Consider the following 54897-nt stretch of genomic DNA (forward strand, 5'->3'; position numbering starts at 1 on the left):
GATGAACACGCCGTCGCCCTTGCCGCGCTCGACCACCTTGGTGTCGCCGGTGACCACCGGCACGCCGGCATCCTTCGCGGCATGGGCCATGGATTCGACGATGCGCGCCAGATCCGCCAGCGGGAAACCTTCTTCGAGCACGAAGCCGGCCGCCAGATACAGCGGCGTGGCGCCCATCACCGCGACGTCATTGACCGTGCCATGCACCGAGAGGCAGCCGATGTCGCCGCCGGGGAAAAACAAGGGCGAGACCACGTGGCAGTCGGTGGACATCACGATGCGTCCGGGACGTCCCGCAAGAGTTGGCGCTGGCAACACGGCGCCGTCGTTGCCCTGGCCCAGGTATTCGTTGCCCAGGTGTTTGGCGAACAGCTCGGAAATCAGCTGCACCATCGAGCGCCCGCCCGAGCCGTGCGTCAGGTCGACGCGGCCCTGCTTCAAATCTAGCGGCCGTACGTAGCCTCTTTTCACCATTGTTGAGCCCCCGGCGCTACGCGCCCCCCGAGGGGCATGTGCGCTAACTTACCCTGTTCCTCCCCCTTCAAGGGGGAGGTTAGGTGGGGGATGGGGCAAGTATCCGCAGCATTTTCCCCCATCCCCACCCCAGCCCTCCCCTTGAAGGGGAGGGAGGCGTGCATCGGCGCGGTTAAGTTAGCGCACATGCCCTCAAGGGGGTGCGCAACTTTCTGGGGACGGCACTGCGATAGTTGCTTAGCCATTCAATGCATGTCCTTGTAACGTCCATAGCTGTAGTGCGCGGCGCACGCCCCTTCGGAACTGACCATGCAGGAGCCGATCGGGTTCTCCGGCGTGCACACGGTGCCGAACAGCTTGCAGTCCTGCGGCTTCTTGACGCCGCGCAGGATCGCACCGCAATCGCAGGCCTTGTTGTCGGGCACCGAGCGGTAGTCGAGATCGAAGCGCCGCTCGGCATCGAAGCTCGCGTATTGCCCACGTATCTTCAGCGCCGAATAAGGCACCACGGCGAGGCCGCGCCACTCGAATTCACGGCGCAGTTCGAACACCTCGGCGACGCGGTCCTGCGCCTTGAGGTTGCCGTCGCGCGTGACGGCGCGCGCGAATTCGTTCTCGACTTCGGCGCGCCCTTCATTGACCTGGCGCACCAGCATCAGGATGGCCTGCATCACGTCGAGCGGCTCGAAGCCGGCGATGACGACGGGCTTCCTGTACTCCTCGGCGAAGAACTCGTAGGGCCGGCTGCCGATCACAGTGGACACATGCGCCGGACCGATGAAACCGTCCAGCGGCACCGTGCCCCATTGCCGCACTTCCGGCGATTCGAGGATGTTGCTGATGGCGGACGGCGTCAGCACATGGCAACAGAGCACGCTGAAATTCGGAAGATTCTCCTTGTCCGCCTGCTGGATCGCGACCGCCGTGGGCGGCGTGGTGGTCTCGAAGCCGATGGCGAAGAACACCACCTCGCGCTGCGGATTGTCGCGCGCGATCTGCAGCGCATCGATGGTCGAATACACCATGCGGATGTCGCCGCCGCGCGCTTTGGCTTTCATCAGCGACAGGCCTTCGGAGGCCGGGATGCGCAAGGTGTCGCCGTAGGTGCAGAGGATCACGCCATGGTTCAGCGCCAGGTCGATCGCCATGTCCACGCGGCCGATCGGCAGCACGCAGACCGGGCAGCCGGGACCATGCACCATGCGCACCGAGGCCGGCAGCAAATCGGAGAGGCCGTAGCGCGAGATCGCGTGCGTGTGCCCGCCGCAGAATTCCATGAAGCTGTAGCTGCGCCCGGCCTGAACCTCGGCGCCGATGCTCAGCGCGAGATTCTTCGCCAGCTCGCCGTCGCGGAATTCGTCGATGTATTTCACGCGGCAGCAAGTCCGGTCTGGTTCAGTTCGGCAAACAGGGCCAGGGTCTTCTCGGCTTCCTCGGGATCGAGCCGGGTCAGCGCATAGCCGACATGCAGGATCACGTAATCGCCGACCTGCACATCGGCCAGCAGCGCCAGCGAGATTTCCTTCTTGACGCCTCCGAGATCGACGATCGCCGTATCGTCAGCGCCAACTTCTATGACCTTGACAGGAATTGCGAGGCACATGATCAGCTTTCGAGTTTATGCATGGCGACCCAGGCCTGGCCCAGAGAAATCGCCGTGTCGCCGGGCAACAGGCGCTTCGGCATCAGGAGTTCGAGGCCCGTCGCGGGAACTTTCTCGACCAGCCCGGCGCGCAGCAGCTTGTTGAAGAAGCAGCCGCCGCCGCAGGCCAGGCGGCCTATGCCGCTGGCTTCGGATGCGCGCGCGACCCACTGCAGCAGCGCCGCCACCAGCGTGGCATGGAACAGCGCCGCGCCGTAGCCGGTATCCGGTTCGGTGGACAAGGCGCCGAGCAGCGGCAGCAGGTCCAACTGGCCCTTGTCGTCGATATGCCAGCCGCCATCCAATGGCGCCGGCCAGCCGTGCGTCTCGATGTAGGCCGCCGCATTCTGTTCGAGGGCGATCGCCGCCTGGGCCTCGAATTCCATGCGCGGGCAGATGCCGAGCAGGCCGGCCGCGGCGTCGAAGACCCGGCCCATGCTCGACGTGCGCGGACTGTTGAGACCCTTCGTCAGCATTGCCGCGACGATTTCGGCGCCGGGTTGGTCGGCGAAGCGGGAGGCGATTTCATCGTCGCGGCCGAGGTCGAACAGCGCGGCGGCCGCCATGCGCCAGGGATCGCGCGCGGCGCGGTCGCCGCCGGGCAAGGCCAGCGGTCGCAGGTGGCCGAGGCGCTCGAAATCGGCGCCGTCGACCCGCAGCAGTTCGCCGCCCCAGGCCTGGCCGTCGGTGCCGAGGCCGACGCCGTCGAGCGCCAGCCCCAGCAACGGCCCCTCGACGCCATGTTCGGCGGCGATCGCGGCGATATGGGCATGGTGATGCTGGACGCCTATGGCCTCGATGCCGAGTTCGGCCGCGAGCTGCACGGCGAAGCGCGTCGAATGCAGATCGGGATGCAGATCGTGGGCGATGGCCACCGGCTTCCCGCCCATCGCGGCCAGCGCCTGCAACAGCTCGCGCGCCGTCGCTTCATGGGCCAGGCAGGCCTCGGCCTGGAACAGGTCGCCGACCGTGTGCGAGACCCAGGCTCGATCGCCCTGCGCCAGACAGACCGTGTTCTTGAACCAGGCGCCCATGGACAGCAAGGGCGGCGCCGATCGCGCCAACTGGAGCCGATGCTCGACGCAGGCCGGTGCGGCGACCGCCTGAAGACTCATGCTGCCAGACGCGCCACGGCTGCCTGGCGATCGATCCACGCCAGCCAGTCGTCCATGCCCTGCCCCGTGGTCGCCGAAACCTCGATCACCTCGATCCCCGGATTGACGCGCCGGGCGAATTCGATCGCCGCATCGACCTTGAAACTCAGATAGGGCAGCAGATCGCATTTGTTCATCAGCATCAGGGTCGCGGCGCGGAACATGTCGGGGTACTTGATCGGCTTGTCCTCGCCCTCGGTGACGGAAAGGATCACCACCTTGTGCGCTTCGCCCAGATCGAAGGCCGCCGGGCAGACCAGGTTGCCGACGTTCTCGATCATCAGCAGCGAATTCGCCGGCAGTTCGAGCTTTTCCATGGCATGGCCGACCATGTGCGCGTCGAGATGGCAGCCCTTGCCGGTGTTGATCTGGATCGCCGGCGCGCCCGTGGCGCGAATGCGTTCGGCATCCTGGCTGGTCTGCTGGTCGCCCTCGATCACCGTGACCGACTGGCGCCCCCTGAGCAACTCGATGGTCTTGCACAGCAGTGTGGTCTTGCCCGAGCCTGGGCTGGACACCAGGTTCAGCGTGAAGATGCCGCGCGCCGCCAGGCGCTGGCGGTTCTGCGCCGCATAGGCGTTGTTCTTGGACAGGATGTCCTGTTCGATCTGCACCATGCGCTTCGCGCCGAGGCCCGGCGCGTGCGAATGCGCAGGGGCATAACTATGCCGGTGTTCGTGCGCCGCGCCCGGCGCGTGCTCGTGACTGTGGTGCGTGCCATCGGCATGGACATGCTCGTGCTCATGGTGGGCATCATCGCCGTCGATTTTCACTTCGCCGGTTGCGCAGCCGCATGTCGTACACATTGCTTCTCCTTCCAGTTCGCACAATTCAGAAAAGGCCGCTCCCCGTAGGAGCGAGCTTGCTCGCGAAAAACTTCAGCGGTAGGTCAACTGCCTGCTTCGCGAGCAAGCTCGCTCCTACCGGGCCTGGCCCGAGATAATGCTACATCCCGGCTACGCTACTTCGAGTTCCTTGACCCGCATTTCGGTGCCGCCCGTGACCTGCATCTGGTAGCTCCCGCATTGCGGACATTCGCCGAACACTTCCTTCATCGGCACCGACATCGAACATTGCATGCACCAGCCCGTCCCTGGCGTGGCGAGTATCTCCAACCGCGCACCGTCGGCGATGCTGTTCCGCGTCACCGCATCGAAGCAGAACTTCATGGCCTCGACCTCGACTCCGGACAACTGACCAATCTCCAGCCAGACCGCGGTGACTTTGGTGAATTCCTGCTGGCGCGCGGCGTCCTCGATCAGTTGCAGAACCCCCTCGGCTAAAGACATTTCGTGCATGGCTAGGGTCTGTTCTCAATCATCCGGCGGATGGCGTTGAGGCCAGACGCGGATGGATGCAAGGCGGAGGACGCCGGCAAGGGTAATCCCTTGCCAAGTCTGACAACGCCGCAGACGCCGCGTCCGGCCTCAACCCGAAGGGCCGGGTCCAATTGGGCGCGCTGCGGCGTTGCGGCTCCTGGCGAGGTATGAACATCGCGGCCTCGCCGCGCCTTGCATCGCATCCCAATTTGATCCCGGCGCCACCGTCGCATGATTGAGAACAGACCCTAGAGTTTAACTTTTCCGGGCGCCAAGCATACCTTGCAGGAAGGCTCTGCGGTTGATCGGAAGCTGCATCGGCGAGCGTCCCGCAACACGCGCCGCTTCGACTCGTTCTGCCGCGCAGTCCGCTGTTTCGACAAACAGTTGGCCCATGATCTCGTGCGCTGCCGCCACGGCGCTGCCCTGATCGGGAAACTCGAAGGCCGGTGAGAACAGCGAACAGAACTGATAGGCGCCGCACTCGGCTTCTTCGCCGCCCATGAAGTCGTAGCTGCCCGACGGAAAGCCCCAGCTTCTGCGCGCATCGGACGGCAGATGAAGCTCGCGGGAAAATCGATCGCCGAGCAGCACCAGGTTGATCGTCCAGGGCGCGATCAGGACGCCGATCCGGTGGCATTCGTCAAGCGCCCGGAAGCCGACGCACTCCACCCGCAGGGCAGGGTTGTTCAAGGCCAGGCCGGCCATGCGCGTGCCGGCAATGCGTTCGAATGCTGCAGCGAGAGCAGCCTCAGCCGGCACTGTCGTCGAGCAGCAGGAAACGATCCCGCGCCGCCTCGCAGCCGGGACAGACCCAGTGGTCCGGCAGGCCGGCAAAGGACGTTCCGGCCGGAATCTGGCCGATCGGATCGCCCTCGGTGGGATCGTAGACCTGCCAGCAAACGCCGCATTCGAAACGCGCCAGCGGATCGGCGGCGACCTCGCGGCCGGTGCGCTCGAAGGAGCCCTCGGGAAACTTCATGACGGCTGAACCAGCGCGCTCTCGATCGACGCTATCCACTCGTCCAGGCGGACGATGGTTTCCGCGTAGTCCTCGGCCGCGGCCAGTGCCACCGCAGGCAGATCGACGATCTCGAGCGAATTCAGGATCAGTTTTTCCATGTTGTTGAAGTACTGCACCCACCAGACGAAGGGCAGCGCCGTCGCCGTGATGCGGCAATTGCCGAAACCGCGCGAGAGTATCGAGAATGAAATTCGGCCCAGTTGCCGGTCGAGCCAGGCCAGATCGTCGGGCGTTGCCGGCAGCAGGGAAAGATTGATGACATGGGCGGCGCGCCCTGCGCTCCATTGCGCCGACAGGCTGCGAATCTCGTGATGCAGGGCCGGCGCATTCATCAGATCGGCAGGCGGCACCGGCGCCGGCGTGAGGGAAAGCTGGCGCGCCATTGCCAGCTCGCGCAGGGCCCGCGGAAAAGCGCTGGCTTCGACGTCGTCGATACCCTCGCCGTGGATGCGCCAGATGCCGGTGAAGGCGGTTTCCTGGGCGCGCAGATCGCCAGCCGTGAGGATGCTGACTTCGCCTTCGCCGAGCAATTCGTTGATCTCGTCGCGCACCGCCGGCGCGAAATCGAGCAGCGAGAATCTCACTGCCTGCGTCGCGGCGAATGGCGTCGCGCGCAAGGCGGCCAGCAGTTGCTGCAGGAAGGCCAGCGCCGCCGCCGCGACTTCCGGCGGCGCGTCGAGTTCGACCAGCGGCGGCCGGAAGGCATGCACGTCGTTCGGCACGTCCAGCGTGATCAGGACTTCGTCTTCCAGCGGCTGCGAGCCGGGGCCGATGCTCGGCTTGTAAGGGACGACGGGGATGGGAAATGTCATCATGACCTGGCTCCTCGATGGCGTTCAGTGGCAGTGCGCGGTATCGGCATTCAGCACCGGGATGCCGATGCCGGGCGGACGCGACGGTGCGGCGGCGAGCAGTTCGGGCAGCAGCCGGACATAGGCGCCCCAATCCTTCAGCCCTTCGATCGTGCCGAGATACTCGCCGTCGCGTAGGCAAAGCAGCGCCGGCCAGATGCGGATGCCGTAGCGCGCGGCAAGGCTGCGGGCGTCGGCCGGCGCCAGGACCCCGACGCGCAAGTCGGCATTCGTCCGGACCACGGCTTCGGGCAGGATCACGGTGAGGTCCCAGGTCTCGGGAACCTTGGCCGGGTCTTCGGTGAACAGGATCAGGGCGTTGCCGGGCGCTCTTGCGAACGCGGCATAGCTATCCAGATTCAGCAGGCTGTAGCCATGGCGTGCATGGAGGTTGGCCAGGCGTTCATTCAGGCGCTCGATGCTGGGCGACAGGCTCATGGCTATGTTCCTTGAATGAGGTTCGGCCGGAGGAATTCCGGCAATTGCGGCTCGCGCTCGATCAGGTCGGCAAAGCCTGCATGGATCAGCGCCTCGGTGCTGCCGTTGCCATGCAGAATGGACTCCAGAGCGGTCAGTGCGTCCTCGACCTGTGCCGCGCGCTCGGCGTCGATCACTTCGCGCGCGGCACCGAGAAAGCTCAGTATCCATTGCCCCGGCTGCAGCGGTCCGGTGATCAGGGTATCGACGCGCTCGACACCGTTGCGGCCTGCGCAAAGGGCAGTGCTGCCTTCCATGCGGATCACCTGTAGCGGAATCGCTAGGCACATATCAGTGCTTGCTCCGTGGATTCGTGTTCGTCGGCACAGGTCGGCATAGGTCGGCGGGGGCGCCAAGGAAGGCCGATGTCCGTCTCCGTCCATGTCCCCCGTCGCGGGCTGCGCCCGCTCCTCCTCCTTTGCTTACCGGAGAAGGACATCTGCCTTCCTTGGCTGGACACGCTTTTGCCGTGCGACCGTCGTACTGCAACACCGTCACCGGATCGGGAGGGTGGGGCGTTCTGTGCAGCGAAGTAAAGGGGGAGGAGGCGCCCGAAGGGCGCCGACGGAGGACATGAGCAGCACAGAATGCCCCGCCGTCCCGATTCCGCCGCCGCTGAAATAAGACAAGGGTTTCCATCCTACGCATCCAAATACCGCGCGTCGCCGATACGACTGGCAGTCTCGGCCGATGGGCGCCCCGCCTCGTAGGCGGACATACTCAACGCCGTGTCGCCAGCGCCAACTTTCTCCACGCGCCGCTGCGGGGCAAAACCCCAGTCGCGCAAAGCGGCCACCGCCAGCGCCACGGCCTCGTCGAGGCGCGCCTTGACCGCCGGCCGCAGGCTGCCGCCGTAGTCGTCGAGTTCTTCCGGCTGCACGCCGATCAGCAGCAGTTGCTCGGGCAACTGGCCGGTCAGCGCAGCTGCGGCGATGACCTCCTGGAAGCCGGTCTGGTGCAGGCTCATTTTCTTGGCGCCCATGAAGCGCGGCACCTCGTCGCCCTCGACGCGCTTCATGGTGCCCGGCGGCAGGCCGTAGTCGATCGCATCGAACACGATCAGCCGCCGCGCGCCCTGCACATAGGGCAGCAGGTAGAGCCCCTGGGTGCCGCCGTCCATCGCCGTCACCGACTCCGGCAGTTGCCATTCGGCGCTGAGCTTCTCGACACAACGCACGCCGAAACCCTCGTCGGCCCAGAGCAGGTTGCCGATGCCGAGCACCAGCACTTCGCAGCGCAGATCGTCCATGACGTTCATTCGGACTTATTCACGAAATGTGCGCTGACCACTGATCATGGTGCTGATCATGGTCTGGCGGCTCATGATGTCTTCGCGCACCGCGGCATACACATGCAGGATGACGAAGGTCACGATGCCCCACATGCCGAGGTGGTGCCAACTGTGGGTTGCCTGGCTGCCGCCCAGCAGCGGAATCACCCAGCCGAACAGGCGGTCCTGCCAACTGCCCAGCCCCATGCCTTCGCCGTAGAGCGCGAAGCCGGTGCAGATCATCAGGATCGCCGCCACGGTGACGAAGAGGAACATGAACATGTGCCCCAGCGGATTGTGGCCGACGTACTTGTAGGGCTGCTTTTCGAGGAACAGATACCAGCGCAGTTCGCGAATCAGGCCGGCCCACCATTTCATGTCGGTGACGGGCAGCATGAACAGTTGCCGCGCGTGATGGTTGCCGACCATGGCCCAGTAGATGCGCACCAGGAAGCCGACGGCGAAGATGTAGGCCGCGGCGAAGTGGGCGAAGCGGATGTAGCCCATCAGGAAGTTGGCCGAAGCCTCGCCGGTCACGCTGGGCAAGGGGCTGCCGATCAGGTAGCCGCTTGCCGCCAGCACCATGATGCACAGGGCATTGAGCCAGTGCCACAGGCGCACCGGCCCTTCATACACATACACCGTCCTGCCGGCGGCGGTTTGCGGATCGTTTTCGAGACTGGCGGCGGCTGCGTTCAGGTTCATGGCGTTCTCCTCGCGCGTTCAGCGGACCTTGACCACGGACATTTCCTGGCCGTCGGGGCTCATGACATGGGTCGAGCAGGCCAGGCAGGGATCGAAGGAATGGATGGTGCGCAGAATCTCCAGCGGCTCGTCGGCCTTTGCCAGCGGCGTGTTCATGAGGGCGGCCTCGTAGGCGCCAATCTGGCCCTTGGCATCGCGCGGACTGCCGTTCCAGGTGGTCGGCACCACGCACTGGTAGTTCTCGATCTTGCCGTCCCTGATCCTGATCCAGTGGCCCAGCGCACCGCGCGGCGCCTCGGTGAAGCCGGCGCCCTTGGCCTCCTTGGGCCAGGTGCTTGGGTCCCACTTTTCGACGTTGGCGGTCGCCGTGTCGCCGGCCTTGATGTTGGCCATCAGCTTGTCGAACTGCTTCACTTGCAAGTCCGCGCAGTACAGGCACTCGATGCCGCGCGCCGCGGTGCGTCCCAGGGTCGAGAACAGCGCCGTGACCGGCACGTCGAGCTGCTTCAGCACGCCGTCGATGGTCTCCTTGATGAACGGGTATTGCTTGGGCTGCACGTAGGCCAGCACCATGCGCGCCAGCGGCCCCACCTCCATCGCATTGCCGCGCCAGCGCGGAGCCTTGATCCAGGAATACTTGGCGGATTCGTCGAGGTTTTCGATCCGGGTCCGCGTGCCCTTGAAGTTCGGGCCTTCGGGCTTGTAGTTGGGTTCGGTGACGCCGTCGAAGGGATGCAGGCCCTTGGACTCGTCGCCGTACTTGTACCAGGAATGGGTGACGAACTCCTGCACCTGTTCCGGATCCTTGAGGTCGACTTCATGGATCTTGTCCAGCTTGCCGCCGATGATCGCGCCGCGCGGCAGCATCAGGTTGCCCGGCGACATGTCGTTGGCCCGCTCCGGCAGATCGCCGTAGCTGAGCAGCGCCTGCGAGGACAGCCCACCACCGTAGAGCCAGCCCTTGTAGAAGGAAGCGATGGCCAAGAGATCCGGGATGTACACCTGCTCGACGAACTCCTTGCTGCGGTCGATGATGCTCTTGACCAGGTTCAGGCGCTCCATGTTCAGCGCGCCGACAGCGCCCGTGTCATGGACATTGATGGCGCAGGGCACGCCACCCACCAGCCAGTTCGGATGCGGGTTCTTGCCGCCGAAAATGGTGTGGACCTTGACGATCTCCTTCTGGAAATCCAGCGCTTCGAGGTAATGCGCGACCGCCATCAGATTGGCCTCGGGCGGCAGCTTGTAGGCCGGGTTGCCCCAGTAGGCGTTGGCGAAGGGACCGAGCTGGCCGGATTCGACGAACTTCTTCAGGCGGTTCTGCAGGTCGCGGAAATAGCCGGGCGAGGACAGCGGCCAGTTGGAGATCGACTGCGCCAGCTCGGAAGTGCGCTTCGGGTCGGCCTTCAGCGCCGAGACCACATCCACCCAGTCCAGCGCGTGCAGGTGATAGAAGTGCACCAGGTGGTCGTGCACCTGCAGGTTCAACTGCATCAGGTTGCGGATGGTGTTGGCATTTTCCGGAATCTTGATGGCCAGCGCATCCTCGACCGCGCGTACCGAGGTCAGCGCATGGGTGCCGGTGCACACGCCGCAGATGCGTTCGGTGAAGGCCCAGGCGTCGCGCGGATCGCGGCCCTTGAGAATCACTTCGAGGCCGCGCCACATGGTGCCGGTGGACACGGCATTGCGGATCACGTTGTCCTTGTCGAGATTCACCTCGACCCGCAGGTGGCCCTCGATGCGGCAGATCGGGTCGACCACCACGCGCTTGCCGGAATTGTCCATCTTGAATCCCTGAGTTTCATAGGCCCCCATTACTTTTCTCCCGTCACGGTTTCAGTTTTCTTCGCCTTCTTCAGCGCGGACGCCGCCGCATGCACCGCCACCGCCGCGCCGGCCACTGCCGCCGCCGTGCCGCCGACCTTGTCGGCATTGGCCTCGACGCCGAACTGCTTGATGTCGGTGACGCGGTCGTAGAAGCTGCCCTTGTCCCAGAAGCCCTCTTCCGAGCAGCCGATGCAGCCGTGGCCGGACTGGATCGGGAAGGACACGCCGTCGTTCCAGCGCACCGTCGAACAGGCGTTGTAGGTGGTCGGGCCCTTGCAACCCATCTTGTAGAGGCAGTAGCCCTTGCGCGCGTTGTCGTCGTCCCACTGTTCGACGAACTGGCCGGCGTCGAAGTGCGGCCGGCGATAGCACTTGTCATGGATGCGCTGGCCGTAGAACATCTTCGGCCGGCCCTGGCGGTCGAGCTCGGGGATGCGGTCGAAGGTCAGCATGTAAGTCACCACGGCGGTCATTACCTCAGCAATCGGCGGGCAGCCCGGCACCTTGACGATGGGCTTGCCGGATATGACCTTGTCGATCGGCGTCGCCCGCGTCGGGTTCGGTTTGGCCGCCTGCACGCAGCCATAGGAAGCGCAGGCGCCCCAGGCGATTACCGCCTTGGCGTCGGCCGCGGTCTCCTTGAGGATTTCGACGAACGGCCGCCCGCCCTCGATGCAGTACATGCCATCCTCATTGAGCGGCGGATTGCCCTCCACCGCGAGGATGTAGTTGCCCTTGTATTTCTTCTTGATCTCTTCGAGCTGCTTCTCGGCCTGGTGCCCCGCCGCCGCCATCAGCGTGACGTGGTAGTCGAGCGAGAGCATGGAGAGGATCACGTCCTTGGTCAGCGGGTGCGCCGAGCGGATGAAGGACTCCGAGCAGCAGGTGCATTCCAGGCCTTCGAGCCAGATCACCGGCGTGCGCGGCTTGGTCTCCATGGCATGCGCGATCTTCTGCGCATAGGCGCTATCGAGCCCGAGCGAAGTCGCCGTCAGCGAACAGAACTTGAGAAAGCTGCGCCGGCTAATGCCCTGGCGCCGCAGCACGTCGTAAAAGGTTTCGGTCATCGCGGTCTCCTCCGGTTGAAGTTCTTTGGAGACCACTGAAGCAAGGCACGGGCCAGCCCGTGACATTTATATTATTTAGCTTTCAATCAATACCTTGTGGCAGGAGACTAAGAATGGGCGGTGAGACGCGGCGGTTACCGGGTAATCGCGCTGCGCACATCACCTTGCCGGAACACTCCGCCTCCAGCGGCTTCGTGCCAGTAAGTTGTCGACGAAGATCAGCCGGTTGTCGAAAAAGTCGACGCTGGCGACACGGTGTTTCGCGTGATACAACTTCGCCGGGTATTCCAGCAGGATGCGTAGCTCCAGCTTCGGCCGGTTCTCTTTGCCTCTCCAGGTGAGTTCGAGTTTTTGCTTCATGCAGATTGCTTCAATGCAGGGGCTTCCACAAATGCATCACCCATCATCATTTTGTAGTGTTCAAGGTGTTTAGTCTTTTCAAAAATCGCCCGGAACACTTTTAGATAGCCATCTACCATTGATGGATCAGTTGATGCGTACACATCGTCGAGAGCTGAATGGGAACCATCATTGATCCAGGAGAATAGTGAATTGCACACCAATTTCTCCTGCCCCTCAAACAAAGCGCAAATGGCGTCTGAATCCCATCCGCCCAAAATCTTGAAATAGTTCTCCAGGATTCGACGCAGCGTATTCTGGATAGAGAGGTTGGTGCGATCGTTTTTCTTGACCTCGCCCCAAAGTAGCTCGTATGAGGTTTTTATAGGGTTCGTACTGTGCTGCTCGATCTTTGATTTCAAGCCTGCCTTTCTCACAATCCAGAACGTTGCGTCGTTCTGGCCATAGTGGCGATGTTTGGGATTGAAGGTCACCTCCTTGTGGAAATACACGTTGTGCGTGAGGACGAAGACTTGCTTTATATGGCCTGTTCCATACCGCACATTGCGGAACAGCCCTTTGATTAAACTTCCGACGATGAACAAGATGTCGCTGTCGAGGCTGGAAACTGGATCATCAAATACGACTACGCGATCCGCTGTCATCCCAGTATCCGACTCACTTCCCTTCAGCAGGTGATAAAAATAGAGGAAGGTAATGAATGACATTTCGCCTTCGCTCAGCGTTTCTTTGGCGTCTGCTCCATCCTGCCTGATTAACTTGTAGCTCGTACCGTTGTCGGCCTTCGCAAGTCGAAAGCTATGGAAACCGAAAGACAATAAGAGGGCGTTTATTTCATCAATCGTTGGCTGAATGCTGGTTGTATCCTTTTCAAATGCGCGGATTTCTGCAGCCTTAGTCCCCTTTTCCGTTGTTGCAATCCCAATCTTTGCTGTCATGTCCGCAATGGCTTTGTTCAAGCCATTTCGCGCTGTGTCGTAGTCGGCAAAGTCTGTTTTTAGCTCCACATCGAGAAGATACTTCCACATCTGCGCAGTCAATTCGCGCCGCTCCTGTGCAAGATTTGCGACCATTTTGTTATGGGCGGCAATCAGGGCATTAGCGGCATCGACGAGCCCATTTATTGCGACCGCTACATTGCCGATGGATTCAAGCTCAACGATCTGGCTCGGCTCCTTCTTCTTTAAGGCAAGTCGCTGAATGTTGATTGTTACTTTGGAATCGAGCAGTTCTTTTTCCGCCTTTAGCTTATCGACATCAAGGAACTTTGATGGTGTTGCGAGGACAGAAGTAATTTGCTGCTGAAGTCGCTCGACGTCGGTTGTGTAGTTGGTAGCGAGATCATCAATCGCTTTGCAATCGGCTACAAAGGTCTCATTGAAATACTCGTTCAAGCTCTGTGCGAATGCAGCGGTCGTGCTCTGCTGACAAAATGGGCAAATTGCCTCATTCGCTTCGTAGAAAGTACGGCCTTCTCTGACCCAATCACTGTTACCAAGTTTCTTGATCATCGCTGCGATATCAACGTCCTCCTCGCCAATCACACGCTTCTTGAGAATGGCGTCGGACTCATGGGCAACAGCTTTTTCTGTATCGATTGATTGAACAAGCGGCTCAACATTAGGAGTTGGGCCGAAGATGGTCTCTGCTCTTTTCTCGAGAACTGGCAAGGGCTCCAGCGTCGATGAATTGGATGCCTGTTCCTTAAGAATCCTATCCCTGAAGCTCTCCTTGCTGTTTCGGTATCCCTCGAAAGCCTGTGCCAGTTTTGTTTTGTGTTTCGTATAGGCGGCCCAGCACTTGTTCTTGAACTGCTCGTTGAGGTTCGCCAACTCGCCTTTCTTGCCGCCAGTTCCATCTTCACCTTGCAAGCCAAGATTCAAGTTCTCGATTCTTTTTGTGATGGTATCGAGCTCGATCTTCGCGGCGGCAATCTTGTTGATGGTATCGACATTTTTTTCGCCGAGAGTAAAGATGCCCTTAATTTCGGCGGACGGACTGAAGTTCTTTGCAATGAAGTTACGGTTGTAAACCATCGCCTGTAACTTCGTTCCGCCTCTCCAAGTCACGGTACAGGTCGGAAACTGTGCGGCGTCAGCAATCACTTTACTAATCGTGGTTTTGCCTGAACCATTCGAGCCATATAGAAAATTGAACTTGGATAGGCCACTTAAATGCTCTGAAGTGTCGCTGTAAGTTGCAATGCCCTTAATCTGAATCGACTCGATCATTTATTGCCTCCCTCAGTTCCCGTTCTTATCGCCGTCACATCCACGACGATCGCAAGTATCAGGTCGTTAGTTGATTCTGGACTGGGCTGTCAAGCGCCGGCAATTCAAGCCCCTCAATCTCCTGCAACGATTTCCCCGCAATTCCCTGCAAGTCGCCATACATGCCGACCGTCGCGCCCATCACGCGCTCGATCTGCTCTTCGCGCTTAGCCCACTGCTTCATGATGGCCTTGCGTTCCTTGTCGAGGTCTTCCTGCATGGATGAAAACGCCTCGACGATGGCTTCGACGCGCTGCCGGAAGCGCGGGCCGGTGAGGTACTGGTAGACCATCTCGGTCTTGGTTTGCTGGCCTTCGGAAACCTGTCTGGCCATGCTCACCTGGAGCAGCGTGTGGCGCAGGATGGTGGCGACCGGTAGGGCGGCGCGCGGGTGGGTGACCCATACGCCATCGACGACTTCAAAGGTCTCGACACCCTTGGGCAGGGCTTGGCTGACAAGAATCGCCACCTCGGCCTTGGCTGTGCGCTGGTCGTCGCGCAGCTTGGCGAGCCAGCCGTCGCTCCAGTTTTTGGTGCGCTTGAATTCCCACAACATCGTGCCGCAGGGCTGTCCACCCTGACTCACCACCCGATGCAGCACGTCACCGCCGAATTCGCCTTTGGGCACGGGTTCGATGTTGTCGAAGGGAAACTTGGCGCGCAGCAGGTTTTCCAGTTCCAGTTCCTGCACTTCGCCCTGCAATTGCTGCGATCCCTGTTCGGCCCTGCGCTTGAGGTCTTCGATCTGCTTCTGCATCGCGGCAATGGTCTGCTCCTTCTCCATTACCTTGAGTTTCTGTTCGTCCTCGGCCTCTCTCTTCGCTTGGCTGCGGACTTCGGTCAGTCCGTCCTGCACACGCTTTTCGACGGTGAGTTCGAGTTCGCGTTTAGCGTCGTCGAGTTCGCGCTGCTTCTTGATGAGCTCGGCCTGAGCCTTCTGGGCTTCAGCTAGTTTCTCGTCGCGAGACTTCAGCACTGCCTGAAGCTCCGCGAGTTCGCGCGCCTTACCGTCGAGTTCCGTCGCAGCGGCCTGCTTCGCTTTCTTCGATTCTTCGGCGACGACGCGGGCACGCTCGGCTTTCAGTTGCGCGGCAACTTGATCGGCGACTTGCTCATCCAGCGTGCGCCTGGCTTCGGCGATCTTTCTTTCCTGGTCGCGGATGCCTTGCTCGCGCTTCGCGATGTCCTCGTCCTTCTGTGCGAGCTGCCGCTCAAACTGCTGGCGCGTCGCCGCGATCAGCGGCGCGGCAAGGGACTCCGTCAGTCGGATTTCGGTCTTGCAGTTCGGGCAGGTGATCGTCGGTTCTGTCATTTCGCTATTCCTTTTTGCGTGCCGGTACCGGGCAAGCGCCTGAGCGTATCGCTCCCCACCAGGGAGCGCATCTGCGTGATGGCTATGGCGTTCAACTGCGTCAGGCGATCTGACGAGGACAAGTGCTGGTGAATCAGCAGGGCGTTGATGCTTTCGAGATTCGACAGCACGACCAGCTGCTCCAGGGTGGCGGCGTCGCGCATGTTGCCTGCCAGATCGGGATTGGCCTGCCGCCATTGGGCGGCGGTGATGCCGAAGAGGGCGACGTTGAGCAGATCGGCCTCGCTTGCATACACAGCACTGGTCTGCGCCTTGGTGAGGCGCGGCGGAATCAGGCGTTCCTTGATGGCGTCGGTGTGGATTTTGTAATTGACCTTGGCCAGTGTGCGCTGGAAGCTCCATTCCAGAGAGGTTGCACGGGATTCCTCGTCCTTGAGCCGCTGGAATTCCTTGATGAGGTAAATTTTGAATTCTGCGCTGATCCACATCCCGAACTCGAACGCAATATCCTTGTGGGCATAGGTGCCGCCATATCTACCCGCTGTTGCCTGAAGGCCTATCGCATTGGTTTTTTCCACCCACTCTTTGACACTGATCTTGTAGCTGTTCAATCCCGCCTGACTTTTAATTGTGGCGAATTCGCCATAATTAAAATCAGGGTTATAGACCGACTCCCAGATACCCAGGAACTCAACGGTGTTTCTGTTTCTCAGCCAATCGGAGATAAAGAAGTCGCCATCCTTGGCTTTCAACATGTCAGTCAGGGAAATGTAGTCCTGCCCATGTCGCGTGGCGATGGTGACTTCGGCGCCTTTGACGTTGATAACACGGCTTTTCATTCTTGTGGCTCCCTTTCGCACACGGCGGTACGATTTCCATATGGCATCGCAAGTGTACTCGACGGAAGGCTCACCAGGCGAGCCATTCGTCCTTACCCAATCGGCAATTGCGACTCCCCTACGACGCAGGAAAGTGCCAGTGGTCGCAGGTAGCTATTGGCGAGAACGAAACAAACTACCGAATCCGAACCTGGCAGCGAGCCGATTTCGCGAATAAGCGGGACAGCGTCGCCGTCCCGCCAGCGCCAACTTTCTGGCGCCCTCGCCGCTCAGCGGCTGTTGCGCACGTAATCGGCGAAGCGGCGGTCGCGCGTGGCGATGTGATTGCCGATGAAGGCCAGGGCCTCGGCAGCTCCGCCCGCGATCAGTTCGGTATCGCCTGCGGCATGGCGCGAGGCGAGGATGCGCAGCGCGTCGAGCATATAGGCGTGGTCGTCGACGTGGTCCTCGTAGTCGTCGTAGCTGTTGAGGCGCATCAGCAGCTCTTCCGACAGGAAGTGCGCCTCGCTGTAGGAAATCAGGCGTTCGAGTATTTCGCCCACCACCGCGGCGTCGCGATTCTCGCCGGCCGCGGCGCACAGCGCCCGCAGCAGTCCGAGCTGTATCTCGTGCTCGCGATCGGCGCCCGCGTTCGACTCGGCATTGATGTTGGAGAGCTGCGACATGTTTGCTTCCCTCCTTCCCTCGGCAGGCCGGATTGTTCATGAGTTGCAGCTTAGCGCAATGCGAGAAAGCGGCGGCGCGAGAGCGAAGGCTCGCCAGCCGCCTTTTCTTCCGCGGGTGCTTTCGGCGACTGCTGCGGCGCTGTCAGCAGCGCGATCAGCGAAGCGCGGGCCGTCATGGTCGCCTCCGACTGGGAGGAGAATTTTCCCATGGGCGAGAACAGTGGACAGCTCTGGTACTCGCCGAGTTCCGCTTCGGTGCTGCCGAGAAAGGCGAAATCGCCGGCCGGGAACTTGACGAAGCGCCGCTTGTTTTCGCCCGTCGTCACCCAGTTCTCGTTGCCGCCCGGCAGCAAGAGCAGGCTCATGCACCAGGGCGTCACCACGATGCCCAGCCAGTGCCCCTGCCAGCGCTGGAAATCGACGGCCGCCACCGAGAGCGCCGGATTGAGGATGGGCACATCGGCCATATGCTCGCGCTGGATGCGGAAGAAGGCTTCCTCCACCGCCTCGGCGGGACTGTCCTGGTGGACGCGGAAGTTCATGCCGCCGCCAGATCGTCGCCCCAACTGCGAGCGTCGCCCCCCTGCGCCATCAGTTCCTGCATCAGCGCCAGGGCTTCCTCGGCGCGCTCGCGCTCGACGCGCTCGAAGGCAAAGCCGCCGGCCTGGATCAGCAGGTAATCGCCGACCGCGACGTCTTCGTTCAGCAACAGCAGGCTGACCTCGCGCATCTGGCCGAAGCACTCGGTGAGGGCCGTGCCCTCACTGACTTCGAGCACGCGGGACGGCGCGGCGAGGCACATATCAGTGGCCCCCTGTCGCCCTTGGCGGGGTACGCCCGAGGTTCTTGGCCGCCAAACAGCCACGGCCTGTCCCGAACGGGACGGTGGGGTGTTCTGCGCAGCGAAGTAAAGAAGGGCGTAGGCAGGGTTTCGCGGAGCACTGCTCCGCGCTGCCGAAGCCGGCTTGCCATGCAGGGCAAGCCGTGGGGACGGGTGACATGAGCGACGCAGAGCACCCCACCGGCCCGTTCGCGCAACAGACGCCAAGTGCCATCTCAGGCCGCCTTTTTCATCGGCTCGACAGCGTAGCCGCGCGCAGCAAGTTCTTCTGCGGCCATGGCGGCCAGCAGTGGCACCTTGGTGGCGATCGTCGGCGTCATTTCCATGCCGAGTTCCAGCGAAATCAGTTCAACGCCGAGCACCACGATTTCCTTGGGCATGGTGTCGAGCAGTTCCAGGCTGGCCAGCACGTCGGGCAGCGCGATCTGGTGCGGCGAGAGCTTGCTGCGGAAGAACACCGGGATCTCGTCGCCGGCGATCCTGACCACCGTGCCCGGCGCCGCGCCGGTCTTGACCACGTCGAGCACGATCAGGAAATCCAGGTTCGACAAGTCCTCGATCATTTCCATGCCCGAGGTGCCGCCGTCGATCGCCAGCACGTTTTCCGGCAGCTTCCAGCCGCGCTCCAGCGCCTCGACCGCGCGCACGCCGGCGGCCTCGTCCGTAAGGATGGTGTTGCCGATGCCGAGGACGACGGCGCGGTGGGGGTGGCCGGCTGAAGCCGGCCCTACAAAGGACACGTTGCCGCAGTCCATCAAACCGCCTTGACCGAGATCGCGGTGTTGCTGCCCTTGTCGGTCAGGTGGATCGCGCAGGCGATGCAGGGATCGAAGGAGTGGATGGTGCGCAGCACTTCCAGCGGCTTCTCGGCGTCGGCGATCGGCGTATCGACCAGCGATGCCTCGTAGGGCCCCGGCTCGTCCTTGTCGTTGCGCGGGCAGGCATTCCAGGTCGAGGGCACCACACATTGGTAGTTCTTGATCTTGCCGTTGTCGATCACCACCCAGTGCGACAGCGCGCCGCGCGGCGCCTCGTGGAAGCCGACGCCCATCACCTCGTCCTTGGGGAACACCGGCTGGTTGAAGGTGGTCAGGTCGCCCTTGCCCATGTTGCCGATCAGGGCAGTCCATTGATCGGCCAGCATGTCGACATTGACGCAACAGGAAATCGCGCGCGCGGCGTGGCGGCCTATGGTCGAATGCATGGCATCCAGCCCGACCTTGGTCTTGGCCAGCGCCGACACCGTATCGAGCGCCGCCGTGGCGTACTTGGTGGTCGGCACGTGCCCGGCGGCGAGGCCGTTGATGACGCGGGCCAGCGGTCCGACCTGGGCCACCTTGCCGTAGAAGGTCGGCGACTTGAGCCAGGAATACTTGGCGTCGTCCTTGAAATCGGTGTAGTTCGGCTTGGTTTCGCCCTTGTAGGGATGCAGGGGACCGCTCTTGTCGTAGTCGTACCAGGAATGCTTGACCGATTCCTCGACGCCCTTGATCCAGTACTCGTCGTTGAAGCTCTTGATCTGCTTCTGCTTGCCCAGGTCGCCGGCCTCGACAAAGCCGCCGGGGAAGCCGAACTGCGTGCCCTTGGTGTCGAGCGGAATGTCGGGCACCGATAGGTAGTTGGTGACGCCCTTGCCGACCTTGGTCCAGTCGGCATAGAAGGCGCCCACCGCGGCGACGTCGATCAGATACACGTTCTTGACGAAGTCCGACAGCTCGTCGATGAAGCCCTTGATCGCCATCAGGCGTTCGACCGTCAGCACTGCCTGCGAATCGGTCGCCAGCGGATTGGCCACGCCGCCGACGGCGACGTTCTGGATGTGCGGCGTCTTGGCGCCGAGGATCGAGACGATCTTGTTGGCCTTGCGCTGCACTTCCAGCGCCTGCAGGTAGTGCGCGACGGCAAGCAGGTTCACTTCGGGCGAGAGCTTCATCGCCGGATGGCCCCAGTAGCCGTTGGTGAAAATGCCGAGCTGGCCGCCATTGACGAAATGCTTGAGCCGCTCATGCACGCGCTTCATCTCGTGTTTGTTGTTCAGATGCCAGGACGACAGGCTTTCGCCGAGGATCGCCGTCTTGTCCGGATCGGCCTTCAGCGCGGAGGTGACATCGACCCAGTCGAGCGCCGAGAGATGGTAGAAATGCACGATGAAATCGTGCACCGAGTGCGCCAGGATGATCAGGTTGCGGATGTACTGGGCATTCAGCGGGATTTCCATTTTCAGTGCGTTTTCCACCGCCCGCACCGAGGTGATGGCATGCACGGTGGTGCACACGCCGCAGATGCGCTGGGTGATGGCCCAGGCGTCGCGCGGATCGCGGCCGAGCAGGATCAGCTCGACGCCGCGCCACATCTGGCCGGAGGACCAGGCCTTCTTGACGCGGCCGCCGTCGACATCGACGTCGATACGCAGGTGGCCTTCGATACGGGTGATCGGATCAATTGTTATGCGCTTGGACATTTTTGTCTCCGTGCTTCAGTGGATAGCTTCTTCCCGGGGCAGCACCGGGAAGCGACGGGTGATGATGATGTAACCGAGAACTTCGGCGGCGAACAAGCCCGCCGTGACCAGCACTTCGGCCAGGGTCGGGAAGTAGTTGAAATCGCCGCCGGTTTCGTAGCCGATCAGGAAGCCGGAGAGGCGCATCAGCGCGCCGCCCAGCATCAGCAGGACGCCGGCGAGGAACAACTTCGCCGGATTGCGCCGGTTGGACTCGGCCCCGATCAGGATCAGCGGCGCGATGAAGCAGGCCATTTCCAGCCAAAACATCAGCGCCTCGACCGATGGCGCGAAGGCCAAGGGCAAAGCGCCGCGCACGATCACGTCGCCGAGGCGAACCACGATGAACACCGCGAGGATGCCCAGCATGATCTTCGCCATCGGCGTCAGCATCTGCGTCTCGAGCTTGCGCCGGTAGGCCGTCGAGGTCAGGCAGGATTCGAACAGCACCACCGCATAGCCCATGAAGATGGCCGACAGTAAATACAGCAGCGGCAGCGCGGGCGTCTGCCACAGCGGGTGCACCTGTCCGCCCATGACCACCAGCAGGGTGCCCAGCGAGGACTGATGCATCATCGGCAGCACGGTACCGAGGGCGATGATGAAGAACATCGCCTTGTTCACCTTCTTCCTGGTGTCGTGCCTGCCCATCTGTTCCAGGACCGCCGGCGAAAACTCGATCCACATCACCACGATGTACAGCGTGATGCAGACCGCGACCTCGAACATCACCGAATTCGGATTGATCGAGCCCGGCCAGAACATGTTCCAGACGTTCCACCAGCGACCGAGGTCGAATATGACGCCGGCACCGGCCAGGGTGTAGCCGAACAGGCTGGCCAGCAGGGCCGGCCGCACCAGCGGATGGTATTCGCCCTTGTTGAAGATATAGACCAGCATCGCCACCGAAAAGCCGCCGCAGGCGAAGGCCGAGCCGATCACCACATCGACCGCGATCCAGATGCCCCAGGGATAGCCGTCGTTGAGGTTGGTCACGGCGCCGAGCCCGAACAGGAAGCGCACCACGAGGATCGCCGCCATCAGCGCGATCAGCACGCCGCAACTGAGCGTCACGATGTTGACCAGGCTGCCGCCGACCGGCGCGGGTGCCGCATGTTGATGGTTGGCCATGATCAGCTCCCCTCCTTGTCGGACGATTCATCCTCGGGCTTGACGTTGCGCTTGGCCACCCAGGTCATCGCACCGAGCACGGCGAAGGGCATGATCAGGTTGCCGTAGAGGTTGTGCTGGATGGTCTCGGACAGCGCCGCGGCTGCATCGGGCGGCAGGTTGGGCATGCCGAGCTTCTCGAAATTGACCCCGGAGAGCTTGAGCACCTGGGTGCCGCCATACTCCTTCTCGCCATAGACATGCTGCAGGTATTTGCCGGCGGGTGTCTCGTAGCTCTGGTCGGGCTCATGACGCCAGCCGACGCGCTTCATCTCGCCCTTGCCGTCCGGCTTGCCCTGCAGTGCCTTTTCCTGCGCCGGGCGCAGACGGCCGCGCGGGAAACGATTGAGTTCGCCGGGCTTCATCGCGATGCGGCGCTTGGCCTCGGCCAGCAGGTCTTCCGTGCGACCGAACAGCGTGGCGCCGGTCGGGCAGACCTCGGCGCAGGCCGAATAGTGGCCGTCCTTGTGGCGATGGCGGCACAGCTCGCACTTGCCGATGCGCCCGGTGGGCGAGTCGTACTGGTACTTCGGAATGCCGAAGGGGCAGGCAGCGACGCAGTAGCGGCAGCCGATGCACTTGTCCGGGTTGTAGCCGACCACGCCGGTCACCGGGTCCTTGGTCATCGCCGAGACCGGACAGGCCGAGACGCAGGAAGGGTCGGCGCAATGCATGCAGGAGGTCTTCATGAAGGCGTAGCCGTTGATCTCCTGATCCTTCGCGTCCATGGTGCCGTTGCGGTACATCTTGATCAGGTTGAAGGTGTAGCCGGAGGTATCGAGCGGCGTGTCCCACAGGTGATCGACCGTGGAAAACTCCGCGGGATTGTTGTTGGCCTCCTTGCAGGCCGCGACGCAGGCCTTGCAGCCGACGCAGAGCGTTGAGTCGTAGAGCAGTCCGAGCGCTTCGGGCGGGCGCGACCGGGTTTCGCGGGCCGCCGCCGGAATCGCCACGGCGCCGGCCGTGGCCGCCGCCCCGCTCGCGAGGACACCCTTGAGGAAATCTCGCCGGGTGCCCATGATCATTCTCCAGCCTTGGCAGTTGCAGGTTTGCCAGCGTCCTTGGCGCGCTCGGCTTCCTCGGCCGCGTGCGACAGGCCCAGGTTGCGCGTCAGCATGATCGCCGCGCCGGCCGCTGCGCCGGCAACTGCCGCCACGGCGGCGGCAGAGGCGAAGGAAGCCGCCTTGCCCTGCTCCTCGACGATGCGCGGATACTGCAGCGGCGGCGTCACGTTGAGCATCTTGGCGACCTGGTGGATCGGTTTCTGGAAGCCGACGCCCTTCTCGGTGCAGCCGATGCAGGGATGGCCGCAGCCGACCGGCCAGTTGTTCTCGCCAGCGTCGCCGAAGCCCAGCGTCGAACAGTTGGCGTAGGTCTCGGGGCCCTTGCAGCCCAGCTTGTACAGACAATAGCCCTGGCGGTGGCCGGGGTCGCCGAACTGCATCGCAAAGCGGCCGGCGTCGAAGTGGGCGCGGCGCTCGCAGTTTTCGTGGATCAGGCGCGAGTAGGCAAACTTGGGACGGCCCAGCTTGTCGACTTCGGGCAGCTTGCCGAAGGTCAGGAAATGCACCACGGTGGCGAGGAAGTTGTATGGGTTGGGCGGGCAGCCGGGAATCGTCACCACCGGCTTGCCGAGGATCTCGGCGACGCCGGCCGAACCCGTCGGGCTGGAATCGGCCAGGGGCGAAATCGTCGAAGGCATGCCGCCCCAGGAAGCGCAGGAACCGATCGCGATCACCGCCGCGGCGTCGGCCGCGCATTCCTTGAGCATGTCGATCGCGGTCTGGCCGCCGATCTTGCAGTAGATGCCGTTGTTCTTGGTCGGGATCGCGCCTTCGACCACCAGCACGTACTTGCCCTTGTTGGCCTTCATCGCGTCCCGGCGGGCGGCTTCGGCCTGGTGGCCGGCGGCGGCCATCAGCGTCTCGTGGTAATCGAGGGAAATCACATCGAGGATCAGCTTTTCCAGCGTCGGATGCTCGGCCCGCAGCAGCGATTCCGAACAGCCCGTGCATTCCTGAAAGTGCAGCCAGATAACCGAAGGCCGCTTGGCCGATTCGATCGCCTTGGCCACCGCCGCCTCGGCGCCGCTGGGCAGACCCATGGTCACCGCCAGCGTCGCGCAGAACTGCAGAAACTCGCGCCGCGGCATTTCCAGGCGCTGCTCGATCTCCTCCAGCGTCTTGCGGCTGGTGTCAAAGATTCCGTTGATCTCACCCATTCTGCTGTCCCCCTCCAAGAGCCAGGCCGCGTTCGGGCCTGATATCGGCAGAGGTTATGCAATTCGCGCGCCTGAATCCATACGCTTAAAAGGGTATTTACGATTCAACGTCTTGCAAAGATTTGATTTCCACCTAAAGTATTTTAATCGGTTACCTGCTTTCCACCTTGCTAACCACCTGATCCACGGCATGTCGCCGAAACGAGCGCCACAAGGCAAGGTCGTAGGCGATCTTGAGAACGCCGCAAGCCACCAGCGGAGCGGCAAACCAACCGCCGGCGAACAGCAGCCCGGCGAGGGTCGGACTCGATGCCGCAGCGAGGCTGCGCGGCACCGCCGTAAAACTCGCCGCCGCGGCACGCTCGGGCGGGGTCACGACGGCCATGACGTAGGCCGAACGCGTCGGCACGTCCATTTGCGACAGGGCCGCGCGCAGCAGCAGAAAGCTCAGCGCCAGCCCGAGATCAGGCGCGAATGCGGCGAGGATCAGGAACAGGCTGGACGGAATGTGGGTGAACACCATGGTATTGAGCAGCCCGATGCGCCGCGCCAGCCGGGGCGCAACCAGTTGCGAAAGCGCACCCAACAAACCCGCCCAGAAGAAAAAGGCGCCTGCCGCCGCCAGCGAGAGGCCGAAGCGCTCGAACAGCCACAGGGCCAGCAAGGAGTTCACCACCAGCCCGCCGGCAAAGGCGTCGACCGAAAACAGTGCGGCGAGCCTGACCACGATGCCCCGCGACGGACCGAGCGGCGACATTGCGGGCGCCGGAGTTCCCGGCGGACGCGAGGGCAGCAATGCATACAGCAGCCAGATCAGTGCGCCCACGCCGGCATAGGCCACGAACATCAGGCGCAGCGCCAGCAGCCGATCGACGCCAAGGCCGGCAAGCGCATCGGGTGCCCCGACCGCCAATGCGCCGATCGCCGCGCATAAAGCTCCGGTGAGGCTATAGCGGGCGAAAAGCCGGGTACGGACATTGCCCTCGGCAGCAATCGCCAGCCTTGAATGCTCCAGTGGCAAGAATACGCTGACGTCGCCCGCGCTCGGGTTCAGGGTGCCGACGAAGGCCACCAGCAGCAGCGGCCAGAAGTCCGACAGCCCGGCAAAACCCAGCCCGGTGGCCGTCATCAGCAGCGCCGCCGCCAGCAGAAGAGTGCGCGGCGCGGCGCGATGCCCCCAGACGCCGAGCGCCAGCGTGGCCAGCGCCGACCCCAGCAAAGTCGCGGTGCTGAGCAGGCCGACATGCCAGGTGTCGTAGCCCAGCGCCAGCAGATAGGCCGGTAGCAGTATCGCCACATAGCCATCGACAAAAGCACGCAGGCCGCGGCCGATCAGGAGCAGGCGCACTTCCGCGGCCGCGTCGACAGCGAGTGTCATTTCAGGCCGAATTCATTGCGGCCGCTCACGCCTGATCCATTTTCCCCACCCTTCATCGCACAAGAGAAAGTCCGAGGCCCAGCGCCGCGCAGACGCCTATCACTTTCATGATGTCGGCCTTGTATTTCCACAGCGCGACAAACGCTGCGATGGCGACGACGAGCGGGAACACGTCGAAGGGACCGGCGAAGGGGGCGGCATCGGTCGCCTTGGGCCAGAAGGTGTGCCAGGCGAAGAAGACAGCGAGGTTGAGGATCACGCCGACCACTGCCGCCGTGATCGCGGTCAGGGGCGCCGTGAACTTGAGTTCGCCGCGCGTGGCCTCGACCAGCGGCGCGCCGGCGAGGATGAAAAAGAAACTCGGCAGGAAGGTGTAGAAAGTTGCCACCGCCGCGCCGGCGACACCTGCGGCGACGGGATCGGCGAACACCGACTTGGCCGCGCCGCCAAGGTAGCCGACCCAGGTCACCACCATGATCAGCGGTCCCGGCGTGGTTTCACCGAGCGCCAGGCCGTCCATCATCTGCGGACCGCTGAGCCAGCCGAAATGCTCCACGGCGCCCTGATACACATAGGGCAGCACCGCATAGGCGCCGCCGATGGTGAGGAAGGCCGCCTTGGTGAAGAATTCGCCCATGTTGACGAGTTCGGGCACCGCCCCCAGCCCCAGCATCGACACGGCCCAGATCGCGACGAAAACCAGGGTCGTCAGGCCAAGCCTGGCCCAGGAGAACTTCGCATGCGCCGGCGGCGGCGTTTCGTCGTCGATGATGGCCGGACCATAGGCCTGGTGCGAAACGCCGTGCGCGCCGCCGCCACGGAACTTCGCCGGCAACAGCTTGCCGCCGATGGCGCCGAGAATTCCGGCGGACAGCACGATCCAGGGAAAATCGATCCTGAAGAAAAAGATGCCGACGAAGGCCAGGGCCGCGATGCCGAACAGGATTTCGTTCCTGATCGAGCGCGAGCCGATGCGCCAGGCGGCGAACAGCACCACCGCGACCACCGCCGGCTTGATGCCGTAGAAAATGCCCTGCACCAGCGGCACGTCGCCCCAGGAAAGATAGATGCCGGCCAGCAGCGAAAGCAGGACGAAGGCCGGCAGGAAGAACAGCACGCCGGCCATCACCCCGCCCTTCACGCCGTGCAGCAGCCAGCTGATGTAGATGGCGAGCTGGGTCGCCTCCGGCCCGGGTAGCAGCATGCAGTAGTTGAGCGCGTGCAGGTAGCGGTGTTCGGAGATCCAGCGCCGCCGCTCGACCAGCTCCTGATGCATCATCGCGATCTGCCCGGCAGGCCCGCCGAAGCTGATGAAGCCGAGCTTGAGCCAGTACTTGAAGGCCTCGCCAAGAGTTGGCGTTGGCGGGACGGCGCGCGCGCCCTGATCGATGCCGTCGGTCATGCGAATCTCCTGTGGATGCGTTTGCAAAGCTTGTCCCAAAGCATCCGACCTCGGTCGGCAGCTCGTCATCAAGTGCACAATACAATGCCTGCGCGCTGAAGTCGGACCGAATCGCAACCATGCCGCAATCGGCCCTGGCGCGTGCCGTTTCGCCCAGGATCGGTGGCTATAATGCCGACTCCACCGAGGCTGCCAAACTTGAGCGCACTGACACCCGAACTCGAACGCAAACTGGACACGGCTGTCGAGCGCATGCCGGCATTTCCGCGCAGCGTGCAGCGCATCCTCGAACTCACGCGCAATATCAATTGCCTGCCCAAGGAAATTGTCGCGGTGATCGAAAAGGATCCGGTGATGACCATGAAGATTTTCAAGGTCATCAATTCCGCCTACTACAGCCTGCCGACCAAGATCACCTCGATCGGCCAGTCCGTGGTCTATCTCGGCATCAACACGATCAAGAACCTGGCCCTGGGTTTTGCCGCCGCCGGCATACTGCCGCGCATGAATGCCGCCGGCTTCGACATCCAGCGCTACCTGCTGCACTCGCTGGTGGTCGCCGGCGTCGCCCGGCAGCTGGCAATCCAGTTCGCCGACGACGAAGCGGACCCGGGCGACTGCTACATCGCCGGGCTGCTGCACGATTTCGGCAAGGTGGTGTTCGTGCAGTTCCTGTCGGCGGAGTTCCACGACGCGCTGGCTTACGCCAAGGAAAACTCGCTGCCCCTGCACGAAGCCGAACGCATCGTGATCGGCGTCGATCACGGCGTTGTCGGCGCCCGCCTGGCGAAGCGCTGGACCTTTCCCGCACACCTGATCGACTGCATCCGCGACCATCACCAGCCCGCGGCCGCGGCGTCTGCCATGCTCGACTGCGTGCGGACGGCGGACCAACTGGTGCGCTTTCGCGAAATCGGCGACAGCGGCAACCCCTGGCGCGACACGGAAGCCCCGGCAGCCGCAGCGCGCTTTGGCGACGATCCGGAGAATCTCCTGGCGCGGCTTGCGCCGGGCTCACTGGAAAAGATCGTCGCGGAAGCCATGGTGTTCGCCCAGTTGGCCAGCGAGCAGTGAAAGAAACGCCGTGAAAGTGCGCTTCTGGGGCGTGCGCGGTTCGATTCCGGCGCCCGGCCCGCACACCATTCGCTACGGCGGCAACACGACCTGCATCGAAGTGCGCAGCGACGATGGCGCGCTGCTGATTTTCGACGCCGGCACCGGGATATTCCCGCTGGCCCAGGAACTCCTGAAGCAAATGCCGGTGCAGGCCAGCATCTACATGACCCATACGCACTGGGACCACATCCAGGGTTTGCCGTTCTTCACGCCGCTGTACATCCCCGGCAACTCGATCCGCATCCACGGCGGCTACGACGTGGTTGCCGGGCGCGGCATCGAACAGGTCATGGAAGTACAACTGCAGTACAGCTACTTCCCGGTACGCGAAGCGGAGATGAAGGCCGGCATCGAGTACCGCACCCTGCGGGTCGGCGAATCCGTGCAAGTCGGCGATGCCAGCGTCACGCCGCTGCTGCTCAACCATCCTGTGGTGAATTTCGGCTATCGCGTCGACTGCAACGGCAAGTCGGTGTTCTTCACCGGCGACCACGAACCCTGGCCCAACATCTACGATCCGGCCGACGAGGGTTACGCCGAGTTCCAGCAGATGATCGACCAGCAGCAGGCGCAGCTCGACCAAGCGCTGGCGGGTCTCGACATCATGATCGCCGATTGCTCCTACACCGCGGCCGAGTATCCCACCCGGATCGGCTGGGGCCACGGCACCCTCGAAGGCAGCATCGCCTGGGCGTCGCGCATAGGCGTGAAGACTCTGGTGTGCACCCACCACGAACCGACGCGCAGCGACGACGCGCTGGAGCAGGCGTTCGCGGCGGCACTCGAACATACGGGGCATGCCTCGCCGGCTGTCGGCGGCCTGGAAATACTGCTGGCCCGCGAAGGAATGGAACTGATTCTCTAGATTTCGTGCAGGGCCGGTTTCAGCCGGACGGATAACGATGGCGCTGTAGGGCCGGCTTCAGCCGGCCGGATTACGATGGCCTTGTAGGGCCGGCTTCAGCCGGCCGGCGGTGGATGGCGGACTGAAGTCCGCCCTACAAGTCCGCCCTACAAGTCCGCGCGACAAGGTCGGTCGCCGGCAACTTCCCAGCCACAAGCAAAGCTTGCCGACAGACCTGCGGCGGCCTTCCGTCGCCTTGACACAACCGGAATGCCCGCAACGCACACGACATCCCCCGGCCTTTGGGAAACCGGCTTCCCGAATCTATTACTAAACGCCTACGTAGATACCGCAGTTTGCCGCGTAATTCACGGATAAACATGCGGTGGCCTTTTTGAGATTATCCATCATGGCAAGACGGATACAGCCGACCATCTGCAACGTTCCGGGACAAAATAAAATTCTCTCTCCGCCAAGCAAAAAAGCGCCCGAGCCGACCTGGAAGCCGCTGGCGCTGACCAACTTCAGCGATGCCGTCGGCAGTGCCGGAAGCAGCGTCAGGAGTTCCGCCAGGGCGGCCCAGGCCGCCGCCGGCGGACAGGTTTTCGGCCACCAGGAAGCAGCCGCCCTGCGCGAATCCGCACGGCAGGAAGGCTACCAGTCCGGCTTCGACTTGGGCCGCATCGACGGCCTCAAAGCCGGCCGCGAAACGGCCGAAGCCGACGGACGCGTACTGGCCATGCAACTGGCGCGAGCGATTTCCCGATTCGACGAAGGCGTTGCCGACCTCGAGCGCGCCACCGCCAACGAACTCCTGGCGCTGGCCCTCGAAGTGTCCCGCCGCGTGATCCATCAGACCATCGACGTGCGGCCGCAAGTCGTGCTCGAGGCGATTCGCGAAGCCTTGACCCATTTGCCCGCGCAGCACGGAACCATACACCTCAATGTCGAAGACGCCGCACTGGTGCGCAGCCAGGCCGGCGAGCAGCTGGGACGCGCAGGGCACCGCATCCAGGAAGATCCTCAACTTGGACGCGGCGATGTCGTTATTGAAACGGGGGGCACACACCTCGATGCCCGCCTCGCCACGCGCTGGCAGCGGGTGATTGGCTCACTCGACCAACACACGCCCTGGCTCGTCGCAGACGACACGGAGCAAGCATGAACACGCAAGGCCTGACTCAATATCTCGATCAATGCCGGGTTCAGGTCGCCGGCGCTCAGGCCCACCAAATCGGCGGCAGGCTGACCCGCATCAACGGCCTGGTGATGGAAGCCACCGGATTGAAACTGCCCTTGGGTGCCGTGGTGCGCATCGAGATGCCGAACACAGGCACGGTCGAAGCCGAAGTCGTCGGTTTTGCCGGAGATCGCCTGTTCATGATGCCGGCCGAAGATGTCTACGGACTGGCACCGGGAGCCCTGGTATTGCCCCAGGAAGCACCCAGCTCAGCACCGGTGCTCGGCCAGCGGCCGTTGGCGATGCGTCGCGCGCAGGATCGAACCAAACACCTGCCGGTCGGCGACGAGCTGCTGGGACGGGTGGTCGATGGCAACGGCCGACCGCTCGACGATCTCGGACCGCTGGTCACTGCCCGGCGCCACTCGCTGGCCAGCCGGCCGCTCAATCCGCTGCAGCGCGAACCCATCCGCCACAGCATGGACGTCGGCATCCGCGCCATCAACGGCCTGCTGACCGTCGGTCGCGGCCAGCGTCTCGGCCTGTTCTCCGGTTCCGGTGTCGGCAAGAGCGTGCTGCTGGGCATGATGGCGCGCTACACCGAAGCCGATCGCATCGTCGTCGGCCTGATCGGCGAACGCGGCCGCGAAGTACAGGAATTTCTCGAACAGAACCTCGGCCAGGATGGCCGCGCGCGCTCCGTCGTGGTCGCCGCGCCGGCCGACGTCAGCCCGCTGCTGCGTCTGCAGGGTGCCGCCTATGCGACGGCGATAGCCGAGAGTTTTCGCGACGAAGGCCGCCACGTCCTGTTGATCATGGATTCATTGACGCGCTATGCCATGGCGCAGCGCGAGATCGCCCTGGCCGTCGGCGAGCCGCCGGTCACGCGCGGCTACCCTCCCTCGGTCTTCGCCCGCCTGCCGCAACTGGTCGAACGCGCCGGCAACGGTCCGGTCGGCGGCGGCTCGATCACGGCCTTCTATACCGTGCTCACCGAAGGCGACGATCCGCAGGATCCGATTGCCGACTCGGCACGGGCCATTCTCGACGGGCACATCGTGCTCAGCCGCCAGTTGGCCGACGCCGGGCACTATCCGGCAATCGACATCGAACAGTCGATTTCGCGCGTGATGAACCAGATCATCGCGCCGGAACAGATCGAACTCGCGCGCCAGTTCAAGCAGTTGTATTCGCGCTACCAGCGCGGCCGCGACCTGATTGCCGTCGGTGCCTACGCGCCCGGCTCGGACGTCCTGCTGGACCGGGCGATCGCGCTGTATCCGCGGCTGGAAGCCTTTCTTCAGCAATCCATCAACGAACGTGCCGACAGCCAGGGTTCGCGGCTGCGGCTGGCCGAACTGTTTGCCTTCTGAATCCATCGATCCCGCCACCCTTTCGCCGAGCGACCACCACCATGTCTCCCATCTTCCCCCTACAGCCTCTCCTCGATCTTTCGCAAATGCGTCTTGACCAGGCCGCGCGCGAACTGGGCGAACTGATTGCCGGCGAACAGGAAGCCACCAAGCGCCTGGCGCTGCTGGTGCAGTACCGCGAGGAATATCACGCGCGCTTCATGGCCGCCGCCGCAAACGGCATAGGCCAGAGCGAATGGAGCAATTACAGCCGCTTCCTGGCACGTATCGACGACGCGATCGTCCCCGCCGCCCAATCGGTGGAGGCAACCCGGCAACGGACCCTGGTCGGACAACAGGACTGGATGGGCAAGCATGGAAAAGTCCGTGCTTTCAATACCCTTGCCGACCGGCACCGCGCCCGCGCCGCCGGTGAGGAGGCGCGCGGCGAACAAAAAACCAGCGACGAACACGGCGCCCGCCGCCACGCCGAAAACGGCACGGGACAGAATCTTTTTCAGCTCTTTTCCACGGCCATCCCCGCCGTCTAGGCTCGTCGCCGGCCTATGGCATAGGCCTTGCATAACCATCGTGTGACGTTCCAGTCCGGAAGGAAATGCATATGGCTGACATACTCAAGGCGATACCCTCTGCCACCCCCTCGACCCAGCCTGTGGGGCACGGTAACGTATCGCGCGCCGGGGAATTCAACAGCGCGGAAATCCCGGCGGCTCCCGCCACGTTTGCCGACGTGTTGAAGTCCCTGGGTGGCAAGGCGGTGGCTCGCACCGGCAAGACGCTGGCCGAGGAATTGCCCTTGCCGGGCACGGCAGCGGCATCAACGACCGCAGATCCCGCGGCCGTGCCCGGCAGCCTGTTTCCGCTGCTGGCGCAGGATGCACCGCCTGTCGTCGAAATAGAACCCGCGCTGGTCGCGGCAGTTGTCGCGTCGGCCGATACCGGCGCCGAAGTCGCTCCCGAAGCCGAGCCGGCGCTGCTGCCCGCCCCGCAGCCTGAGCCCGCAGCACTGCCGCTCGTCGTGGCCGCCAGCGTGTTGCCCGCCGCGCCGGTGATTTCAGGCGAGACGGCCCACGCCGTGGCGTCAGCGCCAACTTTGTCGGCACCCGGCCTGCCCGTCGTCGCCGACACACGCGATTCCCGCAAGGGACAGCAGCAGGCGGGCCGCAGCGCGGCCATACCTGCCGCGGAGAACGCGCGCCGCCCGGACAAGCTTGCCGTTGATGCGGCAATTACTGCCGAGCCAGGTCGGACCGGCACCCGTACGGCAAGCCTGGAACAAGAGCCGGGCGACTTCCGCGCCGTGATCGAACGCGTCGCCAGCAATCCCGCTGCGTTCGGCGTTCAGGCAAGCGAAGCCCGAACTTCGACCGCGCGCATTCCGGATCTGCCGGTGGCCACCCATCTCGGCCGCGCCGGCTGGCAGGACGAGGTGGGCCAGAAGCTGACCTGGATGGCCGGCACCAACCGCCAGCAGGCGGATCTGGTGCTGAACCCGCCCCAGCTCGGCCGCATCGAAGTCACCATGCGCTTCGAGGGCGACCAGCTCAGCGCCAGTTTCGCCTCGCCCCACGCCGCCGTGCGCGAGACCCTGGAGAACTCGATGGTGCGCTTGCGCGAGGTACTCGCCGATGCCGGCATCACGCTGGCGCATACCCACGTCGGCGCCGATTCCCGTCACGATTCCAAATCCATGCATGCAGGGCATCAAGATCGGCCGGCGGATCGCGACAATGCGCAGCTTGTCACCCTGCCCGGCGCCGAAATGGAAATCGCCCCGGCGTGGCGCAGCGGCAGCGGCCGCGGCATGGTGGACCTGTTCGCCTAGATCGGAATCGGACCTGGGCGTCATGCGCGCACCGGCATGATGCGCAGACCACCGTAGAATGACGCCTGTGACCGATGCGCCCGACGCACGGCGAAAGACCAAAGAAAAACCGTGGAGAACATAAATGCCAGATGCAAAAAAGCCTGAAGCCGACGCCGTCGAGGCCCCACCCAAAAAGAACCGGGGCAAATGGCTGTTGTTCGGCCTCGTCGGCGTGGTGTGCCTGGCACTGGGGGGCGGCGCCGCGTTCTTTCTGCTGAAGAAGCCGGCCGCGGCGGAAGGCCAAAACGGCGCCGAGCCCGCAAAACGCGAAGTGGCAAAGAAGAAGACCGACCTCGGCCCGCCCGTCTTCTACAAGTTCGACAAGGCGTTCACCGTCAAGCTGCAAACCGAGTCGCAGGAAGCCTACCTGCAGGCCGAGGTGCAAATGAAGCTCAGCGATCAGCAAGGACAGGAATTGATCAAGCAGTACGAGCCCGAACTGAAGCATCGCATCACCCTGGCCTTGATGAGCAAGAAAGCCTCCGAACTCAACTCCGCGACGGGCGTGCAGCGCTTGGCCAACGAGTTGCGGGATGTCGCGAACCGGGTCATCGACCCTTCCGCGGAAACGCCCAAAACCGGCGCCGACGCGGCGCCCGCAGAGGCCGCAGACCCCAGTGCCCCGGTGCAATCCGTGCTATTCTCAAGCTTCATCATCCAGTAATTCCTCGTCCTTGCGGGACGCTGAAGCCCATGGCCCAGGATTTTCTCTCCCAGGAAGAAGTTGACGCCCTGCTCAAGGGAGTGGCCGGCGAAGCAGACGACGCACCCGCCGAAATAGAAGAAGTCGGCGGCGTCCGCCCCTACGATCTGGGACGCCAGGAGCGCATCGTGCGCGGCCGCATGCCGACGATGGAGCTCATCAACGAGCGCTTCGCCCGCTATCTGCGCATCGGCCTGTTCAACTACATGCACAAGGGCGTCGAAGTGTCGGTGGCCCCGATCAAGGTGCAGAAGTACAGCGAGTTCATCCGCAACCTGGTGGTGCCGACCAACCTCAACCTGATCCAGGCCAAGCCCTTGCGCGGCACCGGCCTGATCGTGCTCGATCCGAACCTGGTATTTCTCGTCGTGGACAACATGTTCGGCGGCGACGGACGTTTCCACACCCGTATCGAGGGACGCGATTTCACGCCGACCGAGCAACGTATCATCCAGGGATTGCTCGGCGTGGTTTTCGCCGAATACCAGAAGGCGTGGCAACCGGTGTTTCCGCTGACCTTCGAGTTCGTGCGCTCGGAAATGAATACCCAGTTCGCCAACATCGCGACGCCGTCGGAAGTCGTGATTTCCATCACCTTCAATCTCGAATTCGCCGGAAACAGCTCGGAACTGCACATCTGCCTGCCCTATTCGATGGTCGAGCCGATCCGCGATGTGCTCCACAGCACGATGCACAGCGAGCAGACTTCGTCGGACAATCGCTGGACCAGCATGCTCACCCGGCAATTGCAGGCGGCCGAAGTCGAACTGGTGGCCAATCTCGGGCACACGACAGTCAAACTCGGCGAAATCATCAACATGAAAGTCGGCGACGTGATTCCGCTGACCATCGACGATACGATCCAGGCGACGGTCGATGGTGTGCCTTTGATCGAATCCCGCTACGGCATCCAGAACGGTCAGTACGCCCTGAAAGTCGGACGTTTCCTCGCGGAAGAGCAAACATGATTATCATGCTCGGCATTGTCATTGCCGCGACGACATCAGGAGCCTGAAATGAACCAAACTACCGCGTCGGCCGGCGCCGAACCGCAGATCTCGGACGACGACTGGGCCAGTGCCATGAATGAGCAAGGCGCCGCCGGCGCCCAGCCCGCCCCGACCATCCAGCCAGCGCAGATTTTCGAACAGTTTTCCGAAACCGGCGGCAGTCCCCAGGCACCGCGGGGCTTCGACATGATCATGGACATTCCGGTCGCGCTCACCGTGGAACTGGGGCGTACCAAGATATCCATCCGCAATCTGCTGCAACTGGCCCACGGCTCGGTGGTCGAACTCGAGGGCCTGGCCGGAGAACCGATGGACGTGCTGATCAACGGCACATTGATCGCCCAGGGCGAGGTTGTCGTGGTCAACGACAAGTTCGGCATCCGCCTGACCGACATCATCACGCCGCAGGAACGCATCCGCAAGCTGAACCGCTGATAAGTCGGCGCTTCGTCCCTTTCCTTTCCGCCTTCTTCGGGGAAGCTCCGGCTTATCCTCGCATCCACTCCTCGCCGCGCCACGATGCGGCCTCGCGTTTCCGGATGTGCATGCGCAAACTTGTCGTTTCCACCATCACGCTGTTCCTGACCGCCGCCGAAGCCTTGGCGCAAGCGGCGCCGCCACTGCCGTCGGTAAGCAGCGGCGGCCTGCCGCAGATGCTGCTCGGCGTGGCGGGCATCCTGGCACTGCTGATCGGCAGCCTCTGGCTGCTGAAGAAGCTGACCTTGCAACGCGGAACGGCGGCCGGCCTGATGCGCGTGGTCGCCGCCACGGCGGTAGGCGGACGCGAGCGGGTGGTGATCGTCGAAGTGGGCAGCACCTGGCTGGTGCTCGGCGTTGCTCCGGGTCGCGTCACCGCCCTCGCCGAAATTCCCCGCCAGCCGCTCGCCACGCCGCCGCCTGCCGAAGCGATGCCGGGCTGGCTGCAAGGCCTGATGCGCAAGCCCTGACCATGTACTGCCGCCTGCTCCTTCTCGCCGCTGCGCTGCTGTCGCCGGCACTGGCCTTGGCCCAGGCCATGCCGGCGGTCACCAGTACGCCAGCGGCGGGCGGCGGCGTCCAGTGGTCACTGTCGATCCAGACCCTGCTGCTGCTCACCAGCCTCAGCTTCCTGCCGGCGCTGGTGCTCATGATGACGAGCTTCACCCGCATCATCATCGTCTTTTCCCTGCTGCGCCATGCGATGGGAACCCAGACCTCGCCGCCCAACCAGGTGATGGTCGGGCTCGCGCTGTTCCTCACGTTCTTCATCATGGCGCCGGTCGGCGATCGCATTTACGCCGAAGCTTATCTGCCGCTGTCGGAAAACCGGATCAACTTTCAGCAGGCCCTCGAAAAAGGCGCCGTACCACTGCGCGCCTTCATGATGAAACAGGTGCGCGATGCCGATCTCGCCACCTTCACCAAGATCGCGAAACAGCCAGTGCCGGCAAGCGCCGATGAAATCCCGATGCGCGTGCTGATTCCCGCCTTCGTCACCTCGGAACTCAAGACTGCCTTCCAGATCGGCTTCATCATATTCATTCCCTTCCTCATCATCGACATGATCGTGGCCTCGGTGCTGATGTCCATGGGCATGATGATGATGTCGCCGGTGATCGTCGCCCTGCCCTTCAAGGTCATGCTGTTCGTGCTGGTCGACGGCTGGAACCTGCTGATCGGTTCGCTGGTCCTGAGTTTCGGCGCATGACTCCGACCACCGTCATCGAAATAGGACGCAGCGCAGTCGAGCTGACCCTGCTGATTTCGGCACCCCTGTTCGCGGCCGCCCTGGTGACCGGACTCATCGTCAGCATTTTCCAGGCAGCCACCCAGATCAACGAAGCCACGCTCTCTTTCGTGCCGAAACTTCTGGCCATCTTTGTCACGCTGATTCTGGCCGGACCGTGGATGCTGACCATGTTGACCGACTACATGCGCCGCCTCTACGAATCGATTCCGGGACTCATAGGCTAGGGTCTGTTCCCAATCATGCGACGGTGGCGCCGGGATCAAATCGGGATGCGATGCAAGGCGCGGCGACGCCGCGATGTTGATACCTCGCCAGGAGCCGCAACGCCGCAGCGCGTCCGCTCCGCAGCCGCTTGCGGCTGCGGGCGTGCGCTAGCCTGGGAACGAACGCAACGGCTTCGCCGTTGCGTTGGTGACCCGGCCCTTCGGGTTGAGGCCGGACGCGGCGTCTGCGGCGTTGTCAGACTTGGCAAGGGATTACCCTTGCCGGCGTCCTCCGCCTTGCATCCATCCGCGTCTGGCCTCAACGCCATCCGCCGGATGATTGAGAACAGACCCTAATGATTACCCTCAGCTCGGCGCAGCTCGATGCCTGGCTCAGCTTGTTTGTCTTTCCCCTGACGCGGATACTCGGCCTGCTGGCCGCCGCGCCGGTGTTCAACAATGCGGCGCTGCCGATGCGAGTGCGCCTGGTCATGGGCCTGGCCGTCACCCTGGCCCTGTCGCCGGCGCTGCCGCCGCCCCCGCCGCTGGCCCCCGGATCGTGGCTGGGCCTGCTGGTGATCGCCGAACAGTTGCTGATCGGCGTCATGATGGGCTTTGCCCTGCGCATCGCCATGGCGGCGCTGGATGTCACCGGAGAGCTGATCGGCCTGCAGATGGGCCTTTCCTTCGCCACGTTTTTCGATCCGAGCAGCAGCGGCTTGACGCCGGTGATGACCCAGTTTCTCGGCTTCCTGACGGCCATGATATTTCTCGCCATGAACGGCCATCTGCTGCTGCTCAGCGTGCTCGCCGAAAGTTTCACCCTGCTGCCGGTCAGCCTTGCGCCTTTTCACGCCGTGGCGCTGTCGTCGCTGCTGAACTCGGCGGCGATGATGTTCAGCCTCGGCGTGCTGCTGGCATTGCCGCTGATCACGGCGCTGCTGGTGACCAATATTGCGCTGGGAGTGCTGGCGCGCGTCGCGCCGACACTGAACCTGTTTGCGGTCGGTTTTCCGGTGACCCTGGCGCTGGGCTTCTTCGTCCTGATGCTGTCGCTGCCCTATCTGGGGGCCGCCATGGAAGGCGTGTTCAATCGCGGCTTCGAGGCGCTGGGAATGCTGTTGCGCGCGGCGGCCGGATAGCCCGCCAGGCGCTCAGCGGCGCGTGAGCTGAATCACCCCCTGCGCCACGCGCTGCGACCCGAGCAGCGATGATTCGAGGCCTTCCGTGTATTCGACGACGGCATAGGTATCGTAGCCGTTCTGGCGCATCAGTTCCTTGGCCCGCTGGTGGAACACGACCCGTGCTTCGCCCGCGCCGCCGGAATAGAGCCGCTTCATTTTCAGGGACAGGTGGTAGTGGCGATCCGGGAAGTTTGCCTGCTCGATTTCCCAGTTGGGCGCCAGGGGATCGAGAATCAGCCAAGCGGCGCCCGCATACAAGCCCCAGGCGACCACCTTGTCCAGCGGTATCTGCATCGACCTCGTCAGGTTCAGCGCGGTGTCCGGAATGATCGGCCCTTGCGCAGGGAAATTTCCGTCCAGCGCCGATGGCCCCGGATAGTTGAGCGAACCGCAGCCGGCCAGCGCGATGGCGATGACGGCGGCGGGAAGGAGTTGGCGCTGGCGGTTCGGTGGCATCACAGGAAATTGAACAGTGAAAGTTGTGAGATCTTGAAAAAGGATTGCTGGGCCGCTTCCAGTTCGAATTGCTTGCGCGTGAGGTCGGATACCGCCTTGGCGTAATCGACGTCCTGCAGGGTGGACAAGGTCTGCTGGTATTGCAGGTCGAGGTCTTCGTTCAAACTGCCCAGCGAGTCAAGCTCGTTCATGCGCGAACCCACCAGGGAGCGCGTCTCCGAAATCCTGTTGGCGGCATGGGAAAGGTTGGTCACGGCAAACCCGACCTCCGACGCCAATTGGGCTTTGGCCGCCGGCGTTCCGGCCGGCGCCTCCAGCGCGCCGATCAATCTTGCCACCGTGGTGAATACGCTCTGCGAGCCGCCCGGTGCCAGCGTGAAGCTGTCGCCGTCGGCCGTCGCACCGGTGATCGTGACGCTGGCGCCGAGATCGAAAGGAGCTTCGGCTCCCTGTGCGCTGAGCACGATCGGCTGACCGGCCTGGAACACGCGCTGGGCGCCCGGTGCAGCCGGTGCGGCCGCGCCGGTCAGCAGCGAGTTGCCGCTCACGGTGTCGACCAGGTCATAGCTGGTGACACCCCCGGTTACCGTGAAGTTGATCGCGACCTGCTGCGAAGCCGATGCATTCCAGGCGGCGGGATTGCTGACCGCGCCGGAGTTGATGACTCCGGTGCCGCTGTTGCCCGCCGCATAGTCGGTGGCGAAATAGCCATTGCCGCTGGCGATGCGTCGGAACAAGTCGCTGCCGGCGTCGCTCACCTCGATGACGCGGGTCGGCGAGACCTGCAGCTTGCGCTGACCGTCGTCGCCCTGATAGACGACGTCGCTGCCGGCAAGAATGCCGTCCACCGTGCCGGCAAACGGCGTGGTCGAACTCATGAAACCGGCAAACAGATAATTGCCGGTGCCATCGCCGGAATTGGCGATGCCGAGCAGTTCGTCGAAGCGTGCGCGCAACTCGGTGGCAATGCCGGCACGGGCGCTGTCCGTCAGCGTCGAATTGGTGCTTTGAACCGCCAGTTCGTGCACCCGGCCGATGACATCGGTGGCTGCGCCGAGCTGCACCTCCTCGATGCCGAGGGCCGACACGGCGTAGTTCTGATTCTCCTTGAACTGGGCAACGATGTCGCTGGCCTGGGTCACCTCCAGAGCACGCGCGGCGGCGACCGGGTCGTCGCTGGGCGTAAGGATCCGGCGGCCGCTGGCGATCTGCTGCTGGACCTTGAGCAGGGACGCTGTTTGCCGGTTGATGCTGGCAATGCCAGCATCGAAGATCATGCCGCTACTGACGCGCATCGAATTCTCCTGCGGTGATGGCCGACTTAGCGGCCGAGGGCGAGAATTTCATCGAATATTCTGGTGGCAATTTCGAGCACTTTGGCGGACGCCTGATAGGCCTGCTGGTAGCGCAGCAGCTTGGCCGCCTCTTCGTCCAGATTGACGCCGGCGAGCGACTCCAGGGCCTGCGCGGCATGGTCGACCAGGCCTTGCTGGGCGGCCCCGATGGCCTCGACTTCGTTGGTCTTGCTGCCGACCGCGCTGACGATCTGGGCATAGGCGCCCTGATAGGTCGCAGTCGGTGCCGATCCGGCCTCGGCGCCTATGGTGTTGCGGGTCTGCAAGCCGCCGAGCAGCACGATGTTGCGGTTGTCGGCAACGCCATTGGCATTGGCCTCGACGCTGAACGCGTCGCCGCTGGCTGGGTTCCCGGAGATCCGCACGGTCCACCCGTTGTAGGCGATATCGCTGCCGCTGGCGTAGGCCACGCCGCTGGCCAGCGTGGTGGATGTGGTGACATCGAACACATCGAAGCTCGTCGCGCTGGTAAAGCTTATCGTCACCCGGTGCTGCAAATCCGGATTGGGCGGCGGTGGCGCGTCGACCGTGCCGGCGGTGACTTTTCCGGTGCCGGTATTGGCCAGGCTGGCCGTGCTGCGTATGGGCGCCGCCGCGGCAATCTGGCGCACGTCGGACAAGGCCAGGCCGATTTCCCTGGCGCCGGCGCGAGTCGGCTGGATCAGGATGCTGTCGTCGGCGGCAGGCAGCCAGGTAGCCGCGTCGATCGTGATTCCGTCCACGGTCTGCGGCAGGCTGGCGAAGGTCCGCGTCTGGTTGTCGGCAAGGCGGATCAACTGGTAATTGCCGCCGACGAAACTCAGCCGGTAATCGCTGCCGGTCAGCTCGGAAACAGTCGCCGCATCGATGCCGATGGCAGGCGTCCCGCTGCCGCCATTGCCGCTGTTCACGCGCACGATCGGGTCTGCCACGGTGAACAGATCCTGGCCCATGGCACCGGTCAGATCCTGCCCGAGGCGGTGCTGGTCATTGAAATTCTGCGCCAGCGTCACGGCGATCCGGCCCAGGGCGTTTTGCGCCGCATCGAGGCTCTCGTTGCGGAAGCTCAACAAACCGCCGAGGCTGCCGCCGTTGATCTGCGACTCCGACAGGAGTTGCGCCGTACCGCCAGCGCCAACTATTGCCACGGTCTTGCGCTGCGGATCGTCCGCCGCGGCAACGGCCTGCAGGCTGGAAGACCGGGTGCCGACCACCAGCGGCTGCCCCTGGCCGATGAAAACATTGAAGCTGCCATCGCTCTGGGTCACCGTGCTGACGCGGACCAGCTTGTTCAGATCCCTCAGCATCGTGTCGCGCTGATCGAGCAGGTCATTCGGCTGCTGATTGGTGCCCGACGCCTGCGCCATGATGATGCGCTGGTTGATGTCGGCCAGTTGCGTGCTGAAGACATTGATCTGGCCGATCTGTGCCGAGATCTGCTGGTTGGTGCCTTCGCGGATTTCCGAGAATCGCTGATCCAGCCCTTGAAACCGTGCCACCAGGGCCTCGGCGGCGGACAGCATGGATTGCCGGCCGGCAACTGAAGCCGGGTTGGCCGCAACGTCCTGCAGGCCCTTGAAGAAGGCTGACAGCGCGGGCGACAGGCCGGCGCTCGGATCGGCCAGCAGATTGTCGATCTGGCTGATCTGCGCACGATAGGTTTCCATCTCGGTCGCTCCGGCCTCGGCATTCAGTACCTGGCGGCCGAGGAATTCGTCGTAGACGCGCTTGACGGTCTGCACATGCGTGCCCTGGCCAATGAAACCGGCCCCGGTAAACAGCGAGCCATTGGCGCTCTGCACGATCTCCTGGCGATGATAGCCGGGCGTCGACGCGTTGGAGATGTTGTGGCCGGTGGTCAGCAGGCCGGCCTGTGCCGCATTCAGTCCGCTGAAGCCAATACTGGAAATGCCCATGATGTCTCCGCTATGGAACCCATATAACGGCAAAACTTGCCGCAAGTTGAGGATTCAGCAGAAATAGAGCAACCTGCGTGCCAGCATCAGGCGGGGACTCGCCGCGAACGCGGCACTCAGCCGATCATGGACTGCCTCAGGGCCGCCCCGCCGATGATGCGCTCGAGTTTTGCCGCGTACTTGGGATCCGTGGCATAGCCCGCCAACTGCAGACCGCGCGCAAAGTCGGCGGGATCGCGCGCCTCGCGCACTGCCGCATAGCGCGGGCTGCGCATCATGAGCTTGGCGTAGTCGGAAAACGCCTCTTCGTGCGAACCGTAGGCGCGGAAGCGCTCGACACGGGTTTGCGCCACGCCCATGATCACTTCGGTGGTCCTCGACTCCACCGTCGGGCCCCGCCAGTTGGCGCCCGCCTTGATGCCGAAAATATTGAAGCTGGTGGTGCCGTCGGCGCCCTTGGGTTCCGACCTGCCCCAACCGGTTTCCAGCGCCGCCTGGGCCACCATGTACCGCGCCGGAATGCCGGAAGCGCGCTGAGCGGCAAGCGCGGCAGGCAGCATGCGGTCGACGAAGGAACGTTGTACGGCAGTAATCGCCGGCACGGTCCCGGTCGGCGCCGCCGCGGCAGGACCCGGGGTTCGTGTAGGAATAATCGGCTGCGGCAGTTTGAACCCCGACTCCGCGGGCTGCCGCAAGGGCAGTGCCTTGAGCTCCGGCTGCAGCGGGAAAGCCCGTGTCTTGGGTGCAAGTTCCAGCGGCCCCTCCGCCGGTAGCGGCGCTTCATTCCGCCGTGACAACTGCGTCTCGATCATCGCCGCGAGGCCGAAGCCGCGCGTGCTGGAACCCAGCGTCTGACTTAGCTGCTGATCCAGCAGCGATTGATACAGCCGGGACTGGTCGCTGTCGAACAAACCTTCGTGCGGCGTTGCATCGCGCATCGACTTCAGCACCATCTGCAGGAACATCGCCTCGAACTCCCTGGCGACGGCCTTGTTGGCATCGGGATCGCCGCTGCGCGCCTGGCGCTTGAGGTTGCCCAGGCTGCCGACGTCGAGAATATTCGAAGTCGCGGACAGGCTGGAACGGTCGTTAGGGACATTCATAGCGGAACGCAGAATGACATGGCAAGCTCGGAACCGTTCGCTTGGGCAGATGTCGAAAAACCGCCCTTACCCCCTTACCCACGGCGTCAGATGATTTCCAGCTCGGCACGCAAGGCGCCGGCGGACTTCATGGCCTGCAGGATCGCGATCAGGTCCTGCGGGTTGGCGCCCAGAGAATTCAGGGCCTTGACCACGTCGGCCAGATTCGCGCCACCCTTGACGTTCATCAGGGCGCCACCTTCCTGCTTTATTTCGATCTGGGCATTGGCAACTCGCGCAGTCTGTCCCGCAGAGAGGGCTCCGGGCTGGCTCACGGCATTCTCGGTACTGACCGAAACCGACAGGCTGCCGTGCGCGACCGCGCAGGTCTCGATCAGCACGGACTGGTTCATCACCACCGAACCGGTGCGGCTATTCACGATCACCTTGGCCGCCTGGCGCACCGGCGTGACGTCGATGCTTTCGAGCCTGCCGATGAAGCTCACCCGCTCATCGGGCGTGGACGGCGCGCGTACCCGGATTTGCCGGCCGTCGGCGGCGGCGGCGGCACCCGGCACCACCGCGTTGATCGCCTCGACCATGCGCTGCGCCGTACCGAAATCGGTGGCATTCAGTTCCAGGTTCACATACTCGCCCTGCCCCAGCGGCATCGGCACTTCGCGTTCGACCGTCGCGCCGGCGGCAATGCGGCCCACCGACAAGTGGTTCACCGTGACCTTCGACCCGGCGCCGCTGGCCCCGGCGCCGACGACGGCGACATTGCCCTGCGCCATGGCGTAGATCTGTCCGTCGGCGCCCTTCATCGGCGTCAGGATCAGCGTGCCGCCCTTGAGGCTCTTGGCGTTGCCGATCGACGATACGGTGACATCGATCGGCTGACCGGCACGGGCGAAGGGCGGCAGGCTGGCGGTCACCATCACGGCGGCGACGTTCTTCAATTGCAGCGACTGCCCGGGCGGCATGTTGACCCCCATCGCCGAGAGCATGCTGATCATGCTCTGTACCGTGAACGGCGTTTGCGTGGTCTGGTCGCCGCTGCCGTCGAGGCCGACGACGATGCCGTAGCCGACCAGTTGATTGGTCCGCACGCCGGCGATCGACGCCAGATCCTTGATGCGCTCGGCGCGCGCGCTGCCCGCCGCGATCGTCAGCGCGGCGGCACAGAAAATTGCGAGCAGGCTTCTTTCTATCCGCGTCATGTCAGTTTCCTCAGAAGGGCAGGAAGGTCAGGAAAAAGCGTCCGAGCCAGCCCATGACCTGGGCCGAGTCGATGAAACCGTTCGCCTTGTACTCGATGCGGGCATCGGCGACCTGGGTGGACGTGACCGTGTTGGCGGACGTGATGGTGTTGGGATTGACCACCCCCGAGAAACGCACGAATTCCTCGCCCTCCTTCAAGCCGATCTGTTTTTCGCCCGACACCAGCAGGTTGCCGTTGGGATATACCTCGATCACCGTGACGGTGATGGTTCCGGTGAAATCATTGGACGAGGTGTTCTCGCCCTTGCCGGCAAAATTGTTGGTGTCGCTGGCGGCCAGCGCCGTTCCCTGCACGCCCTTGAAGGGCAGGCCGATGACGGTCGGCACGGTGACGTCGATGTTCTGGCTCCGCGTGGTCTTGTTTTCCGACTTCTTCGACGCCTGGACTTTCTCGGCGATGTTGATGGTGATGGTATCGCCGACAAACCGGGCACGCCTGTCCTCGAACAGCGGCCGTACCGAGGCCACATTGAAAATCGCGCCGTTGGTCGGCGGCGCATAGTTGCGCGCTTCCGGGCGGATGCTCATGGGCTGGTGGATCGCGGTGGTCGGCGCGGTGGTCACGCATCCCGACAAGGCTGCCGCCAGCATCACGATCTGAACCAGGACCTTGATCGACGCCGCTCCATGCGACGCTGGCCAGCACGAAATCTTGGGTGTCATGATTTTGCTCGCTGCTTAGAGTTGAGTCAGGCGCGACAGCATCTGGTCGCAGGTGGTGACGGCCTTCGAGTTCATTTCGTAGCCGCGCTGCGCCACGATCATGTTGACCAGTTCCTCGGCCACGTTGACGTTGGAGGTTTCGATATAGCCCTGGTTGATCAGGCCGGTACCATTGCTGCCAGGCGTGGTCGGCGTGCCGGTTCCCGACGAGGCGGTTTCGACGAAGAGGTTCTGCCCGGTGCTCTGCAGGCCGCCGTTATTGACGAAGGCGACCAGTTGCAGGTTGCCCGCCGGCTGTGGCGCATTGCTGCCCGGCTGGGAATAGGTGACGATACCATCGGGCGAGATGGTCACGCTGAGGGCGTTTGCGGGAATCGTGATCGGCGGCGTCACGGGGTAGCCGTTGGCGGTGACGATCAGGCCATTGGCATCCTTGGTGAAGGAGCCGTCCCGCGTATAGGCGACGGAACCGTCGGGCATCTGGATCTGGAAAAAGCCGTTGCCCTGGATCGCCAGGTCGAGCGGATTGTCGGTCTTCTGTACCGTGCCCTGGGTAAAGATGTGCTCGGTGGCGACCACGCGGACGCCGGTGCCCAGGGTCAGGCCGGATGGAATGGTGGTCGCCTGCGACGAGGACGTTCCCGGCTGGCGCAGGGTCTGGTAGAGCAGGTCCTCGAACACCGGACGCGAACGCTTGAAGCCGGTGGTACTGACGTTGGCCAGGTTGCTGGTGATGACGTCCATCGAAGTCTGATGGGCATCCAGACCGGTCTTGGCAATCCAGAGGGAACGCATCATTGCTGTCTGCTCCTGGCAATCGTAAGGGGTGGAAGCAACCGCGCAAGGCGGTCAGTGAAATTTGAAATGCTCATGGTGCTGCGGGCGCCAAGGATCAATTCGAGCGCATGTTCGCCAGGTTCTGCAGCACCTGGTCGAGGATCTTGAATGTCTGGGCGCTGGCCTGGTAGTTGCGCTGTTGCTCGATCAGCGACACCAGTTCGGTCGCCAGGTCGACATTGGACATTTCCCTGGCGCGGCCCTGGATCGATCCCATGCCTTCGGCCGGATCGCTGTCGCCGGCAAAGCCGCTGAGTTTCTCGGTGGAGAACTTGGGGAAACCGAGACTCACCGCGCCCGTGCCGCGAAGCGGATCTTCGTTCGCCACCCACTGGTTGTCCCCGGTATTGATCAGGGCATTCGGATTGGCGAAATTGGCGAGCACCAGTTGCGCCACGGTGCGCTGCTGCCCGTTGGAGTAACGCGCGATGATGCGACCGTCGGCCTGCACGTTGAATTCGTTGGGATCCTGGATTCTGCCCGCGGTATAGCCATCCTGAGCCAGCGCATTGACGCTGAACGCGGTGCCGAACTGGGTGGTGCTGCTGTAGTCCACGTTCTGGGTGGTGCCGGTAAAGTCGAAACTGATGGCGACGGCGCTGCCATCGGGCAGGGTGTAGCTCTGGACCGGCGAAGGCATCGGCGAACTGACGGCGCCGCGCATGTCGAAGGCCAGGTCGATCGGACCGCTGACCGTCGGCACCTGGGCCGGCACTGCATTGGCGTTGTAGTCCAGCGTCGAATAGACCTGCCATACACTGGCCGGACCAGGCTTGACAAAGTAAACCCGCAAATCGTGCGCCGCGCCGGCGGCATCGAACACGGTGGATGACGCGGACCCGTTGTAGGTCAAGGGATCGGCGGCATCGAAGGGCGCCATCGGCGCCGCGACGCGGACATCGAGGTTGAGGCTGGCATTGACCACCGAGGTCGCCCGTGGCGGAAAGAACGGATCGATGACAAGCGGCACCGGCGCAGGCGTCGCGGCGATCGTGCCGAAGGGATCGCTGCCGAAGCTGGGAACGTTCCCGGTCAGACTGAGTCCGGTGCGGGTCACCAGCTTGGCAAAGCCGTCGCCTTCGAAGGCGAGCCCGAACTGGCCGTCGCGCGTATATGAAACCCGGTTGGTCTCCGGGTTGTACAGGCGGAAGAAGCCCAGCCCGTTGATCGCCATGTCGAGCGGCTTGTCGCTGAGTTCGACCTGGCCCTGCCCGAACTGCTGGAAAATGTTGTCGGCACTGACGCCGGCACTCGATCCGGTATCGGACGGTCCGCTGGACTTGCCGGCGGCGGACACGTTGGTGAAGCGCGCAATCGACGACTTGAAGCCGATGGTCTGCGAATTCGCGATGTTGTTGCCGACCACGTCGAGGGCTTTCGCCGCGGCGATCAGTCCGCTAAGGCTGTTTGCTAAGGCCATGTCTCATTCCTTCCTGTTCGTCTCGCACCAAGCTCGGGCGTCTGTGCCTGCAACTATGCAAGCCCCATGCCCGGAATCAGCGGGTCGCCAGAATCTGGGTTGCGGCGCGGTCGTTGGCATCGGCCGCCGACACCAGTTTCATCTGCATCTCGAACTGTCGCGCCAGGGAAATCATGTTCACCATCTGTTCTGCCGGATTCACATTGCTGCCCTCCAGGCTCCCGCCAAGCACCATCACCTGCTCGTCGGCGGTCGCCGGCTCGCCATCGCGCAGGCGAAAATAGCCGTCGTCGCCACGCACCAGGTCGGCTTGGGGCGGATTCACCAGCTTGAAGCGGCTGATCACGCTGACCGTGTTCTGTGCGCCCGACTCGGGCAGCGCGGAAATCGTGCCGTCGCCGCCGATGCTGAGCTTCACGTCGGGTGGAATGGAGATTGGACCGCCGTCGCCCATCACCGGAATGCCACTGCGCGTCTGCACGATGCCATTCACGTTGAGTTCGAAACTGCCGTTACGGGTATACGCCTCGCTACCGTCCGGCATCTGCAGCGCGATCCAGCCAGGCCCCTGCACCGCCAGATCCAGCGGTCGCGCGGTATGCACCATCGGACCCGGGGTGAAGTCGGTATGGGTGCTGGCGTCCATGGCGAAGGCGCGGGTCGGCAAACCCTTCTGCGTCGCATGTGACAGCACCGGCACCGCCCGCAGGCGGTGCTCCTCGGCGCGGTAGCCGGTGGTGTTGGCGTTGGCCAGGTTGTGACCCACGGCGGCCTGCCGACTCATGGTCTGGCTGGCACCGCTCATCGCCGTGTAGATCATCCTGTCCATCGTCCCGTCCCTCTCGCCGTGTCGCCAGCGTCAACTATCAGCGCAGGTTGACCAGGGTCTGCAGAATGCTGTCCTGCGTCTTGATCGTCTGCGCGTTGGCCTGATACGACCTTTGCATGGTGATCATGGTCACCAGCTCGGCGGTCAGGTCGACATTCGACTCTTCGAGCGCGGCGGACTGCAGCACGCCGTACTGACCCGTGGATCCGGGCGTGCCGACGATGCGGTCACCGCTGGTCGAGGACTGCGCCCAGACGTTGTCGCCGAGCGGTTGCATGCCTTGAGGATTGCGGAACGAGGCGAGAATGACCTGGCCGACTTCGGTCGATTGGCCGTTGGTGTAGCGGCCGAGAATGATGCCGTCCTTGCCGATGTTGAATCCGGCCAGGGTTCCCGAACCATAGCCGTCCTGAATCATCGCATTGACCGAAAAGTCCGAGCCGAACTGCGTCGTCCCGTCGAAGACCACCGGGAAGGACAGGGAATTCACGGCTCCGGTGTAGCCCAGATCGGCATCGGTCACGACGGCGGTGAAAGGCGCCGAGGTCAGCGTGCCCGTGGAATCGAAGGTCAGCGTTCCCAGCGGACCGCCGGCGGACAGGTCCGTGACGGTCGGCACGGCACCGGGCGGATTGCTCACCGCGGCATAGACGTCCCAACTGCTGGCCGCGACGCCCTTGACGAAATACATCGAATAAGTGTGGGGGTTCCCCAGGCTGTCGTAGATCGTGACCGCCGTGGACTGGTTGTAGGTGCGCGGATTGTTGTAGTCGAAGGTCGGATCCGCCGGCGGTGCCACGCGGGCATCGAGATTGACGTTGACCTGCAGCCCGAGATTGCCGGGGCTGCCACCGGTTTGCTGTGGCGGTCCGGCCAGGCTCTGCGACGGATCGAACAGGCGCAGCGGCACCGAAGGCGATCCCGGGGCGATCACGCCGCGCGTCGCCATGATGCCTTTCAACTGCAAACCGTTGGCATTGACGATGTAGCCGGACTGGTCGAGCTGGAACTGTCCGTTGCGGGTATACACCGTGGCGCCGTTGCCGTCGTCCATCTGGAAGAAACCGCCGCCGTTGATCGCAATATCGAGCGGATTGTTGGTGACGCCGATGCTGCCCTGGGTGAATTGCTGAACCACGGCAGCAACCTTGGTGCCGAGGCCCACCGGCGCCGCACCGGCACCGGAAAGAGACGCCGCGAAGACGTCGGCGAACTGCGTCTGCCCGGTCTTGAAGCCCACCGTGCTGGCATTGGAAATGTTGTTGCCGATGGTATCGAGCGCCTTCGACGATGCATTGAGTCCAGCCAAACCTTGTTGAAATCCCATGATCCGCTCCCGCTCAGAAAATTTGTTTAACGTCGGACAGCTTGGCCAGGCCCAGTTGTCCGAGATCCAGTGTTACGCCTTGACTGCTGCGATTGATGCTGGTCACCCCGGCCAGTTCGAGCGGGACGACTTCAAGCTTTTCCGATCCGCGCTTGGCCAGAATCGAAATGCCGTAACTGCCATTGACCGCCTGGGCGCCGCCGTCGGTCTTGCCATCCCAGGCGAAGTTGTGCATTCCCGCATCCAGGTCGCCGAGATCAAGCGTTCTCATGACAATTCCATTGGAATCCTTGATGGTGACGCTGACCTGATCGGCGGCGGACTTCAATTCAAGCCCACCCACCGCCCCGGCGTCGCCAAGAGTCATACCGCTGCCGGCCACCATGACCTGGTGACCGACCAGTGCCGCGGCCTGCATCGCTTCGCTATCGACGGAGCTGGAAAGCAGCTTCTGCAGGGTCGCGTTGAGCTTCTCGATGCCATCGACGGTGCTGATCTGCGCCAGTTGCGAGGTCATCTGGGCGTTGTCCATCGGATTCAGCGGGTCCTGGTTTTTCAGTTGGGTGGTCAACAACCGGAGGAAGCGGTTCTGCGCGTCGGTCGTTGCGCTGGTCGGCTTGGCGCTGCCGGTGCCGTTGGCCGCGTCCAGCAAGGACTGCGCAGTGCTGGATAGGGCGGAAGCCGAAGTGATTGCCATGTCATGCTCTCCTTGCAAAGATGTTATTGCCCGAGCGCCAGGGTCTTCTGGATCAGCGATTTCGCGGCGTTCATTACTTCGGCATTGTTCTGGTAGGAACGCGAGGCCGAGATCATGTTGACCATCTCGTCCACCACATTCACGTTGGGCATCGCCACATAGCCCTGTTCGTTCGCCGCCGGACTCGACGGGTCGTAGCTCATCCGCAGCGGCGCCTGGCTTTCGACCACCCGCGTGACCCGCACGCCGGTACCGCCACCTTCGACCGCGGTCGCCTTGAACTCCACCTGTCTGGCGCGATAGGGACGGCCATCGGCGCCGGCCACGCTGTCGGCATTGGCCAGGTTGCTGGCAATCGTGTTGAGGCGCGCCGACTGAGCGGTAAGCGCCGAACCGGCGATGGAGAATATATTGAGCAGGCTCATGGCGCTTACTGGCTCAGCACCAGTTGCAGGTCTTTGAACTCGCCGCGAATAAAGGTCAGCGCGGCTTCGAGGCGCAGGGCATTCTCGGCGAAGGCGCTGCGCTCGATGTCCATATTTACTGTATTGCCGTCGATGCTGGGCTGGAACTCCGTGCGAAATCTTGCCGCCTCGGCGAAGGAAGGCGCCGCACCCTGCAGCAGGTGCCGCGATGACGTCGTTGCCAGGCCCGGATTACCGGTGCGCCGTCCCGTCAGGGCCGACTCCAGCGCACCCTTGAAATCGATATCGCGCGCCTTGAAATGCGGCGTATCCGCGTTGGCGATATTCGATGCAAGCAATTCCTGGCGGTAGGTCAGCGCGCCGAGTGCCGCGCGGTGAATCCTGAGTTGGTCGTCGATTCGATCAAACATGGTAAGGGTTGTCGGCGTGTCTAATGGACTATATGACGTGGTCCAAGCATCATCCGTGCCATGTCCAGGAATCACCTCTGCCATGCCTGTTTCAGGCGCTTTCGCGCCTTTTCGAGCCGGAGCCGCGACAACGCTGGCAAAAGCTTCGCGGCAACACGGCAAAAGTTGCCGGCCGAAAACCCGGTTGCCGTGAATGTTGCCGGCCGCACACGTAAGCACGGCTTCCTGCGGTAATCTTCGACCATGCATCCCACTGCCGCCCTCCTTTCCGCGCTCGCCGCGATCCTGCTGCTGCCCGCAAACCCGGTATGCGCCGCGGACGCGGAGCCGATCCGTCGCGCCGTGACGGAATTTCTCGATGCTCACGGCAAGGATCTGCCCGGACCGGGTCGTTACAGCATCGGCACCATCAACGCCGGCCGCCTGTCGCCCGATTGCCGCAAGCTTGGTGCTGCCATGGACGCAGGAGCCCGACCGTGGGGGCGAACCCACGTCAATGTTCGCTGCACCGAAGGCGCGACATGGAGCCTGTATGTGCCCGTGCAGATCCATGTCACGGTGGACTACCTGGCCAGTGCGCGTTCCCTGCGGGCCGGCCAGATAGTCGAAGAAGCCGACATCGAACACCGTCAGGGCGATCTGGCGGAGTTGCCGAACGGCGTGCTGACCGATCCGCAGCGCGTGCTCGGGCAGGCTTCCGGCAATGCCGTGCCGGCCGGCCGCCCATTGCGCACGGAAATGTTTCGTCCGCCCGTGGTGGTGAGGCAGGGACAAAACGTCCGCATCGTCTCCGCCGGAGCGGGCTTCCAGGTCGCCAGCGAAGGCCGCGCGCTGAACAGCGCCGCTGCCGGGCAGTTGGTGCAAGTCCGCACGGCTTCCGGCCAGGTCGTCAGCGGCACGGCGCAAACCGACGGCAGGGTCAGCCTCGCCCAGTGAGGTGGCGCAAGCGTTGGTCGCGGCGGACCGGCACGGCGCGATGCCCACGAACAAGAAAGGAAGCGCTACACTGGCGGCCATTCTCAGCGGCAGGGTCGGTCGCCGACGCCACACCTTGCGTCGGCTTGGCGGATCCCGCCGATCAACGGGAAAATTGTCGCCAAAGCCCGATCCAAGCCTAAAGTTGGGGATTTCGGTGCCGTTAAATCCCCTAAGCTAAGAACCCGTACCGGTGCACATCATGAAGATCAACTCCGCGATACCTTCACCCGCCAGCCTGCCGAAAGCCCGCACGCAAGCCACTGCCAATGGGTCAGGCAGAACCGCGGCACCAAGCACCGCCGTAGCCGGCGATGCCGCGGCAGCCAGCAACCTGCAATCGACCGCATTCGTCAGGTCGGCGGCAGCACCCTTCGACAGCCAGCGCGTGGCGGAAATTCGCGATGCCATCGCGCAGGGACAACTCCAGATCGATGCCGAAAAGATTGCCGATCGCCTGATCGAAGACGTTCGGGATCAACTCGGCAAGAAGCGCAGCGCCGATTAGGCAGCGGACACGCCTTGGCCGCAATCGACGTCCTGCTGGAACAAACTATCGCCGAATTGCAGGGGTTCGTGGCCGTGCTGGCCGCGGAACGGGATGCGCTGGTTTCCGGCGACATCGACCAATTGCCGACCATCGCCGATCAGAAGTCGCAACTGGCAATTCGCCTGGCGGGCCTTGAAGCCGAGCGCGACGCAGCGCAGCGCAGCGCCGGCTTTGCCGCAGGTCGCGTCGGACTCGATGCCTGGGTCGGCACCAGCGCCCGGCCGACGGCCGCGCTAGGCATGCGGCAGCGCTACCTCGAGCTGGCCGGCGCTGCCAAACGCGAGAATGAACTCAACGGCAAGTTGATCGCGGCGCGCATACAGCAGAATCAGCAGGCCTTGGCAACATTGCTCGGCGAAGCGGCCGATGCCACGCCCTACGGTGCCGATGGCCAGCAGAAATCCTCTTCCGGACGACGTCCCCTGGGCAGCGCCTGAACCACCTCGCGGCACTGCGCACCGGCTTTTTTATTGGGTCAGCGGCACTTCGACCCGATGGTCGGGGGTGCTCGACTCGATCCGGATTGCCACCCGACGATTGGCCTGGCGCCCTGCTGGCGTCGCATTGTCGGCCACCGGTCGCTGATCCGCATAGCCGGAGGCCGTCAAGCGGCGGGGGTCGACCTCGGTATCGACGAACAGCCGTACCACGCTGGCTGCCCTGGCCGCAGAAAGTTCCCAGTTGGTGGGAAACTGCGGCGTACTGATCGGAATATTGTCGGTATGCCCCTCGACCACGATGGGGAAGTCGGTGGTGGCCAGCATCCGGCCAACAGCGTCGAGCGCGCGCACCGCGCCGGGATCGAGCCGCGCCTCGCCCGGCGCAAACAGGGCGCTGGCGTTGATGTCCACGGTGATGCCGAGGGCACCCTCGGTGACCCGGACCTTGCCCTGTGCCATCAATGGCGCCAGTGCCTGGTTCAGGCTGACGGCCAGATTGCGCATCTGCTCCTTCTTCACCAACTGCGGGGCCGGATTGCGCCGCAGCGAAATGGCCGCCGGCGTCGACTCTGGCATGCTCACCGGCATCAAGGCCCTGGCCGGCGCGCCCGAGATGCTGCGAAATGCGACCACGATGGAATCCGACATGACGCGATACTTTCCCTCGTTGACCGAGGAAATGCCGTACATCACGACGAAGAAGGCAAACAGCAGTGTGATGAAATCCGCATACGATACCAGCCAGCGCTCGTGATTTTCCGGATCGTCGGTCTCGCGACGGCGACGGCGGCGCCTGAACTGGGCCATCAGACGAAGTAGCCCTGCAGCCGGCTCTCCAGAAGGCGCGGATTATCGCCGTTGGCAATCCCGACCAGTCCATCGACCAGCATTTCGCGGATGGTGATGACGCGCGCGATATTGGCCATGAGTTTCTTGGCAATCGGCAGGAAAATCAGGTTCGCCGCGCCGACGCCATAGATGGTCGCGACGAAGGCGACGGCGATGCCGCTACCGAGTTTGGACGGGTCCGACAGATTCTCCATTACATGGATCAGCCCCATCACGGCGCCGATGATGCCTATGGTCGGCGAGTAGCCGCCGGCGGATTCCCATACCCTGGCCGCCGCCTTCAGGCTGCTTTCCCGGGCGCTGATGTCCACCTCCAGCACTTCGCGCAGGCGCTCCGGTTCGGCACCGTCGACCAGCAGTTGCAAGCCCTTGGCGGCAAATGGGTCATCCAGTGTGGCGATCTGTCCCTCCAATGCCAGCAAGCCTTCCTTGCGCGCGATCTGGCTCCAGTGGCAAATCTCGGCTATCACCTTCTGTGGGTCCGTGCCCGGAGGGAAAAACACCCAGGACACCATTTTTATGCCGTCCCGAAAAACGCGCAGCGGACTCTGCAGCATCACCGCCCCCAGCGTACCGCCGACGACGATCAGGAAGGCCGCGGGTTGCACCAGCGAATCCAGATGCCCGCCCTCCAGTATCTGCCCGCCGACAACGGCTGCCAGCCCCAGCAGCAGACCAGCGATGCTGATCATGTCCATCGCGCTCAGCCCTCCCCGCCTGCCGAGGCGCGCTTGCGCCGCGCCGCGGATGTCGGCTTGCGCTCAACGTCAAGACTGGCGCGCAAGCGCGCAACCGCCTGGCTGTGCAACTGGCAAACACGCGACTCGGTCACGCCCATCACTTCGCCGATCTCGCGCAAGTTCAAATCCTGCTCGTAATACAGGGCCATCAGCAGTTTCTCCCTTTCCGGCAAGGCCTTGATCGCGGCAACCAGAGCCGTCCGCGTCCCCTCTTGCTCCAGCAGCGCGAGCGGATCGGACGTGGGCCCGGATTCATGCCGGGCGAGATAGTCCTCGCCCCCTTCCTCGCTGATGTCCTCGATATAGACGAGCTGATGCCCGCGAGCATCGAGCAGCAGCTTCTGGTAGTCGGCCAGTGAAATTCCAAGGGCTGCGGCCAGTTCCGATTCCACCGGTGGCCGACCGAATTCGTGTTCCAGGGCCTGGATCGTCGCCTCGACCCGCCGCATTTCGCGGCGCACGCTACGCGGCACCCAGTCGTTGTCGCGCAGGCCGTCGAGCATCGAGCCGCGGATCCGCTGCACGGCATAGGTCTCGAACTGGGCGCCGAGGCCATCGTCATAGCGCTCGATGGCATCGAGCAAGCCGATCATGCCGTTCTGGATCAGGTCATCGACATCGACGCTGGCCGGAAGCCTGGCCATCAGCAGGTAGGCGATGCGCTTGACCAGCGGCGCGTACTCGGC

At 63.4% G+C, this 54897-nt stretch carries 61 protein-coding genes (1 of these 61 only partly in view); 16 read left to right on the forward strand and 45 right to left on the reverse strand.

Features of this window, described 5'->3' with window-relative positions; all coding sequences use genetic code 11:
• From RMO95_RS19450 to chrA, 29 genes are all read right to left on the reverse strand, one after another.
• Positions 1-474, reverse strand: a 474-nt coding sequence (locus RMO95_RS19450) for an AIR synthase related protein (protein WP_310452328.1), incomplete at its 3' end; no start/stop codon positions are given.
• 245 nt (positions 475-719) lie between these two features.
• Complete coding sequence (hypD, locus tag RMO95_RS19455) at positions 720-1847, reverse strand: hydrogenase formation protein HypD (protein ID WP_310452329.1); 1128 nt, start codon at positions 1845-1847, stop codon at positions 720-722.
• Positions 1844-2077: a HypC/HybG/HupF family hydrogenase formation chaperone gene (locus tag RMO95_RS19460; RefSeq protein ID WP_310452330.1), complete on the reverse strand. Its 234-nt coding sequence runs from the start codon at positions 2075-2077 to the stop codon at positions 1844-1846. Before RMO95_RS19460 ends, hypD begins: the two co-directional genes overlap by 4 nt.
• Before the next feature lie 2 nt (positions 2078-2079).
• Positions 2080-3231 (reverse strand): carbamoyltransferase HypF, encoded by a 1152-nt coding sequence (locus RMO95_RS19465; protein WP_310452331.1) that lies wholly within the window; start codon positions 3229-3231, stop codon positions 2080-2082.
• Positions 3228-4076, reverse strand: coding sequence for a hydrogenase nickel incorporation protein HypB (gene hypB, locus RMO95_RS19470; protein WP_310452332.1), 849 nt, complete (start codon positions 4074-4076; stop codon positions 3228-3230). Before hypB ends, RMO95_RS19465 begins: the two co-directional genes overlap by 4 nt.
• A gap of 150 nt (positions 4077-4226) precedes the next feature.
• A complete protein-coding gene (hypA, locus tag RMO95_RS19475) occupies positions 4227-4559 on the reverse strand; it encodes a hydrogenase maturation nickel metallochaperone HypA (RefSeq protein ID WP_310452333.1) in 333 nt (110 codons plus the stop codon).
• 285 nt (positions 4560-4844) lie between these two features.
• A complete protein-coding gene (gene hybE, locus RMO95_RS19480) occupies positions 4845-5351 on the reverse strand; it encodes a [NiFe]-hydrogenase assembly chaperone HybE (protein ID WP_310452334.1) in 507 nt (168 codons plus the stop codon).
• Positions 5341-5571, reverse strand: a complete 231-nt coding sequence (locus tag RMO95_RS19485) for a rubredoxin (RefSeq protein ID WP_310452335.1) — start codon at positions 5569-5571, stop codon at positions 5341-5343. Before RMO95_RS19485 ends, hybE (RMO95_RS19480) begins: the two co-directional genes overlap by 11 nt.
• Positions 5568-6428 (reverse strand): hydrogenase expression/formation protein, encoded by an 861-nt coding sequence (locus RMO95_RS19490; protein WP_310452336.1) that lies wholly within the window; start codon positions 6426-6428, stop codon positions 5568-5570. Before RMO95_RS19490 ends, RMO95_RS19485 begins: the two co-directional genes overlap by 4 nt.
• Positions 6429-6449: 21 nt before the next feature.
• A complete protein-coding gene (locus RMO95_RS19495) occupies positions 6450-6902 on the reverse strand; it encodes a hydrogenase (RefSeq protein WP_310452337.1) in 453 nt (150 codons plus the stop codon).
• Positions 6903-6904: 2 nt separating this feature from the next.
• The gene (locus RMO95_RS19500; protein WP_310452338.1) at positions 6905-7324 is read right to left on the reverse strand and encodes a HypC/HybG/HupF family hydrogenase formation chaperone; all 420 of its coding nucleotides are present in this window, start codon (positions 7322-7324) and stop codon (positions 6905-6907) included.
• 257 nt (positions 7325-7581) lie between these two features.
• The gene (locus tag RMO95_RS19505) at positions 7582-8199 is read right to left on the reverse strand and encodes a HyaD/HybD family hydrogenase maturation endopeptidase (protein ID WP_310452339.1); all 618 of its coding nucleotides are present in this window, start codon (positions 8197-8199) and stop codon (positions 7582-7584) included.
• 6 nt (positions 8200-8205) lie between these two features.
• A complete protein-coding gene (gene cybH, locus RMO95_RS19510; protein ID WP_310452340.1) occupies positions 8206-8916 on the reverse strand; it encodes a Ni/Fe-hydrogenase, b-type cytochrome subunit in 711 nt (236 codons plus the stop codon).
• Between the two features lie 18 nt (positions 8917-8934).
• Entirely contained in the window at positions 8935-10734 is a 1800-nt protein-coding gene (locus RMO95_RS19515) for a nickel-dependent hydrogenase large subunit (RefSeq protein ID WP_310452341.1), read from the reverse strand.
• Entirely contained in the window at positions 10734-11813 is a 1080-nt protein-coding gene (locus tag RMO95_RS19520) for a hydrogenase small subunit (RefSeq protein ID WP_310452342.1), read from the reverse strand. Before RMO95_RS19520 ends, RMO95_RS19515 begins: the two co-directional genes overlap by 1 nt.
• Positions 11814-11972: 159 nt before the next feature.
• Positions 11973-12173, reverse strand: coding sequence for a hypothetical protein (locus RMO95_RS19525; RefSeq protein WP_409574976.1), 201 nt, complete (start codon positions 12171-12173; stop codon positions 11973-11975).
• A complete protein-coding gene (locus RMO95_RS19530; protein ID WP_310452343.1) occupies positions 12170-14404 on the reverse strand; it encodes an AAA family ATPase in 2235 nt (744 codons plus the stop codon). Before RMO95_RS19530 ends, RMO95_RS19525 begins: the two co-directional genes overlap by 4 nt.
• Before the next feature lie 58 nt (positions 14405-14462).
• Positions 14463-15755 carry a DUF2130 domain-containing protein gene (locus tag RMO95_RS19535; protein WP_310452344.1) on the reverse strand — a complete coding sequence of 431 codons (1293 nt, stop codon included), beginning with the start codon at positions 15753-15755 and terminating at the stop codon, positions 14463-14465.
• The gene (locus tag RMO95_RS19540; RefSeq protein WP_310452345.1) at positions 15752-16594 is read right to left on the reverse strand and encodes a KilA-N domain-containing protein; all 843 of its coding nucleotides are present in this window, start codon (positions 16592-16594) and stop codon (positions 15752-15754) included. Before RMO95_RS19540 ends, RMO95_RS19535 begins: the two co-directional genes overlap by 4 nt.
• A gap of 269 nt (positions 16595-16863) precedes the next feature.
• Positions 16864-17259 (reverse strand): hemerythrin family protein, encoded by a 396-nt coding sequence (locus RMO95_RS19545; RefSeq protein ID WP_310452346.1) that lies wholly within the window; start codon positions 17257-17259, stop codon positions 16864-16866.
• 50 nt (positions 17260-17309) lie between these two features.
• Positions 17310-17801 carry a [NiFe]-hydrogenase assembly chaperone HybE gene (hybE, locus tag RMO95_RS19550; protein ID WP_310452347.1) on the reverse strand — a complete coding sequence of 164 codons (492 nt, stop codon included), beginning with the start codon at positions 17799-17801 and terminating at the stop codon, positions 17310-17312.
• Positions 17798-18061: a HypC/HybG/HupF family hydrogenase formation chaperone gene (locus RMO95_RS19555; protein ID WP_310452348.1), complete on the reverse strand. Its 264-nt coding sequence runs from the start codon at positions 18059-18061 to the stop codon at positions 17798-17800. The genes hybE (RMO95_RS19550) and RMO95_RS19555 overlap by 4 nt, the downstream gene beginning before the upstream one ends.
• A 254-nt stretch (positions 18062-18315) precedes the next feature.
• Positions 18316-18855 carry a HyaD/HybD family hydrogenase maturation endopeptidase gene (locus RMO95_RS19560; RefSeq protein WP_310452349.1) on the reverse strand — a complete coding sequence of 180 codons (540 nt, stop codon included), beginning with the start codon at positions 18853-18855 and terminating at the stop codon, positions 18316-18318.
• Positions 18855-20561, reverse strand: coding sequence for a nickel-dependent hydrogenase large subunit (locus tag RMO95_RS19565; protein WP_310452350.1), 1707 nt, complete (start codon positions 20559-20561; stop codon positions 18855-18857). The genes RMO95_RS19560 and RMO95_RS19565 overlap by 1 nt, the downstream gene beginning before the upstream one ends.
• 15 nt (positions 20562-20576) lie before the next feature.
• On the reverse strand, positions 20577-21731 hold the full coding sequence (gene hybB / locus RMO95_RS19570; RefSeq protein WP_310452351.1) for a Ni/Fe-hydrogenase cytochrome b subunit: 1155 nt from the start codon (positions 21729-21731) through the stop codon (positions 20577-20579).
• 2 nt (positions 21732-21733) lie between these two features.
• Entirely contained in the window at positions 21734-22789 is a 1056-nt protein-coding gene (gene hybA, locus RMO95_RS19575) for a hydrogenase 2 operon protein HybA (protein WP_310452352.1), read from the reverse strand.
• Positions 22790-22791: 2 nt separating this feature from the next.
• Positions 22792-23991, reverse strand: a complete 1200-nt coding sequence (locus RMO95_RS19580; RefSeq protein ID WP_310452353.1) for a hydrogenase small subunit — start codon at positions 23989-23991, stop codon at positions 22792-22794.
• A gap of 151 nt (positions 23992-24142) precedes the next feature.
• Positions 24143-25369 (reverse strand): MFS transporter, encoded by a 1227-nt coding sequence (locus RMO95_RS19585; protein ID WP_310452354.1) that lies wholly within the window; start codon positions 25367-25369, stop codon positions 24143-24145.
• A gap of 52 nt (positions 25370-25421) precedes the next feature.
• Positions 25422-26771, reverse strand: coding sequence for a chromate efflux transporter (chrA, locus tag RMO95_RS19590; protein WP_310452355.1), 1350 nt, complete (start codon positions 26769-26771; stop codon positions 25422-25424).
• Positions 26772-26969: 198 nt separating this feature from the next.
• Between chrA and RMO95_RS19595 the strand changes: the two genes are divergently transcribed.
• The 13 genes from RMO95_RS19595 to fliR all read left to right on the forward strand — a co-directional run bounded on the left by RMO95_RS19595 (position 26970) and on the right by fliR (position 37938).
• Complete coding sequence (locus tag RMO95_RS19595) at positions 26970-27845, forward strand: HDOD domain-containing protein (protein ID WP_310452356.1); 876 nt, start codon at positions 26970-26972, stop codon at positions 27843-27845.
• Positions 27846-27855: 10 nt separating this feature from the next.
• Entirely contained in the window at positions 27856-28752 is an 897-nt protein-coding gene (locus RMO95_RS19600; RefSeq protein WP_310452357.1) for an MBL fold metallo-hydrolase, read from the forward strand.
• Between the two features lie 388 nt (positions 28753-29140).
• On the forward strand, positions 29141-29896 hold the full coding sequence (locus tag RMO95_RS19605; protein ID WP_310452358.1) for a FliH/SctL family protein: 756 nt from the start codon (positions 29141-29143) through the stop codon (positions 29894-29896).
• Positions 29893-31284, forward strand: a complete 1392-nt coding sequence (gene fliI, locus RMO95_RS19610; protein ID WP_310452359.1) for a flagellar protein export ATPase FliI — start codon at positions 29893-29895, stop codon at positions 31282-31284. Before RMO95_RS19605 ends, fliI begins: the two co-directional genes overlap by 4 nt.
• Positions 31285-31325: 41 nt before the next feature.
• Complete coding sequence (fliJ, locus tag RMO95_RS19615; RefSeq protein WP_310452360.1) at positions 31326-31814, forward strand: flagellar export protein FliJ; 489 nt, start codon at positions 31326-31328, stop codon at positions 31812-31814.
• A 71-nt stretch (positions 31815-31885) separates the two neighbouring features.
• Positions 31886-33109: a flagellar hook-length control protein FliK gene (locus RMO95_RS19620; RefSeq protein ID WP_310452361.1), complete on the forward strand. Its 1224-nt coding sequence runs from the start codon at positions 31886-31888 to the stop codon at positions 33107-33109.
• A gap of 124 nt (positions 33110-33233) precedes the next feature.
• Complete coding sequence (gene fliL, locus RMO95_RS19625) at positions 33234-33815, forward strand: flagellar basal body-associated protein FliL (protein WP_310452362.1); 582 nt, start codon at positions 33234-33236, stop codon at positions 33813-33815.
• Between the two features lie 29 nt (positions 33816-33844).
• Positions 33845-34822, forward strand: a complete 978-nt coding sequence (fliM, locus tag RMO95_RS19630) for a flagellar motor switch protein FliM (RefSeq protein WP_310452363.1) — start codon at positions 33845-33847, stop codon at positions 34820-34822.
• A gap of 48 nt (positions 34823-34870) precedes the next feature.
• Positions 34871-35299 carry a flagellar motor switch protein FliN gene (gene fliN, locus RMO95_RS19635; RefSeq protein WP_310452364.1) on the forward strand — a complete coding sequence of 143 codons (429 nt, stop codon included), beginning with the start codon at positions 34871-34873 and terminating at the stop codon, positions 35297-35299.
• A gap of 110 nt (positions 35300-35409) precedes the next feature.
• Positions 35410-35811 carry a flagellar biosynthetic protein FliO gene (fliO, locus tag RMO95_RS19640; protein ID WP_310452365.1) on the forward strand — a complete coding sequence of 134 codons (402 nt, stop codon included), beginning with the start codon at positions 35410-35412 and terminating at the stop codon, positions 35809-35811.
• 2 nt (positions 35812-35813) lie between these two features.
• On the forward strand, positions 35814-36551 hold the full coding sequence (fliP, locus tag RMO95_RS19645; RefSeq protein ID WP_310452366.1) for a flagellar type III secretion system pore protein FliP: 738 nt from the start codon (positions 35814-35816) through the stop codon (positions 36549-36551).
• Complete coding sequence (gene fliQ / locus RMO95_RS19650) at positions 36548-36817, forward strand: flagellar biosynthesis protein FliQ (protein ID WP_310452367.1); 270 nt, start codon at positions 36548-36550, stop codon at positions 36815-36817. The genes fliP and fliQ overlap by 4 nt, the downstream gene beginning before the upstream one ends.
• Before the next feature lie 335 nt (positions 36818-37152).
• Entirely contained in the window at positions 37153-37938 is a 786-nt protein-coding gene (gene fliR / locus RMO95_RS19655; protein ID WP_310452368.1) for a flagellar biosynthetic protein FliR, read from the forward strand.
• A 12-nt stretch (positions 37939-37950) separates the two neighbouring features.
• Here the strand turns inward: fliR and RMO95_RS19660 are convergent, their stop codons facing one another.
• The 13 genes from RMO95_RS19660 to flgB form a co-directional block, all read right to left on the reverse strand.
• On the reverse strand, positions 37951-38436 hold the full coding sequence (locus RMO95_RS19660; protein WP_310452369.1) for a hypothetical protein: 486 nt from the start codon (positions 38434-38436) through the stop codon (positions 37951-37953).
• Positions 38436-39731, reverse strand: a complete 1296-nt coding sequence (gene flgL, locus RMO95_RS19665) for a flagellar hook-associated protein FlgL (RefSeq protein ID WP_310452370.1) — start codon at positions 39729-39731, stop codon at positions 38436-38438. Before flgL ends, RMO95_RS19660 begins: the two co-directional genes overlap by 1 nt.
• A gap of 26 nt (positions 39732-39757) precedes the next feature.
• Positions 39758-41686, reverse strand: a complete 1929-nt coding sequence (flgK, locus tag RMO95_RS19670; RefSeq protein ID WP_310452371.1) for a flagellar hook-associated protein FlgK — start codon at positions 41684-41686, stop codon at positions 39758-39760.
• Between the two features lie 116 nt (positions 41687-41802).
• The gene (gene flgJ / locus RMO95_RS19675) at positions 41803-42789 is read right to left on the reverse strand and encodes a flagellar assembly peptidoglycan hydrolase FlgJ (protein WP_310452372.1); all 987 of its coding nucleotides are present in this window, start codon (positions 42787-42789) and stop codon (positions 41803-41805) included.
• An 86-nt stretch (positions 42790-42875) separates the two neighbouring features.
• A complete protein-coding gene (locus RMO95_RS19680) occupies positions 42876-43988 on the reverse strand; it encodes a flagellar basal body P-ring protein FlgI (protein WP_310452373.1) in 1113 nt (370 codons plus the stop codon).
• Between the two features lie 10 nt (positions 43989-43998).
• On the reverse strand, positions 43999-44712 hold the full coding sequence (locus RMO95_RS19685) for a flagellar basal body L-ring protein FlgH (RefSeq protein WP_310452374.1): 714 nt from the start codon (positions 44710-44712) through the stop codon (positions 43999-44001).
• Positions 44713-44727: 15 nt separating this feature from the next.
• On the reverse strand, positions 44728-45510 hold the full coding sequence (gene flgG, locus RMO95_RS19690) for a flagellar basal-body rod protein FlgG (protein WP_310452375.1): 783 nt from the start codon (positions 45508-45510) through the stop codon (positions 44728-44730).
• Positions 45511-45604: 94 nt separating this feature from the next.
• The gene (locus RMO95_RS19695) at positions 45605-46969 is read right to left on the reverse strand and encodes a flagellar hook protein FlgE (protein WP_310452376.1); all 1365 of its coding nucleotides are present in this window, start codon (positions 46967-46969) and stop codon (positions 45605-45607) included.
• 76 nt (positions 46970-47045) lie between these two features.
• A complete protein-coding gene (flgF, locus tag RMO95_RS19700; RefSeq protein WP_310452377.1) occupies positions 47046-47798 on the reverse strand; it encodes a flagellar basal-body rod protein FlgF in 753 nt (250 codons plus the stop codon).
• Positions 47799-47835: 37 nt separating this feature from the next.
• Entirely contained in the window at positions 47836-49125 is a 1290-nt protein-coding gene (gene flgE / locus RMO95_RS19705) for a flagellar hook protein FlgE (RefSeq protein ID WP_310452378.1), read from the reverse strand.
• A gap of 13 nt (positions 49126-49138) precedes the next feature.
• Positions 49139-49822 carry a flagellar hook assembly protein FlgD gene (locus RMO95_RS19710; protein WP_310452379.1) on the reverse strand — a complete coding sequence of 228 codons (684 nt, stop codon included), beginning with the start codon at positions 49820-49822 and terminating at the stop codon, positions 49139-49141.
• A gap of 23 nt (positions 49823-49845) precedes the next feature.
• A complete protein-coding gene (flgC, locus tag RMO95_RS19715) occupies positions 49846-50247 on the reverse strand; it encodes a flagellar basal body rod protein FlgC (RefSeq protein ID WP_310452380.1) in 402 nt (133 codons plus the stop codon).
• Between the two features lie 5 nt (positions 50248-50252).
• The gene (gene flgB / locus RMO95_RS19720; protein WP_310452381.1) at positions 50253-50657 is read right to left on the reverse strand and encodes a flagellar basal body rod protein FlgB; all 405 of its coding nucleotides are present in this window, start codon (positions 50655-50657) and stop codon (positions 50253-50255) included.
• Positions 50658-50900: 243 nt separating this feature from the next.
• Between flgB and flgA the strand changes: the two genes are divergently transcribed.
• From flgA to RMO95_RS19735, 3 genes are all read left to right on the forward strand, one after another.
• The gene (flgA, locus tag RMO95_RS19725; RefSeq protein WP_310452382.1) at positions 50901-51593 is read left to right on the forward strand and encodes a flagellar basal body P-ring formation chaperone FlgA; all 693 of its coding nucleotides are present in this window, start codon (positions 50901-50903) and stop codon (positions 51591-51593) included.
• Between the two features lie 241 nt (positions 51594-51834).
• On the forward strand, positions 51835-52140 hold the full coding sequence (gene flgM / locus RMO95_RS19730; protein ID WP_310452383.1) for a flagellar biosynthesis anti-sigma factor FlgM: 306 nt from the start codon (positions 51835-51837) through the stop codon (positions 52138-52140).
• Between the two features lie 14 nt (positions 52141-52154).
• Positions 52155-52619, forward strand: a complete 465-nt coding sequence (locus RMO95_RS19735) for a flagellar protein FlgN (RefSeq protein ID WP_310452384.1) — start codon at positions 52155-52157, stop codon at positions 52617-52619.
• A 30-nt stretch (positions 52620-52649) separates the two neighbouring features.
• On the opposite strand, the gene motD is transcribed toward RMO95_RS19735, so the two are convergent.
• The 3 genes in view from motD to RMO95_RS19750 are tightly spaced (at most 5 nt apart) and all read right to left on the reverse strand, a layout consistent with a single transcriptional unit that may run on beyond the window.
• Positions 52650-53429 (reverse strand): flagellar motor protein MotD, encoded by a 780-nt coding sequence (gene motD, locus RMO95_RS19740; RefSeq protein WP_310452385.1) that lies wholly within the window; start codon positions 53427-53429, stop codon positions 52650-52652.
• Complete coding sequence (locus RMO95_RS19745; protein WP_310452386.1) at positions 53429-54169, reverse strand: flagellar motor protein; 741 nt, start codon at positions 54167-54169, stop codon at positions 53429-53431. The genes motD and RMO95_RS19745 overlap by 1 nt, the downstream gene beginning before the upstream one ends.
• A gap of 5 nt (positions 54170-54174) precedes the next feature.
• Positions 54175-54897 carry the 3' portion of an RNA polymerase sigma factor FliA gene (locus tag RMO95_RS19750; protein ID WP_310452387.1) on the reverse strand. Its footprint extends 42 nt past the window's final position, so the window shows 723 of its 765 coding nt (coding positions 43-765); its start codon lies beyond the right edge, outside the window; the stop codon is at positions 54175-54177.

Source organism: Sulfuritalea sp. (assembly GCF_031426875.1).
Taxonomy (GTDB): domain Bacteria; phylum Pseudomonadota; class Gammaproteobacteria; order Burkholderiales; family Rhodocyclaceae; genus Sulfuritalea.

What these genes read in the sequence shown, in the direction of transcription:
- RMO95_RS19460 (WP_310452330.1), bottom strand. Translation starts at nt 2,077, where the DNA reads ATGTGCCTCGCAATTCCTGTCAAGGTCATAGAAGTTGGCGCTGACGAT.
- RMO95_RS19465 (WP_310452331.1), bottom strand. Translation starts at nt 3,231, where the DNA reads ATGAGTCTTCAGGCGGTCGCCGCACCGGCCTGCGTCGAGCATCGGCTC.
- hypB (WP_310452332.1), bottom strand. Translation starts at nt 4,076, where the DNA reads ATGTGTACGACATGCGGCTGCGCAACCGGCGAAGTGAAAATCGACGGC.
- hypA (WP_310452333.1), bottom strand. Translation starts at nt 4,559, where the DNA reads ATGTCTTTAGCCGAGGGGGTTCTGCAACTGATCGAGGACGCCGCGCGC.
- RMO95_RS19485 (WP_310452335.1), bottom strand. Translation starts at nt 5,571, where the DNA reads ATGAAGTTTCCCGAGGGCTCCTTCGAGCGCACCGGCCGCGAGGTCGCC.
- RMO95_RS19490 (WP_310452336.1), bottom strand. Translation starts at nt 6,428, where the DNA reads ATGATGACATTTCCCATCCCCGTCGTCCCTTACAAGCCGAGCATCGGC.
- RMO95_RS19495 (WP_310452337.1), bottom strand. Translation starts at nt 6,902, where the DNA reads ATGAGCCTGTCGCCCAGCATCGAGCGCCTGAATGAACGCCTGGCCAAC.
- RMO95_RS19500 (WP_310452338.1), bottom strand. Translation starts at nt 7,324, where the DNA reads ATGGACGGAGACGGACATCGGCCTTCCTTGGCGCCCCCGCCGACCTAT.
- RMO95_RS19505 (WP_310452339.1), bottom strand. Translation starts at nt 8,199, where the DNA reads ATGAACGTCATGGACGATCTGCGCTGCGAAGTGCTGGTGCTCGGCATC.
- cybH (WP_310452340.1), bottom strand. Translation starts at nt 8,916, where the DNA reads ATGAACCTGAACGCAGCCGCCGCCAGTCTCGAAAACGATCCGCAAACC.
- RMO95_RS19515 (WP_310452341.1), bottom strand. Translation starts at nt 10,734, where the DNA reads ATGGGGGCCTATGAAACTCAGGGATTCAAGATGGACAATTCCGGCAAG.
- RMO95_RS19520 (WP_310452342.1), bottom strand. Translation starts at nt 11,813, where the DNA reads ATGACCGAAACCTTTTACGACGTGCTGCGGCGCCAGGGCATTAGCCGG.
- RMO95_RS19525 (WP_409574976.1), bottom strand. Translation starts at nt 12,173, where the DNA reads ATGAAGCAAAAACTCGAACTCACCTGGAGAGGCAAAGAGAACCGGCCG.
- RMO95_RS19530 (WP_310452343.1), bottom strand. Translation starts at nt 14,404, where the DNA reads ATGATCGAGTCGATTCAGATTAAGGGCATTGCAACTTACAGCGACACT.
- RMO95_RS19535 (WP_310452344.1), bottom strand. Translation starts at nt 15,755, where the DNA reads ATGACAGAACCGACGATCACCTGCCCGAACTGCAAGACCGAAATCCGA.
- RMO95_RS19540 (WP_310452345.1), bottom strand. Translation starts at nt 16,594, where the DNA reads ATGAAAAGCCGTGTTATCAACGTCAAAGGCGCCGAAGTCACCATCGCC.
- RMO95_RS19545 (WP_310452346.1), bottom strand. Translation starts at nt 17,259, where the DNA reads ATGTCGCAGCTCTCCAACATCAATGCCGAGTCGAACGCGGGCGCCGAT.
- hybE (WP_310452347.1), bottom strand. Translation starts at nt 17,801, where the DNA reads ATGAACTTCCGCGTCCACCAGGACAGTCCCGCCGAGGCGGTGGAGGAA.
- RMO95_RS19555 (WP_310452348.1), bottom strand. Translation starts at nt 18,061, where the DNA reads ATGTGCCTCGCCGCGCCGTCCCGCGTGCTCGAAGTCAGTGAGGGCACG.
- RMO95_RS19560 (WP_310452349.1), bottom strand. Translation starts at nt 18,855, where the DNA reads ATGGACTGCGGCAACGTGTCCTTTGTAGGGCCGGCTTCAGCCGGCCAC.
- RMO95_RS19565 (WP_310452350.1), bottom strand. Translation starts at nt 20,561, where the DNA reads ATGTCCAAGCGCATAACAATTGATCCGATCACCCGTATCGAAGGCCAC.
- hybB (WP_310452351.1), bottom strand. Translation starts at nt 21,731, where the DNA reads ATGGCCAACCATCAACATGCGGCACCCGCGCCGGTCGGCGGCAGCCTG.
- hybA (WP_310452352.1), bottom strand. Translation starts at nt 22,789, where the DNA reads ATGGGCACCCGGCGAGATTTCCTCAAGGGTGTCCTCGCGAGCGGGGCG.
- RMO95_RS19580 (WP_310452353.1), bottom strand. Translation starts at nt 23,991, where the DNA reads ATGGGTGAGATCAACGGAATCTTTGACACCAGCCGCAAGACGCTGGAG.
- RMO95_RS19585 (WP_310452354.1), bottom strand. Translation starts at nt 25,369, where the DNA reads ATGACACTCGCTGTCGACGCGGCCGCGGAAGTGCGCCTGCTCCTGATC.
- chrA (WP_310452355.1), bottom strand. Translation starts at nt 26,771, where the DNA reads ATGACCGACGGCATCGATCAGGGCGCGCGCGCCGTCCCGCCAACGCCA.
- RMO95_RS19605 (WP_310452358.1), top strand. Translation starts at nt 29,141, where the DNA reads ATGGCAAGACGGATACAGCCGACCATCTGCAACGTTCCGGGACAAAAT.
- fliI (WP_310452359.1), top strand. Translation starts at nt 29,893, where the DNA reads ATGAACACGCAAGGCCTGACTCAATATCTCGATCAATGCCGGGTTCAG.
- fliJ (WP_310452360.1), top strand. Translation starts at nt 31,326, where the DNA reads ATGTCTCCCATCTTCCCCCTACAGCCTCTCCTCGATCTTTCGCAAATG.
- RMO95_RS19620 (WP_310452361.1), top strand. Translation starts at nt 31,886, where the DNA reads ATGGCTGACATACTCAAGGCGATACCCTCTGCCACCCCCTCGACCCAG.
- fliL (WP_310452362.1), top strand. Translation starts at nt 33,234, where the DNA reads ATGCCAGATGCAAAAAAGCCTGAAGCCGACGCCGTCGAGGCCCCACCC.
- fliM (WP_310452363.1), top strand. Translation starts at nt 33,845, where the DNA reads ATGGCCCAGGATTTTCTCTCCCAGGAAGAAGTTGACGCCCTGCTCAAG.
- fliN (WP_310452364.1), top strand. Translation starts at nt 34,871, where the DNA reads ATGAACCAAACTACCGCGTCGGCCGGCGCCGAACCGCAGATCTCGGAC.
- fliO (WP_310452365.1), top strand. Translation starts at nt 35,410, where the DNA reads ATGCGCAAACTTGTCGTTTCCACCATCACGCTGTTCCTGACCGCCGCC.
- fliP (WP_310452366.1), top strand. Translation starts at nt 35,814, where the DNA reads ATGTACTGCCGCCTGCTCCTTCTCGCCGCTGCGCTGCTGTCGCCGGCA.
- fliQ (WP_310452367.1), top strand. Translation starts at nt 36,548, where the DNA reads ATGACTCCGACCACCGTCATCGAAATAGGACGCAGCGCAGTCGAGCTG.
- fliR (WP_310452368.1), top strand. Translation starts at nt 37,153, where the DNA reads ATGATTACCCTCAGCTCGGCGCAGCTCGATGCCTGGCTCAGCTTGTTT.
- RMO95_RS19660 (WP_310452369.1), bottom strand. Translation starts at nt 38,436, where the DNA reads ATGCCACCGAACCGCCAGCGCCAACTCCTTCCCGCCGCCGTCATCGCC.
- flgL (WP_310452370.1), bottom strand. Translation starts at nt 39,731, where the DNA reads ATGCGCGTCAGTAGCGGCATGATCTTCGATGCTGGCATTGCCAGCATC.
- flgK (WP_310452371.1), bottom strand. Translation starts at nt 41,686, where the DNA reads ATGGGCATTTCCAGTATTGGCTTCAGCGGACTGAATGCGGCACAGGCC.
- flgJ (WP_310452372.1), bottom strand. Translation starts at nt 42,789, where the DNA reads ATGAATGTCCCTAACGACCGTTCCAGCCTGTCCGCGACTTCGAATATT.
- RMO95_RS19680 (WP_310452373.1), bottom strand. Translation starts at nt 43,988, where the DNA reads ATGACGCGGATAGAAAGAAGCCTGCTCGCAATTTTCTGTGCCGCCGCG.
- RMO95_RS19685 (WP_310452374.1), bottom strand. Translation starts at nt 44,712, where the DNA reads ATGACACCCAAGATTTCGTGCTGGCCAGCGTCGCATGGAGCGGCGTCG.
- flgG (WP_310452375.1), bottom strand. Translation starts at nt 45,510, where the DNA reads ATGATGCGTTCCCTCTGGATTGCCAAGACCGGTCTGGATGCCCATCAG.
- RMO95_RS19695 (WP_310452376.1), bottom strand. Translation starts at nt 46,969, where the DNA reads ATGGCCTTAGCAAACAGCCTTAGCGGACTGATCGCCGCGGCGAAAGCC.
- flgF (WP_310452377.1), bottom strand. Translation starts at nt 47,798, where the DNA reads ATGGACAGGATGATCTACACGGCGATGAGCGGTGCCAGCCAGACCATG.
- flgE (WP_310452378.1), bottom strand. Translation starts at nt 49,125, where the DNA reads ATGGGATTTCAACAAGGTTTGGCTGGACTCAATGCATCGTCGAAGGCG.
- RMO95_RS19710 (WP_310452379.1), bottom strand. Translation starts at nt 49,822, where the DNA reads ATGGCAATCACTTCGGCTTCCGCCCTATCCAGCACTGCGCAGTCCTTG.
- flgC (WP_310452380.1), bottom strand. Translation starts at nt 50,247, where the DNA reads ATGAGCCTGCTCAATATATTCTCCATCGCCGGTTCGGCGCTTACCGCT.
- flgB (WP_310452381.1), bottom strand. Translation starts at nt 50,657, where the DNA reads ATGTTTGATCGAATCGACGACCAACTCAGGATTCACCGCGCGGCACTC.
- flgA (WP_310452382.1), top strand. Translation starts at nt 50,901, where the DNA reads ATGCATCCCACTGCCGCCCTCCTTTCCGCGCTCGCCGCGATCCTGCTG.
- flgM (WP_310452383.1), top strand. Translation starts at nt 51,835, where the DNA reads ATGAAGATCAACTCCGCGATACCTTCACCCGCCAGCCTGCCGAAAGCC.
- motD (WP_310452385.1), bottom strand. Translation starts at nt 53,429, where the DNA reads ATGGCCCAGTTCAGGCGCCGCCGTCGCCGTCGCGAGACCGACGATCCG.
- RMO95_RS19745 (WP_310452386.1), bottom strand. Translation starts at nt 54,169, where the DNA reads ATGGACATGATCAGCATCGCTGGTCTGCTGCTGGGGCTGGCAGCCGTT.